This is a genomic window from Burkholderia sp. ABCPW 14 (genome assembly GCF_001523835.1).
GTDB classification, from domain to species: domain Bacteria; phylum Pseudomonadota; class Gammaproteobacteria; order Burkholderiales; family Burkholderiaceae; genus Burkholderia; species Burkholderia mayonis.
The window spans coordinates 1-57,671 of sequence record NZ_LOVS01000198.1; the positions used below are offsets into that span (position 1 = coordinate 1).

50 protein-coding genes and 3 pseudogenes are annotated in these 57,671 nt (G+C 65.7%); 33 read left to right on the forward strand and 20 right to left on the reverse strand.

Annotation, left to right across the window (positions count from 1 at the left end):
- From WS62_RS29550 to WS62_RS29575, 6 genes are all read left to right on the forward strand, one after another.
- Positions 1–247 (forward strand): transposase (locus WS62_RS29550; RefSeq protein ID WP_197422948.1); only part of this gene is annotated, 247 nt, incomplete at its 5' end.
- Between the two features lie 165 nt (positions 248–412).
- Positions 413–1,693, forward strand: coding sequence for a tyrosinase family protein (locus WS62_RS29555; RefSeq protein ID WP_231748447.1), 1,281 nt, complete (start codon positions 413–415; stop codon positions 1,691–1,693).
- An 11-nt stretch (positions 1,694–1,704) separates the two neighbouring features.
- On the forward strand, positions 1,705–2,484 hold the full coding sequence (locus WS62_RS29560) for a HEAT repeat domain-containing protein (protein WP_231748448.1): 780 nt from the start codon (positions 1,705–1,707) through the stop codon (positions 2,482–2,484).
- A 13-nt stretch (positions 2,485–2,497) separates the two neighbouring features.
- Positions 2,498–3,763, forward strand: coding sequence for an SCO family protein (locus WS62_RS29565; RefSeq protein ID WP_059472364.1), 1,266 nt, complete (start codon positions 2,498–2,500; stop codon positions 3,761–3,763).
- Positions 3,760–3,960, forward strand: a complete 201-nt coding sequence (locus tag WS62_RS29570; protein WP_059472363.1) for a hypothetical protein — start codon at positions 3,760–3,762, stop codon at positions 3,958–3,960. Before WS62_RS29565 ends, WS62_RS29570 begins: the two co-directional genes overlap by 4 nt.
- A 26-nt stretch (positions 3,961–3,986) precedes the next feature.
- Positions 3,987–4,211 (forward strand): hypothetical protein, encoded by a 225-nt coding sequence (locus WS62_RS29575; RefSeq protein WP_066578599.1) that lies wholly within the window; start codon positions 3,987–3,989, stop codon positions 4,209–4,211.
- Between the two features lie 36 nt (positions 4,212–4,247).
- Here WS62_RS29575 and WS62_RS29580 read toward each other — a convergent pair whose 3' ends face one another.
- The 3 genes from WS62_RS29580 to WS62_RS29590 form a co-directional block, all read right to left on the reverse strand.
- Positions 4,248–4,637 carry a DUF488 domain-containing protein gene (locus WS62_RS29580; protein WP_066578601.1) on the reverse strand — a complete coding sequence of 130 codons (390 nt, stop codon included), beginning with the start codon at positions 4,635–4,637 and terminating at the stop codon, positions 4,248–4,250.
- Positions 4,638–4,951: 314 nt separating this feature from the next.
- Positions 4,952–6,154, reverse strand: coding sequence for an amino acid aminotransferase (locus WS62_RS29585; RefSeq protein ID WP_066578604.1), 1,203 nt, complete (start codon positions 6,152–6,154; stop codon positions 4,952–4,954).
- Positions 6,155–6,186: 32 nt separating this feature from the next.
- Complete coding sequence (locus WS62_RS29590) at positions 6,187–7,572, reverse strand: amino acid permease (RefSeq protein ID WP_066483973.1); 1,386 nt, start codon at positions 7,570–7,572, stop codon at positions 6,187–6,189.
- A gap of 340 nt (positions 7,573–7,912) precedes the next feature.
- On the opposite strand from WS62_RS29590, the gene WS62_RS29595 reads away from it, so the two are divergent.
- The 5 genes from WS62_RS29595 (at position 7,913) to WS62_RS29615 (ending at position 14,433) form a co-directional block, all read left to right on the forward strand.
- A complete protein-coding gene (locus tag WS62_RS29595) occupies positions 7,913–8,380 on the forward strand; it encodes an Lrp/AsnC family transcriptional regulator (RefSeq protein WP_066578607.1) in 468 nt (155 codons plus the stop codon).
- Positions 8,381–9,394: 1,014 nt separating this feature from the next.
- Positions 9,395–10,459, forward strand: a complete 1,065-nt coding sequence (locus WS62_RS29600) for an S-adenosylmethionine:tRNA ribosyltransferase-isomerase (RefSeq protein WP_066578610.1) — start codon at positions 9,395–9,397, stop codon at positions 10,457–10,459.
- 25 nt (positions 10,460–10,484) lie between these two features.
- Positions 10,485–11,768 carry a flavin-containing monooxygenase gene (locus WS62_RS29605; RefSeq protein ID WP_066578816.1) on the forward strand — a complete coding sequence of 428 codons (1,284 nt, stop codon included), beginning with the start codon at positions 10,485–10,487 and terminating at the stop codon, positions 11,766–11,768.
- Positions 11,765–12,982 (forward strand): NAD(P)/FAD-dependent oxidoreductase, encoded by a 1,218-nt coding sequence (locus tag WS62_RS29610; RefSeq protein ID WP_066578818.1) that lies wholly within the window; start codon positions 11,765–11,767, stop codon positions 12,980–12,982. Before WS62_RS29605 ends, WS62_RS29610 begins: the two co-directional genes overlap by 4 nt.
- Positions 12,983–12,987: 5 nt before the next feature.
- Positions 12,988–14,433, forward strand: coding sequence for a hypothetical protein (locus WS62_RS29615; protein WP_231748449.1), 1,446 nt, complete (start codon positions 12,988–12,990; stop codon positions 14,431–14,433).
- Between the two features lie 90 nt (positions 14,434–14,523).
- Here WS62_RS29615 and WS62_RS29620 read toward each other — a convergent pair whose 3' ends face one another.
- Together WS62_RS29620 and WS62_RS29625 are read right to left on the reverse strand one after the other, a co-directional pair.
- Positions 14,524–15,987: a radical SAM protein gene (locus tag WS62_RS29620; RefSeq protein ID WP_231748450.1), complete on the reverse strand. Its 1,464-nt coding sequence runs from the start codon at positions 15,985–15,987 to the stop codon at positions 14,524–14,526.
- A gap of 12 nt (positions 15,988–15,999) precedes the next feature.
- Positions 16,000–17,472, reverse strand: a complete 1,473-nt coding sequence (locus WS62_RS29625) for a hypothetical protein (protein WP_231748451.1) — start codon at positions 17,470–17,472, stop codon at positions 16,000–16,002.
- A 753-nt stretch (positions 17,473–18,225) separates the two neighbouring features.
- Here WS62_RS29625 and WS62_RS29630 point away from each other — a divergent pair.
- Together WS62_RS29630 and WS62_RS38715 are read left to right on the forward strand one after the other, a co-directional pair.
- Complete coding sequence (locus WS62_RS29630; RefSeq protein ID WP_066578626.1) at positions 18,226–19,056, forward strand: lectin OAA family protein; 831 nt, start codon at positions 18,226–18,228, stop codon at positions 19,054–19,056.
- Between the two features lie 119 nt (positions 19,057–19,175).
- Positions 19,176–19,310 carry a hypothetical protein gene (locus WS62_RS38715; protein WP_269435313.1) on the forward strand — a complete coding sequence of 45 codons (135 nt, stop codon included), beginning with the start codon at positions 19,176–19,178 and terminating at the stop codon, positions 19,308–19,310.
- A gap of 410 nt (positions 19,311–19,720) precedes the next feature.
- Here the strand turns inward: WS62_RS38715 and WS62_RS29635 are convergent, their stop codons facing one another.
- A complete protein-coding gene (locus tag WS62_RS29635; protein ID WP_442855114.1) occupies positions 19,721–20,857 on the reverse strand; it encodes a branched-chain amino acid ABC transporter substrate-binding protein in 1,137 nt (378 codons plus the stop codon).
- A gap of 150 nt (positions 20,858–21,007) precedes the next feature.
- The gene (locus tag WS62_RS29640) at positions 21,008–21,445 is read right to left on the reverse strand and encodes a hotdog fold domain-containing protein (protein WP_066483980.1); all 438 of its coding nucleotides are present in this window, start codon (positions 21,443–21,445) and stop codon (positions 21,008–21,010) included.
- Positions 21,446–21,561: 116 nt separating this feature from the next.
- On the opposite strand from WS62_RS29640, the gene WS62_RS29645 reads away from it, so the two are divergent.
- On the forward strand, positions 21,562–22,176 hold the full coding sequence (locus tag WS62_RS29645; RefSeq protein ID WP_066578637.1) for a TetR/AcrR family transcriptional regulator: 615 nt from the start codon (positions 21,562–21,564) through the stop codon (positions 22,174–22,176).
- A gap of 381 nt (positions 22,177–22,557) precedes the next feature.
- Here the strand turns inward: WS62_RS29645 and WS62_RS37710 are convergent.
- Together WS62_RS37710 and WS62_RS29655 are read right to left on the reverse strand one after the other, a co-directional pair.
- Positions 22,558–22,734, reverse strand: a pseudogene (locus WS62_RS37710) (SDR family oxidoreductase); the annotation flags it as partial.
- A 136-nt stretch (positions 22,735–22,870) separates the two neighbouring features.
- Positions 22,871–23,470 (reverse strand): fascin domain-containing protein, encoded by a 600-nt coding sequence (locus WS62_RS29655; protein WP_108026482.1) that lies wholly within the window; start codon positions 23,468–23,470, stop codon positions 22,871–22,873.
- 859 nt (positions 23,471–24,329) lie between these two features.
- Between WS62_RS29655 and WS62_RS35395 the strand changes: the two are divergent.
- A pseudogene (locus WS62_RS35395) lies at positions 24,330–24,752 on the forward strand (winged helix-turn-helix domain-containing protein); the annotation flags it as partial.
- A 408-nt stretch (positions 24,753–25,160) separates the two neighbouring features.
- Positions 25,161–25,577: a DUF1801 domain-containing protein gene (locus WS62_RS29665; RefSeq protein ID WP_066578642.1), complete on the forward strand. Its 417-nt coding sequence runs from the start codon at positions 25,161–25,163 to the stop codon at positions 25,575–25,577.
- A 50-nt stretch (positions 25,578–25,627) separates the two neighbouring features.
- Here the strand turns inward: WS62_RS29665 and WS62_RS29670 are convergent, their stop codons facing one another.
- Together WS62_RS29670 and WS62_RS29675 are read right to left on the reverse strand one after the other, a co-directional pair.
- Positions 25,628–26,044, reverse strand: a complete 417-nt coding sequence (locus tag WS62_RS29670) for a cupin domain-containing protein (protein WP_066578644.1) — start codon at positions 26,042–26,044, stop codon at positions 25,628–25,630.
- A 551-nt stretch (positions 26,045–26,595) separates the two neighbouring features.
- Positions 26,596–27,735 (reverse strand): SMP-30/gluconolactonase/LRE family protein, encoded by a 1,140-nt coding sequence (locus WS62_RS29675; protein WP_231748452.1) that lies wholly within the window; start codon positions 27,733–27,735, stop codon positions 26,596–26,598.
- Between WS62_RS29675 and WS62_RS38540 the strand changes: the two genes are divergently transcribed.
- The 3 genes from WS62_RS38540 (at position 27,734) to WS62_RS29680 (ending at position 29,712) form a co-directional block, all read left to right on the forward strand.
- A complete protein-coding gene (locus WS62_RS38540; RefSeq protein ID WP_156441184.1) occupies positions 27,734–27,871 on the forward strand; it encodes a hypothetical protein in 138 nt (45 codons plus the stop codon). The genes WS62_RS29675 and WS62_RS38540 overlap by 2 nt on opposite strands.
- Positions 27,872–27,878: 7 nt before the next feature.
- Positions 27,879–28,091 carry a hypothetical protein gene (locus WS62_RS37720; protein WP_197422951.1) on the forward strand — a complete coding sequence of 71 codons (213 nt, stop codon included), beginning with the start codon at positions 27,879–27,881 and terminating at the stop codon, positions 28,089–28,091.
- Positions 28,092–28,815: 724 nt separating this feature from the next.
- The gene (locus WS62_RS29680) at positions 28,816–29,712 is read left to right on the forward strand and encodes a helix-hairpin-helix domain-containing protein (protein WP_066578647.1); all 897 of its coding nucleotides are present in this window, start codon (positions 28,816–28,818) and stop codon (positions 29,710–29,712) included.
- Here WS62_RS29680 and WS62_RS29685 read toward each other — a convergent pair.
- Positions 29,682–32,519: an AMP-binding protein gene (locus WS62_RS29685; RefSeq protein WP_066578650.1), complete on the reverse strand. Its 2,838-nt coding sequence runs from the start codon at positions 32,517–32,519 to the stop codon at positions 29,682–29,684. The two genes, WS62_RS29680 and WS62_RS29685, sit on opposite strands and share 31 nt — an antisense overlap.
- Before the next feature lie 366 nt (positions 32,520–32,885).
- On the reverse strand, positions 32,886–33,107 hold the full coding sequence (locus tag WS62_RS29690; protein WP_066484780.1) for a hypothetical protein: 222 nt from the start codon (positions 33,105–33,107) through the stop codon (positions 32,886–32,888).
- A gap of 1,063 nt (positions 33,108–34,170) precedes the next feature.
- On the opposite strand from WS62_RS29690, the gene WS62_RS29700 reads away from it, so the two are divergent.
- From WS62_RS29700 to WS62_RS29725, 6 genes are all read left to right on the forward strand, one after another.
- Positions 34,171–34,809 carry a response regulator gene (locus WS62_RS29700; RefSeq protein WP_066578660.1) on the forward strand — a complete coding sequence of 213 codons (639 nt, stop codon included), beginning with the start codon at positions 34,171–34,173 and terminating at the stop codon, positions 34,807–34,809.
- 86 nt (positions 34,810–34,895) lie between these two features.
- Entirely contained in the window at positions 34,896–35,090 is a 195-nt protein-coding gene (locus WS62_RS37095; RefSeq protein WP_066578662.1) for a hypothetical protein, read from the forward strand.
- 161 nt (positions 35,091–35,251) lie between these two features.
- The gene (locus WS62_RS29710; protein WP_066578664.1) at positions 35,252–36,232 is read left to right on the forward strand and encodes an alpha/beta hydrolase; all 981 of its coding nucleotides are present in this window, start codon (positions 35,252–35,254) and stop codon (positions 36,230–36,232) included.
- Between the two features lie 374 nt (positions 36,233–36,606).
- A complete protein-coding gene (locus tag WS62_RS29715; RefSeq protein WP_066578670.1) occupies positions 36,607–38,274 on the forward strand; it encodes a phospholipase C in 1,668 nt (555 codons plus the stop codon).
- A gap of 278 nt (positions 38,275–38,552) precedes the next feature.
- Positions 38,553–39,896, forward strand: coding sequence for a cytochrome-c peroxidase (locus tag WS62_RS29720; RefSeq protein ID WP_066578672.1), 1,344 nt, complete (start codon positions 38,553–38,555; stop codon positions 39,894–39,896).
- 334 nt (positions 39,897–40,230) lie between these two features.
- The gene (locus WS62_RS29725) at positions 40,231–40,554 is read left to right on the forward strand and encodes an H-type lectin domain protein (RefSeq protein WP_066578674.1); all 324 of its coding nucleotides are present in this window, start codon (positions 40,231–40,233) and stop codon (positions 40,552–40,554) included.
- A 199-nt stretch (positions 40,555–40,753) separates the two neighbouring features.
- Here WS62_RS29725 and WS62_RS29730 read toward each other — a convergent pair whose 3' ends face one another.
- Positions 40,754–42,100, reverse strand: coding sequence for a chloride channel protein (locus tag WS62_RS29730; RefSeq protein WP_066578826.1), 1,347 nt, complete (start codon positions 42,098–42,100; stop codon positions 40,754–40,756).
- A 351-nt stretch (positions 42,101–42,451) separates the two neighbouring features.
- On the opposite strand from WS62_RS29730, the gene WS62_RS29735 reads away from it, so the two are divergent.
- The 4 genes from WS62_RS29735 (at position 42,452) to WS62_RS29750 (ending at position 46,598) form a co-directional block, all read left to right on the forward strand.
- Entirely contained in the window at positions 42,452–43,168 is a 717-nt protein-coding gene (locus WS62_RS29735) for a GntR family transcriptional regulator (protein ID WP_066578676.1), read from the forward strand.
- 150 nt (positions 43,169–43,318) lie between these two features.
- Positions 43,319–44,116, forward strand: coding sequence for an SDR family oxidoreductase (locus WS62_RS29740; protein ID WP_066578678.1), 798 nt, complete (start codon positions 43,319–43,321; stop codon positions 44,114–44,116).
- 51 nt (positions 44,117–44,167) lie between these two features.
- The gene (locus tag WS62_RS29745; protein WP_066578680.1) at positions 44,168–45,100 is read left to right on the forward strand and encodes a 3-keto-5-aminohexanoate cleavage protein; all 933 of its coding nucleotides are present in this window, start codon (positions 44,168–44,170) and stop codon (positions 45,098–45,100) included.
- A 193-nt stretch (positions 45,101–45,293) separates the two neighbouring features.
- A complete protein-coding gene (locus WS62_RS29750) occupies positions 45,294–46,598 on the forward strand; it encodes an MFS transporter (RefSeq protein ID WP_066578683.1) in 1,305 nt (434 codons plus the stop codon).
- Positions 46,599–46,646: 48 nt separating this feature from the next.
- Here WS62_RS29750 and codA read toward each other — a convergent pair whose 3' ends face one another.
- From codA to WS62_RS29775, 5 genes and pseudogenes are all read right to left on the reverse strand, one after another.
- Positions 46,647–47,894, reverse strand: a complete 1,248-nt coding sequence (gene codA, locus WS62_RS29755; protein ID WP_066578688.1) for a cytosine deaminase — start codon at positions 47,892–47,894, stop codon at positions 46,647–46,649.
- Complete coding sequence (locus WS62_RS29760) at positions 47,894–49,126, reverse strand: PucR family transcriptional regulator (protein WP_066578691.1); 1,233 nt, start codon at positions 49,124–49,126, stop codon at positions 47,894–47,896. Before WS62_RS29760 ends, codA begins: the two co-directional genes overlap by 1 nt.
- 4 nt (positions 49,127–49,130) lie before the next feature.
- Complete coding sequence (gene codB / locus WS62_RS29765) at positions 49,131–50,393, reverse strand: cytosine permease (protein WP_066578699.1); 1,263 nt, start codon at positions 50,391–50,393, stop codon at positions 49,131–49,133.
- 649 nt (positions 50,394–51,042) lie between these two features.
- Positions 51,043–51,503 (reverse strand): annotated as a pseudogene (locus WS62_RS29770) (VOC family protein).
- 119 nt (positions 51,504–51,622) lie between these two features.
- On the reverse strand, positions 51,623–52,777 hold the full coding sequence (locus WS62_RS29775; RefSeq protein WP_066578706.1) for a porin: 1,155 nt from the start codon (positions 52,775–52,777) through the stop codon (positions 51,623–51,625).
- A gap of 17 nt (positions 52,778–52,794) precedes the next feature.
- Here WS62_RS29775 and WS62_RS38935 point away from each other — a divergent pair, with 17 nt between their 5' ends.
- A complete protein-coding gene (locus WS62_RS38935; RefSeq protein ID WP_082721400.1) occupies positions 52,795–53,028 on the forward strand; it encodes a hypothetical protein in 234 nt (77 codons plus the stop codon).
- Positions 53,029–53,095: 67 nt separating this feature from the next.
- Positions 53,096–53,398: a DUF4148 domain-containing protein gene (locus WS62_RS29780; protein WP_066578710.1), complete on the forward strand. Its 303-nt coding sequence runs from the start codon at positions 53,096–53,098 to the stop codon at positions 53,396–53,398.
- Between the two features lie 399 nt (positions 53,399–53,797).
- On the opposite strand, the gene WS62_RS29785 is transcribed toward WS62_RS29780, so the two are convergent.
- Positions 53,798–54,808 carry a LysR family transcriptional regulator gene (locus tag WS62_RS29785; protein ID WP_066578713.1) on the reverse strand — a complete coding sequence of 337 codons (1,011 nt, stop codon included), beginning with the start codon at positions 54,806–54,808 and terminating at the stop codon, positions 53,798–53,800.
- 206 nt (positions 54,809–55,014) lie between these two features.
- Between WS62_RS29785 and WS62_RS29790 the strand changes: the two genes are divergently transcribed.
- Both WS62_RS29790 and WS62_RS29795 read left to right on the forward strand, forming a co-directional pair.
- A complete protein-coding gene (locus WS62_RS29790; RefSeq protein WP_066578715.1) occupies positions 55,015–57,234 on the forward strand; it encodes an FUSC family protein in 2,220 nt (739 codons plus the stop codon).
- 126 nt (positions 57,235–57,360) lie between these two features.
- Positions 57,361–57,579 carry a hypothetical protein gene (locus WS62_RS29795; protein WP_066578717.1) on the forward strand — a complete coding sequence of 73 codons (219 nt, stop codon included), beginning with the start codon at positions 57,361–57,363 and terminating at the stop codon, positions 57,577–57,579.
- The last annotated feature ends 92 nt before the right edge of the window (positions 57,580–57,671 follow it).

Consider the following 57,671-nt stretch of genomic DNA (forward strand, 5'->3'; position numbering starts at 1 on the left):
AAAGGCTTGGGGGCAATGGATCGAGCAAGCCCGGCAAAGCGGGATTGCCGCGCTGCAACTGTTTGCCCAGCGCTTGCAGGGTTACTGGCACGGCATCCTGGCCCGCTGCCGCCATCCGCTCAATACCAGCGTCGTCGAAGGCATCAACAACACCATCAAGGTCATCAAGCGTCGCGCTTACGGGTACCGCGACGAGGAATATTTCTTCCTCAAAATCCGCGCCGCGTTCCCCGGAATTCCTCAATGAACCAAAAAAGAAAGAGTGAGTTTGATTTTTTCGGAATGCATCATCCGCCATTACCCGAGCTTGCCACTCGGCAACGCAGTTACTAGCATGTATTCGTCACACTGGGCCGTGTAGATTGCATGTCCGTTGCGCATGAATGCCACTGCGAGCACACAGGGAGGGGGCATGAAGGTCGAGATCAACCTGGAGGCCACGGACCCACAAGGGCGTTCGTTCATCGGCTGGGCTCCCGTCAAGTCGACCGCGCGGTTGAGCAGTGACGGCGCTCCGCCCGCGCCTATCGACATCACGCTGCGCAACGGCGGTAAAGTGAATGGCGGTCGCGTGGTATTCGATACGAAGCGCAGCGATGCAGGCACCGACGAACTTCACCTGAGCTTGCCAGCCGATGGCAGCGAAGTAGAATTTTGGGTCGCCGGCGAATTCCAACACCCGAGCACTGACCTCGACGACGCCGCGATCGAAGCTGTCTCGACGGCAGGCCTGGTGGTCGGGCAACGCGATCTGATGGTTCGCATCCGCAAGAACGCGGTGAAACTGGCACCCGCCGAACGCGATCGGTTTCTGGTGGCGCTCGGCAAACTCAACGATGCCGGGGCGGGTCCGTTCCAGAGCTTTCGTGACACGCACGTTCGTCCGTCCCAAGATGAAGCGCACGGCTACCCGGGCTTCCCCCCCTGGCACCGCGCCTACCTGCTTGATCTCGAGCGATCGCTACAGGCTATCGATCCCGCCGTCGCCCTGCCGTACTGGCGGTTCGATGAGCCTGCCCCCGGCCTTTTCGCCCCCGAGTTCCTGGGTATGCCGTCGGCGAACCCGGCGCAGGGCGACATCATTCAGTTCCCTCATGGGCATCCGCTCGAATTCTGGAAGACGGACCCGACTCACGACCCAATCGAGCGGCGCCCACGCTATGACATCGCGGTCGCTCCGCCGCAAACGATAAATGGACAGCCTTCCGTGATCGACCAGGCGGCAACGCTGGCGCGCGGCGGCCTCTATCCAAATTTCCGCCGATTGGAAGGCGCTCCGCACGGCAGCGCGCATACCAGTTTTGACGGGCCGATCAGCAGCGTACCGACCGCGGCAAAAGATCCGTTGTTCTTCTTGCTTCATGCCAACGTCGACCGCCTGTGGGCGTTCTGGCAGTGGCTCAACCGACGCACCGATCCCAGCGACCCGGCCACCTACGCGTTGACCGGGCCGGTGCGAAAGCCGAATAACATCGGCCACAGGCTGAACGACACGATGTGGCCCTGGAACGGGTCAACAAAGCCGCCGAGACCCACGTATGCGCCGCCGCGCGGTCCCTTCCCGCCGTCACCGATCACGTCCCGTCCGGGAGGGCAGCCGACCGTGAAGGATATGATCGACTATCAGGGGGTTCACGGAACCGAGCCGCTCGGTTTCGACTACGACGATGTCCCGTTCGAACTTAATCCTTGAGGAGCGGCACCGTGAGCGTCAAAGAATACCGGCAGCAGATTGAAGCACAACTACAGACGCGCCGTGTGTCCGCGGCGGCTGAAGCGACTGCCGCGCCCGTCGACAGCGATCCCCTAGCAATCTGGAATCAAGCGCTCGAGCACGTTGTCGACTCGACCCTCGACCCTGCGGGCCGAAGAGGCGCACTCCAGATTCTGCAGGCGGCCTCCTTCCTTGCTCCGCAGTTTGCATCGCTACACGCGGAGTACCTGGATACGCTGCGGCGCTTGGCGACCGATGCAGATAGCGAGTTGCGCCGCATGGCGCTGGATGTGTTGAGCAACCAGAAGGACGACTTCGCGCGCCAAAAATTGACGAAGGGCTTGAGCAGCCCGGAAGACGCACTCGTGGCCCCGGCCGTCGCGCTCGGTTTTCTCGCGCGCGACGACCATGGCTCTGCTCACGACATCGCGCGCGATTTGCTGAAGCAAAGCACCGATCAGCATGTTCGTGAGCAGGCCGTGCGCGTACTCGGTGCGGCCCCCGCCGCGAAGTCGCTGCTCGACGCCGTGATGAAGGACAAGACGGAGTTTCGGCAAGTTCGGCGCGCAAGCGCGGTCGCCTTGCGCGCACTCGACCCGCAGATGTTCGCGAAATGCGCACAGGACATCCTCGAAGACGAATCCGACTTCGAGGACATCAAGGCGACCGTGGCCGGCGCGCTTCAGCGCGCCAACGTCACGCCTGCTACGCCTCCCTCCGCACCGACGAAACGTCCGGCCAAGAAGGGCGCGAGCCGTCGGCGTCGATAGCGGTCGTTCAGCCATGCGCCGCTCGCAACGTTTCGAGAACGAACCGACGCGCGCGCACCAACCGGGCGAGGTGCCGATGAACAACATGCCGGCCCTGTCGGAGGGCGAGGTCGCAGTTGTCCTGCGCGGGATCGGCTCACGCGCGGCGTGCTGCGGAGGCCGCGATGACCTGCTCTCGTTGATGCGAGAGGATGCAGCCATCTACCGCGGCAGAGGCGCGACCGAAGTCGAATTGCTCCGCGCACATGTGATGGCGCACATCGGGGCGGCAGGCATGGCCGACGTGTTGTTGCCCTACGTCCTCGAGGAACTCGAAACGGGCTTGAACCCGCATGCCCTGGCCGCGGCCGCTCGTGTCGCCCGCGGTATCCGTCCTCTGCCTCCGGAGATGCCCAAGCTGCTCGTGGATGCAATCGACCGCATTCGGCACGTCGACCAGTTCGTGCAATTTGATATCTATCCATCGCCACCGACCGGCGGCTGCACGACCGCGATCGACGAACTGATCGAAACGCTGGCCATGACGTGCATCGGCAGCCGAACGGAACGAATCGCACTCTTGAACGATATCGAGAACGATGGACACGCAACCCCGCGTACCAGAGCGCTGCTCCAGGAAACGCTCGCCGCGGCCGGTGAAGATGCAAACCCAACCGGCACCGAATCGAAGTGTTGTGGAGGCACGTCGCAAGCCGAGCCCTCGAAAGCGATCAAGCGGAAATCACGGGACTGTGCGCAGACAGACAGCCGGTCGACCGATTCGCATGTTCAACCCGACTCGATCGCGATGCTGCACAACGTTGAGCTTGAGAACCAGGACGGAATGCGAGCCACGTTCGGTCAGATATTCGAGGGGCGTCCGGCCGTCGTCGGGTTCTTTTATACGCGATGCATGAACCCCAACAAGTGCTCGCGCACGATCAGCAACCTGGCGCGTCTGTCTCGGCTCCTGGAGGACTCTCCGGCGAACCGCGGCACGACAGTTGCCGCAATCAGCTATGACCCGGACTATGACGTTCCTGATCGATTGCGTCGCTATGGCGAAGACCGAAACTGGCCGTTCGGGGACCGTTGCCAACTGCTTCGCACAACGGAATCATTCGCGGCGGTCATTGAAGCGCTACATCTGGGTGTGGGCTATGGGCCCACGACTGTCAACCGGCATCGAATCGAGCTAATGCTGATCGATGCCGCCGGCGCCATCAAAGATCTGCGGTTGCGGCGCCTTTGGGATGAAGGAGACATCGTCAGGGCAGTGAATGCCATCGCGGCGACGTGACTTTTCCGAGAGACAGGTTCAATAACAGGCTCATCGGTGATGGGCGACGTATTGATCAATATTCCGTCGGCGCGATCGCATATCGCCGCGACCGTCTACTGCTACTGGTCTGCGTCCTGTTCCCCCGGCTCGACGTCGATCATCGCGGCTGGCGCATCGCCGCTTTCTCGTTCCTGATCGGCTTCGATTCGGCGTAGCCGAGTCGCGCGCGTTCGTCGTGAGCATGGGAGAAGTCGAAAAGAACCGTGTCACGGCGAGCGCGCCGCGGGGAGCGATCAAGATGTTCTTCACCGGCGTGTTCATGACTCCGTTCCATATCACGCAGGTCGGAAACATCGCGTCGCTACTCGGCATTTTCTTGATCGCCGCACTGCGGCTGGTCGGGATCCGTGCATTCGACGCGCTGCGGCTGCGATGGCGACGCAAATATCCGGTCAAGGCTCTTTGAAGCACGGTTCGCCGCGCCCGCCGAAATCGCCGTCGATCACGAACGAATCGACGCCCCCCGCTCCGCGAGCAGCTCGCGCAGGATGCTGCGATGGCAGTGCGCCTCGTTTTCGCAGTAGCAGCCGATCGCGAAGTTCGACGTCGCCGACAGCGCGGCAAGCACGTCGAGCACCCTGCTCGCGTCGCCGTGCTTCATCTCGGCGCGGAACTTGCGCGCGAACGCCTTCCAGTCGGCGTCGGTTTCCGCCGCCTGCGCTTGGGCGACAAGCTCCGGACTCGGCGACAGCGTCGGCAGCCAGACATCGTAAAAGTCGCGCGTCGCGAATTCTTCCTTCGGCACGCCGCGCGGCGGACGGCGCACCGTGCCGATCCGCACGCCCTCGTCGCCGGCGCGCCGCGTTCCGAGCTGGACAATGCTGATGCTCATGCTGGGCTCCCGTTCAGAGTAGTCGGCGCGAAGTGCGTCGAACCGCCGACTTGCGCGCACGACGCATCGCGGCGCCGGACGATGCGGCGCGACGCACGGCCGCGCCGCGGACGGTGCGCAACCGACGACGCGCGACGCATGGCTTCATGCGAACGACCGCGCGGCAACCGCATCGCGCCGCCGCGCCCATCCCGTTCGACACGGCGCCGACATGCGGCCGCCGGCGCGCGACTTCGCGTCGCCCGAAAGATACCGGGCATGCCGAACGCACCGACGCCAGGCCTCCCGGCCAAGCCCCGACGCGCCGGCAAACGTCAGGCGCCGCTCGCGATCACCGCGCCGAACGCATCCGCGACGATCCCGACGTTCGCCTCGTTCAACCCGGCGACGCACATCCGGCCCGAGCGCAACACGTACACGCCGTGCTGCTCGCGCAGGCACTCGACCTGCGCTTCGGTCAGGCCCGTGTACGTGAACATCCCGCGCTGCTTCACGTAGCGCGACAGCGCCTCGCCCTGCACGTGCGCGCGCAGGCCGTCGTGGATCGCGCTGCGCATCTTCGCGATGCGCCGGCACATCGTCGCGAGCTCTTCTTCCCATTGCGCGCGCAGCGCGGGCGTCGTCAGCACCTGCGCGACGATCTTCGCGCCGTAGGTCGGCGGATTGCTGTAGTTCGAGCGCACCGCGCCCGCCAGTTGGCCGAGCACGCGCTCGGCCGCCGCCGCATCGTCGCAGATCACCGACAGCCCGCCGACGCGCTCGCCATACAGCGAGAAGTTCTTCGAGAACGAGTTCGCGACGAACGCCGGCACGCCGCGGCGCGCGAGCTCGCGGATCGCGAACGCGTCGGCCGCGAGGCCCGCGCCGAAGCCCTGGTACGCCATGTCGACGAACGGCAGCAGCTCGCGCGCCTGCAATACGTCGATCAGCTTCAGCCATTGCGCGTCGTCGAGGTCGACGCCCGTCGGGTTGTGGCAGCACGCGTGCAGCAGCACGACGCTCTTCTTCGGCAACGCGTCGATCGCGGCCAGCATCGCGTCGAACTTCAGGCCGCCCGTCGCCTCGTCGTAGTACGGATACGTGTTGACCGTGAAGCCCGCGCGCTCGAAGATGAACCGATGGTTCTCCCAGCTCGGATCGCTGATCCACACCTGCGAGCCCGGGAAGTAGCGCTTGATGAAGTCCGCGCCGATCCTGAGCGCGCCCGACCCGCCGAGGGTCTGCACCGTCGCGATGCGCCCGTGTGCGCGCGCGTCGCTGTCCTCGCCGAACACGATCGCCTGCACCGCGTCGCGATACGACGCGAGCCCCGTCATCGGCAGATACGGTTTCGGACCGGACGCGCGCTGCACGGCGGCCTCGGCCTCGCGCACGGCGCCCATCACGGGAATCCGGCCGTCGTCGTCGAAATAGATGCCGATGCTCAGGTTGACCTTGCGCGTGCGCGGGTCTTTCTGAAAATTCTCGTTGAGCGTGAGAATCGGATCGCCGGGGTATGCATCGATATGTTCAAACATGGCGGTTTCTGACTGGTGAAGAAAAATCGGGGTCAACGGGCCGAGACGCCGTCGCCGAGCGCATAGCCGGCGCCGCGCTGGCGGAACCGGTAGCCGATCGCGAGCACCACGAGCCACACGGGGATCAGGTAGACCGACAGGCGCAGATCCGGCGTCCGGAACATGACGACGAGGATGGCCGCCATGAATGCGAGACAGAGATAGTTCGTCAGCGGGTAGCCGAGACTCTTGAAGCGCGTCTCCTCGCCCGCCGCGCGTTTCGCCTGGCGGAACCGCAGGTGGATCACGCTGATCATCGCCCAGTTAATGATGATCGCCGATACGACGAGTCCCATCAACAGCTCGAATGCCTTGCCCGGCATGAAATAGTTGATCACCACGCACAGCGCGGTCGCGAACGCGGACGCGCCGAGCGCCGCGATCGGGATGCCGCGCCCGTTCACGCGCGCGAGCGCCCGCGGCGCGTTGCCCTGCCGCGCGAGGCCGTACAGCATCCGGCTGTTGCAGTAGACGCAGCTGTTGTAGACCGACAGCGCGGCCGTCAGCACGACGACGTTCAGCACGTTCGCGGCGATGTCGCTCGACAGCGCGTGGAAGATCAGCACGAACGGGCTGCCGCCCGTTACGACCTTCTGCCACGGATAAAGCGACAGCAGCACGCCGAGCGCGCCGATGTAGAAGATCAGGATGCGGTAGATCACCTGGTTCGTCGCGCGCGGGATGCTGTGCGACGGATCGTCGGCCTCGGCAGCCGTGATGCCGACGAGTTCGAGCCCGCCGAACGAGAACATGATGACCGCCATCGCCATCGCGAGACCGCCGATGCCGTTCGGGAAGAAGCCGCCGTGCCGCCACAGGTTCGCGACGCCGGCGTCCGGGCCCGCGTGGCCCGACAGCAGCAGATAGCCGCCGAAGCCGATCATCCCGATGATCGCGGCGACCTTGATGATCGAGAACCAGAATTCGGTCTCGCCATACGACTTGACGCTCGCGAGGTTGATCGCGTTGATCGCGACGAAGAACACGAGCGCGGAGATCCAGGTCGGCACGCCCGGCCACCAGTATTGAACGTAGATGCCGACCGCGGACAGCTCGGCCATGCTGACGAGCACGTACAGCACCCAGTAGTTCCAGCCGGACAGGAAGCCCGTGAAGTGCCCGCAATATTTGTTCGCGAAATAGCTGAACGAGCCGGCGACAGGCTCGTCGACGACCATCTCGCCCAGTTGCCGCATGATGAAGAACGCGACGACGCCGGCGACCGCGTAGCCGAGCAGCACCGACGGCCCAGCCATCCGAATCGTCTGAGCAATGCCGAGGAAGAGCCCCGTGCCGATCGCGCCGCCTAGCGCGATCAGCTGGATGTGGCGGTTCTTCAGCCCCCGCTTGAGTCCGTCGTTGTCCTGATCCGAAACCATGTCTTCTCCGTCTCATCCGCCCTTCGTGGAGGCGGCGCGCCTTCGGGCCGGCCCGGGCGCTGTGTGCTGTTCCGGCCGCCGTCGTGGTTCGTCACGGCGGACGGCCGGGCTGTGGGGATGCCGAATTCTTGCGCGGCGTGCGTCGCCTTGCATCGAGCGGGACAAGCCGCCGCCCCGCTCCTGCCCGCGCGCACCGATTTTCTTTGATCTTCTTTGATCTCGCGCAAAAATCGGCGCTCAGTTTATCGCCGGCAGGATGAAATGGGGTTTCGTAAGCCCTTCATGCAAACCCTACATTATGAGATAAGATTGCATCCAGGAGACCGATAAGGAAACAAAAATGCAAGAAACGCTTCTCGACCGCATCGATCGCCATTTGCTCGACATCCTGCAGGAAAACGGCCGCATCTCCAACCTGGAACTGGCCAAGGAAGTCGGGCTGTCGCCCGCGCAGACGCTGCGGCGGCATCGGCGGCTCGAGGAGATCGGCGCGATCAGGCGCTACGAGACCCGGCTCGACGCCGGCACGCTCGGCTTCGGCGTCACCGCGTTCGTCCAGGTGACGATGGAGCGCGGCCACATCCGCGATCTGTCGACGTTCCAGAAGCTCGTCTCCGAGCTCGCGCAGATACAGGAGTGTTTTTCCGTCACGGGCGACATCGACTACGTGCTGAAAGTCGTCGCCGCGGATCTGAAGGGCCTGTCGACGTTCCTGCTCGACACGCTGATGCGCATTCCCGGCGTGAGCGGCGTGCATTCGAGCGTGTGCCTCGACGAGATCAAGTGCACGAGCGCGATGCCGCTGTAGCCGCGCGGCAGGGGGCGAGAAGACGCGCCGCGCTCGCGACGTGCGACGAGCAGGGAACGGACGTGGTTCAGCCGACGAAACGCTCCGATTCGGCCGATAGGGCTGCGGCCGCCTCCCACTGCGGGAAATGGTCACTGCGCGCACGCCGCCCGAGTCAGCGCTGAACGGTCGGACCATGTCGAGCATCGGGTCGTGGCGATGGGCGCTCCTCGGCACGAGCACCGGCACCGGCAGGCTGCTTCCCGCACTCAGTTCCCGATGCTGAAGGGCCGACGCATCGGCCGATGTGATGCGCAATCCGCTCGCCTCGGCGAATACGCGCCCATGCCCGCTTTCCATTCGCATGGAAGAAAAATCCGCGGACGAGCGTGTAGCGCTCATGCCGAATCGATCCGTCAACCCGCATCGTGATCCCGTATTTCATCGATGTTTCCGCACGTGGGCAGTGTTATGGGTGAAGTTGCAACGCATTTAATTTCACATACGCGCATCGGCTCGAACGCACCACACGGATATCGACGCCGGTAAAAGCAGGACGCCGCTGCGAAGGCAATGGCGTTTCCGAGCGCATGCTTCGCCGTCGCTCGAACTCGGTTTCGTCAAGCATGAATCCGAGCTGCTGACCGGCCTCATGCTCCCCGTTCGTCGCGGCGCACCTGTCAGTCCGGATCGGCGAGCGATCGCAAGCGCGCATCGAGCGTCCCTGCATGCCGGAAGCGAACCGAATGACGGCGACATCGTCAGATGCATAAGAAAAACCCCATGCCGCCGCGCTTCGCTTTCTTTATCGATTTGAAAACGGATATCGCATGTCCTAGGCTGTAAATGCCCTCGGCACTGGGGTATCTGGCCAGCTTCAACGCCTTTCTTCGGATAGACCTTTACCGTTGATTCGCCAGATGGCGCCGAAGGCGGCGCGACGAGCCGGATTAATTACCGGTCATGCGCGTGGCTTACCGAATACTGAGTCATCGGATCCAGTCCTGAAAAATAGACCGCCAAGGACAATAAACGATGAAAACCGACGATTTCGATTTCGGTCTCGATTGGAAAGCCATGCCGACCGACCCCGCCGAATTGCGCGGCAAGCGTCGCGACAGCGGCAGAATGATCGTGCTCGATCGCGCCGCGGCAACGATCGAGCATACGATTTTCCCCACCATTTCCGACCGTCTTCAACCGGGCGACCTCCTGGTGTTCAACGACAGCTACATGCTGTCGAACACGTTGTCGTTCCGGCATGGCAACGAGTCCGCGCACGTGATCGTGTACGGTCAGGAGCCCGACGGAACGAGCATCGTCGAACTCAGATCTTCCCAATCGCCGCGGCCCGGCCTCACGTTGACCGCCACGGACGACAGCCAGCTCAGTTGCACCTTGCTCTCGCCGGAGCCGAATCAGCTCTGGAGAGCGCGATTCGAACCCGCCGGGAAACTCGTCGGCGTCCTCGAACGCCGCGGATGGCGCTCGGACGAAACGATTCCTCTCAACCCGGCTTACTGGCGCACGCGGCCCGATGCATACCGCTCCGTGTACGCCAGGAAACCCGGCTCATTGGAAATTCCGTCCGCAGGCCTGCACTTTTCCACCGACGTGCTAAGGCGGCTCACCGACAAGGGCGTCGAATTCGCTTACGTCACGCTGCATGTCGGAGCAACGGAGATCCTCGCGGTTCGCCAAATCGACGAGGACGAGCTCGAGCAGCACAAGGTCCGACCGGAGTACTTCGAAGTCGGCGACGAGGCCGCCGAGCAAATCAACCGGGCGCGAGCGGAGCGGCGCCGCATCATCGCGATCGGCACGACAGCCATGCGAACGCTGGAGTCGCTTGCGGCTCATCGCGAGCCGGGCGCCGCCTTCCGGGTCCAGGCGGGATGGACCGAGCTCTATATCTATCCCGGATTCGAGTTCAAGATCGCGAACGGGCTGCTTACGAACCTCCATCGGCCGCGATCCAGTCACATCGTCCTGACCGCGGCTTTCGCGGGCAAGGATCTCCTCATGCGTGGCTACGCGGAGATTCTCGAGATGGGAGGATACGAATTCGACATGTTCGGCGACAGCATGCTGATCCTGTAACGGCATGGCGCCGTCGACGAGTGCCATGGAACGAGACAAGCGCATCGACACCGTCGTGATCGGCGCCGGTCATGCGGGGCTTTGCATGAGCTACGTCCTGCAGCGCGAGGGACGTGAGCACGTGGTGCTGGAGAAAGCGCGCGCGCTCGAACAATGGCGATCGGCGCGATGGGATTCGTTCAGAATCAATTCTCCGCTCGCCTATTCGAGGTTGATGGGACAGATCGATGGACATCCCGGCATCCGGCGAAGCATCCCGCTCGAAGAGATCGTGCGGATGTGGGACGCATGCATCGCGCAGAGGCGCTTTCCCATCCGTGAGCGCTGCCGGGTCGGCTTGGTCGAGCGGATTGAAGGCGGGCGCTTCCGGGTCCACGTCGAAGGCGACGATGGCCCGCGACGCTACGACGCGCTGAACGTCGTCGCCGCGCCGGGCAATTACCAGTTCGTGAGAATTCCCGACTTCGCACGGCATCTGCGCACCGAAGTGCAGCAACTCCACGTCGGGACATATACGAACCCGTCGGCCGTGCAGGACGGCCCCGTGCTGGTGGTCGGCGGCGGTCAAACGGGCGTGCAGCTCAGCGAAGAATTGGCGGCGGCCGGCCGCAGCGTGTACTTGGCAACGTCGAGAGTCAAGGGAACCCCGCGCAGCTACCGCGGCGAGGACATCATGTTCTGGCTGGACCGAATCGGGCTCCTCACCGCCCCGAAGAGCGCGTTCGCGCATCCTGCCGAGCAACGCGATCCAATGCCCATCGTCGGCCACGATCATCCGATTTCTCATCATTCATTGGCTCGGCTCGGCGTTCAACTGCTGGGGCGCCTGAGCGGCATCTCGCCAGACGGCGCGGTTGCGACGTTCGACGAGGATCTCCACGCCAACGTTGCATTTGCATCGCAGGGCTACCAGGCGCTGATCGATCGCATCGAGAACTGGATCGCAAACCGGGATGCAAACACGCGCACACGGTATCCGCCGCCGACAGTCGAGCCGGCGTGGCAACCGTATCCCCCGCTTCTCGCGTCTACCCCACCCACGAGCCTGACGCTGCGCGAGCATGGCATCCGAGCCGTCGTGTGGGCCACGGGCTGGCGCGCCGACTTGAGCTGGCTGCGGATCGACGAGGTTCGCCGGGCGCTGGATTCTCGCGGACTTCCGGCATCCTGCGAAACCCCCGTCGATGGTTTCTATTGGCTGGGCTTCCACGGCCTTCGGACCCAGTCCTCGGGAACGGTGGCCGGATTCCACCTCGATGCGCCCTATATTGCCGCCCGGCTGCGATGCCGCGCCGAAACGCGATCATGATGCGCCACTACGAGCACGCAGTCGTCGGCAAGGGGCTCATCGGAGCCGCGACGCTGCGCTACCTCAGCGTCGCGTCCGAAAGCGCCGCGGCCATCGGCCCCGACGAGCCCCGCGATGAGCGCACACATCGAGGCCTCTTCTCCAGCCATCACGACGCGGGGCGGATTGCGACGCGGCTTTCTCGCGATCACGTCTGGGCAAGACTCGTCCATCGATCGATGGACGAGTACGCCCGTCTGGAACAGGTTGGCGGAGCGCGGTCCTACCGACCGCTCGGCATGCTCTATGTGGCGCCGCTGGATGACCCGATCATGCAAGAGCGAGTCCGGCTCGCACGCAACCTGAAGGTGGACCACGCCGAACTCGCAAGCGCGGCGTGCGCCGGGCGACTATCGCCGCTCCGCTTTCCCGCTGGCTTTCACGGCCTGCTCGAGCACGCGCCGGCCGGAATCTTCGGTCCGCTCGCGTTGCGGCACAACCACTTGACGATAGCCAAAGCCAACGGCGCGAGCGTCATTTGCGCCATCGTCACGGCAATCCGCAGGCGCGCCGCACACTGGGAGTTGAACACGGCCTGCGGCCGACGCTACACCGCGAACAAGGTGCTGGTCAGCGCCGGCGCGTACTCCAACTGCTTCGATCTCCTGCCTCGCAAGCTCGATTTGCGCGTCAAGTCGGAGCACACGGTCCTCCTTCGCGTTTCCGGAGCCGAAGCGCAACGACTTCGAGCACTGCCGCCGATTAGCTACCGGATCGACTCGCGTTCGATTTCCGACGTCTATGTCGTCCCGCCGATGCTTTATCCGGACGGCAATCACTACCTCAAGCTCGGCGCCAACACGGACGCGGACATGATCCTGCCGAGCTTCGACGCGATTCAGCAATGGATGATCTCCGGCTCCGACGAGCCGCGATCGGACATGCGCGAGGCCATGTTTCATCTGCTGCCCGATCTCGACTTGCTTTCAGCTCGCGCAAAGCGCTGCCTCGTCACCTACAGCGCGCACGGCAAGCCCTATATCGACGAGTTGGACGACGGGTTGTTCGTCGCGACGGCAGGCAACGGTGCGGCTGCCGCGTGTTCGGACACGCTCGGACGCCTCGCCGCGGACCTCATGACAGGCCGCCCTTGGCCCGCCGGGTTCGAGCGTCGCGACTTTCAGCGGCGATTTGCGGATTCGCGCGCGAGTCAAACCGCAAAAAATCGAGGATAGACCAGATGAGCGATTCGACGATCAGCACGAAAAGGCGCTGGCCGGCCCGAAACGTGGCGATGGCAGCCAGCCACGAACTGTTCTCTTCGCCCGAGGAGGCCCTTCGCGAGACGATCCGGGATCGCCTTCAACGCCGCATCGAAATCCTCACTCAACACCGCCTTGGCCGCAAATGGTGTCCGTACGCGATCGAGAGTACGCGCTTGAACAGATCGATCGAAGGCGGCGTCGACGACATCAAGTTCCTTTACCCGGTGCTCGACAACATTCCGGTGGTGGTCCTGCCGCTGCTCAATTTCGCTCGCGCCGGAATCCGCATCTGCCTCTATGCGCCGCCCGAGGTCTGCCGTGTGGCGGAAGTCGTGCGCGATTACGTTGCTCAGATTGGCTGGATCCGCGATTCATGCGATCTGATTACGGTGCAAGAGGACAAGAGCCGCATCTCTTTCTTCGACTCGTTCAAGCGCAGCACGGCCCCGCTTATCGCCGCCGGCGCGGATGACGCGGACAACGCGGACGACGCGATCGTCTGGACAGCGGCCGATCTCGTCCTCGCGTACGACGTCTGGCCCTGGCTGCTCGAGCGCGATATCCACAACCATGACCTCGTCGTCAACATGATCGCTCGCGAGTTGATCTTCCCGCCCGGGACCAACGAGTTCCTGCGGCTGGAATACTTCGACAGCCTGTCGCCCGCGGGACAGACACGCGGCCGCGAAGTCAGGCAGCCCGACATGCTCGTGTTCACGCAGCGAGGACGGGACGGACTGGCGAACCTGGACCGTATCCGCGGCCGGCCGGAGGCGGAACTCCTCGGCATTTTCCTGAAGACGTCGTGGCGCGGTCTGCTGAGCCGCCAGGCCGGCTCGGTGCTGCGTGCGATCCACTACGGCATCAAGCGCAAACGGTATTCGCTCCGGCCCGGCGACGGCATTTCGCAGACGCACGCAAGCGCCTTCGCGTCGGTTTTCTTCGGCGTGGATACGCTGATCAAGGGCGAATGCGCGGATCCGTTCATCGTCAAGGACGCAGACGGCTTCGAAGAGATATTCGGCTACTATCGCACCCTGCTCCAGGGCGTCGTCGAAGCCGCAACGACCAAGGAAGAAGGCTACCGAAAGCTCGCAGCGTATTACCCGCACGCGGAGCATCTCTTTCGCCTGTCGGGCCGCCTGGCCCCTCTTTGGTCCGAGATCCCCCTCTGGCGTCGGTGGCCGGAGTTCATCTGCGACAAGACATCGACCTACAACACTCGGCTCAAAATGGCGTTCAAGGAAGCTGGAGTCGACGACTCGACGATGCCGATCCCCGAATACTTCACGCGCGAAGGCGAATTCATCTTTCACTCTCCGCCGCCGCATTCGAGCATTCCCAGCTCGCTCGCGTTCCTCGCCGATGTCTATCGACCGCGCTATGAACACGGCCGCCGGCAATGGCTCCAAGCCCGATGATCCCGCAATGCCGTCCGACGGCAGGCGCATCGGGTCCGGGTCGAGCCGTTGCGCTCCCCGGGCCGTCGCGGGGGCCGCCAGGCGAACCGCTCAGCGTATTTCCGTGTTGACGATGGCCTCGACCAGCGTCTTGCCGACGCCTGTGAGCTCGACCGTCCCTTCGCCGGGTCGTATCGCCGCGAGCCCGCGCCGCTCCAGGCTTTGAAACACCGGCTTCCATCGCTGATCGAAGAGAGAGCCGCCGGCAAACCTGGCGCGATGCAAATCGTCGCGAAGCGGCTGACACGTGGTGAGCGCGCGGCGCATCGAGCTCGCGATCTCCTCGTCCGGGCTCATTTCCAGCAATTCGAGCGGCAATTCCCCACTGGTAATCGCATCGAGGTACTCGCCCGGCCGCGTCGCGACATTGGCGGAGCAACGCCGAGTCGCGGAACTGGCTCCCAACCCGATTCCGACTTCGGCGAATTGCTTGTCCTGGTCGAGGACGAGCGACTTCCAACGTCCGCATCCGGTTTCCGGCTTCTGGAAGTACATCGTCGGATACTCGAAGCGTCCGGCGCCCTCCAGCAAGGCGACTGCCGCTTCGCGCATCTGATACTGCTCTCCCAGGCTCGGCCAGCGATGGCCCTCTCGTGACGCGCGCGCCCTGCTCGCCGGACTCTGCCACCTGGCTGGAACGCCTGCGATGGCGGTCCCGGTCTCGCCGAACGGACGCAGATGCAGCTTCGTCATCACCACCGTGCTGTAACCCAGCTCCAGCATCTGCCGAACGTCGTGACAAAATCCCTCGACACGCTGATCGAGCAGTCCATAGATCAGATCGCCATCCACCCGCTCGAAGCCCGACAGGAAGGCGCGGCGAACTACCTCCCGGGCTTCGTCGGACGTGTGCTCCCGCCCGGCGAGGGCAACCAGACGATCGTCGAAAGACTGAATGCCATAAGTGATCTTTCGGCATCCTTTTTTATGGAGAAGCGCGAGCTTGTCGCTCGAGAGACTGTCGGGACTGCCTTCGATACGAATGGTGGTGTCGGCGTTGAACCCGAAATTCGACCGGTAGAAATCCAGGAGCTGGGCCAGCAATTCGTTGGGCAAAAGCGTGGGCGTTCCGCCGAACAGGCAAAACTCTCCGACCGGAGCGTCCCGCAACGCCGGCACGAGCGCCAACCACAACCTGGCCTCGGCAATGTTCAGATCGACCCAGTTTCGAGCCTGCTCGCGAAACGCCGCCTCATCGTGCTTGCGCATGACGATGGGAAATTGACAGAAGTAGCAATGGTATTTGCAGAGTGGAATCGTCGCCCATAAAAAATAGGGATTTTGCCCTTCCAGTTCGGCCTGAAGACTCTGAAGAAACCGTTCCCGGGAACACTCCCTCGCGCCCGGAAATACGTGCGAGCCAAACGGGTCGCGCACGACGTATCGAAGAAGATGATCGTTCTCGGGCCTGCACAACACGTCCGCTGCCCGCGGCCGAGGATAATCCTCGTCGACGAGCAACAGGCTCTCGCGAGAACTCACGCGCTCTAGCATCCGGATAGGCGAGCTGGCCATCGTGGGCACCTCCTAGACACTCACTGCACCGTGCATCGCCTCGGACGGTGCCGTTTCGAGTGCGCCGGGCAGGCATGCGCGAAGCCGGCGCTGCAAGAACTCCAGGGAAAAGTGTTTTCTCCCGAGCTCGAAGTTGAAATGAGCCCATCGTTCCCGCCGTCGTTCATCGAGAAGGAGGCCGAGCACCGCTTGCACATAGGCGTGATCGGGCATTCCGTCCCAATCCTCTCGCGTGCGCAAAAGAAGACTCTTGAAACCCTTCTCCCCATACACCTCTTCGTACATTTCGTAGGTGCTGCTGATGAACGGGCGTTTTTGAGCACTCGCTTCGGCGGGCGGATTGCCGAAGCCCTCGTAATCGTACGAGGTCAGAAACGAACTCAAATCGGCATGCGCGAGGAGGTCGCCGACAGAATATCGGGTCTCCCGCGATGCACGATTCGAGGGGCGGCATAGCGCGGAGCACGGCAACAGCCCGTTTCCATAGATAACGTGATCGTCGACCCCCAGTTCGATCGCCATGCGCGACAGCCGGCGACGCTCTTCCTCGTGCTCGTCGGTAGGCCCGGTCACGAAGAGATAGACAGGCCGCTGACCGCCTGACGAACGCATCGATTTCTGCAGCGCGTGCAAAAGAAAGACATCTCTATCAAGCCTCTTTTGCGGAATGACCCGGGTACACCGAGCGATCAGCAGCGCATCGGCGGGAATGCCGTAGCGCGAGCGAAAATGTCGATTGCCGTCGTCGATCGCGACTTCGGCGAACCGAAAGCAGTTTGGCAGTACGGTCGCATTCACGTGCGGAGCCCACTGGTTGAGCTGCTTCCTCGCGGTGTTCGTGAGGGTCACGTATCGGATGTACTTCGAGACAGACGGCTTCGGAATGCCTTCGAACGGAGGCCCTCCATATTTGGCGCTTTCGCTGAACCACATCAGGTCGTGGTCCCGCCAGAGCACGAACGGCCCCTTGCGCCTTTCACGTCCGTACTGCTCGATTGCGACACGCAAAGCCTCGGAAAACAGCAGATTCTCCGGCAGGGACCCGTTCTCCACGACGACGACTGAAACGTCCAGACGTCGCCAGGTGTCCACAATCGACGCGGCAATCCGAGGAACGATGCTCCTGTCGAGGCATTTGCGTATTCGCTCGCCGTCACGCTCCCGAAGCTGCTCCAGCATTTCCGTGACCAAACGCTGCGTGTATCCCCTGACTGCGGCGAGCCCCTGAATGCGCGCCAACGTCAACCAATCGGGCAACGCATCGGCTTCGTTCACGTAAGGTCGAAAGAACTCGCCTTTATCGCTCCTGATGTCATAGCCGAGATCGAGATATATTCGATAGCCATGCCCGTTGAAAATCGACGCAACTTTTAGAAACTCCTCCGTGATGCCGGAAGCAAGCACCCCGTCCATTGAAATTCCAAACAGAACGTTCTTCCGATGAGCGACCTGCGGACCCTCTCGAACGGCACTGGCTGAATTCATTTGGCATCCCACCCATCGTTTTTGAAATATGCGAAAGTCGCTCCAGCGGATGATGCAGATTGCCAGCCGCACGCACACACACCGGAAAAAGTTCGGTGCCGAGATTGATGCGCCGCTACGAAGACGCCCGGCTCAGGCGTTGAAGCCCATGATGTCGAGCCTCCCCCCTGAATGTCTGCGCCCTGCCCGATATCGCGCGGCGGGCCCGGTCGATTCACGGGGCTCCGGCGATGCTGTGTCGTGCAGCGCGCCGATACGAGCAGCACCGACACCGACCCGAAAGATCACGCGCGGGCCCCAGTGAAATGATTGAAGTCTAGGCGATCGCTCAAGGGCGGGAGCCTGACAGTATTAGTAGGTGTCTACGCGGACGATGACTTGCCCCGCATGCGGTACGGCAACAGCACAGCGCCTGTTCCCGAGTCGCCGCGCCATCGCAAAATCAGCGGCTTACCTACGGGTTCTGGTAGTTGTGACGGGTTCGGATCTGAACTATTTTTTTTTGAACGAGTCGCAGCGTCGATCGCCTGCGAGAAAGAAATCAGCTCGTCATGCAGGCAATCGTGGCCATCTCGTTTGATCGGCCATGCAATCGCAAAACACGTCTTTGCCTTGTCCAAATTCGATCATGTTGCTTGGGCACTCGCTTTCTGGAACAGGATGACGGGCGCGGCAATGAAAATTAAAGTGCAAGGCCGTTTTCCGTACGTGGGTTGAACTCCCACGCTACCCGTACTATCACCGGAGATAAAAATGGCAAAGACCAGCAAGGGCTTCAACAATCTGCAGCACGTGCAGAATCAATGGGGTGGCTCGTCGGCACCGTGGCATGAAGGCGGCATGTGGGTGCTCGGATGCCGTTCCGGTCAGAACGTCGTGGCGCTCAGCATCAAGTCCGGAGACAGTGGGAGGACCCTGACCGGCACGATGACGTACGCCGGAGAAGGTCCGATCGGCTTCAGGGCGACGCTCACGCAAAGCAACACGTACGCGGTCGAAAATCAATGGGGCGGAAGCTCGGCACCCTGGCATCCGGGCGGCACGTGGATCATCGGCTGCCGCGTCAATCAGAACGTGGTGGCGCTCGACATCGAATCCGGCGACCAGGGCGCCACGCTCGCGGGAACGATGACGTACGCGGGTGAAGGCCCGATCGGCTTCAAGAGCCAGCAGGCCGACGGTGGCGTCTACGCGGTCGAGAATCAATGGGGCGGTTCGTCGGCGCCCTGGCACAACGGCGGCGTATGGGTGATCGGCGCGCGCGATCAGGCCGTTGTCGCAGTGAGCATCGGCTCCACGGACAGCGGCAAGACGCTGAACGGGAACATGACCTATGCCGGCGAGGGGCCGATCGGCTTCAAGGGGAGTTCGGTCGCGGGCAACAACTACGCGGTCGAAAACCAGTGGGGCGGAACGTCTGCTCCGTGGCATCCGGGCGGCGTCTGGCTACTCGGATGCCGCTCGGGCCAAAACGTCGTGGAGCTCTACATCACCTCTGGCGACAACGGCAACACGTTCCATGGCAGCATGACCTACAGCGGCGAAGGCCCAATCGGCTTGCGCGCGACGGCATTGCCGCAATAACGTCGGCCAGGCTCGAGAAAACGCCACGCCAATCGTCCCGGTCGCCGCATGCGCGTTGCAGCGACCGGGACGATCCGCGGATGTGGCGCGCCATGCCGCCGCGCAGATGATAGGGCTTCATGGACACGGACAGCGATCAATACGTCTCGCAGTCTCCGTCGGAACCCGGCATCGGAGCCTATGTCGCGCAATTCGCCGCCAATGGCGGCACCGTCAACATTTACGACGGCTATTACCCTCGCAACCACAATTGATCGGCCAAAGCACACCGCTCCAGAGCATCGGGGCAATCGCGCTTTCGACGAAACAATCCGGCTGTTCAAACACGTCGCCAAACGCTTGAAAGTCGTCGGAGAGAGGAAAGTTGCCGATCGGCACGCCATTGCTGCAAGTAATTCGCCGCCCGGCGGCAGCCGGAAAATTCATGAACGGCGAGACTGCCCCGAATTTCGCAGTCGCGATGCGCGCGACGCCGGCAAGTCGGACAGCCGGCCGCACGGCGTCGAGCGAATGTGCGCTCTTCTCGGCGGCGGCCTCGGTCGGAATGGTTGCGTCTCGACAGCGCGACCTCCTCCCTCCCACCGGTCGAATAACGAGACGGGCGGACGCCGCATCCGGCGCCCGCCCGTCTTTTCAATCAGCACAGCCGGCATCGTCGCGCCGCTTACATCGTGACCTGATCGAGGAAGGTCTTCTTGCCGCCCTTGAAGTCGTACAGCGAAATCACGCCGTGCTTCAGGTCGCCCTTCGAATCGAAGATCGTCGTGCCGATCACGCCCGTGTAGCTCGTCGTCGGCATCGCCGCGAGGATCTTCGCTGGGTCCGTCGAGTTCGCGCGCTTCATCGCGTCGACGACGATGTACACCGCGTCGTACGTGAACGGCGCGTCGAAGCGGATCGGCTGGTTGAAGCGCTTCACGTACTTCGCCTGGAACGCCATGCCGCCAGGCATCTTCTCGAGCGCCGCACCCGCCTGCGAGCACACGACGTTGTCGGCCGCCGCGCCCGCGAGCGCGGGCAGCTGCTCGGTGCACACGCCGTCGCCCGAGAAGATCTTCGCGCGCAGGCCGAGCTGCTTCGCCTGCTTCGCGAACGGGCCGCCCGTCGCGTCCATGCCGCCGTACATGATCGCGTCCGGATTCGTGCCCTTGATCTTCGTCAGGATCGCGCGGAAATCGACCGCCTTGTCGTTCGTCGCATCGTGCGACAGCACCTTCAGGCCGAGCGCCTTCGCCTTCTTCTCGAATTCGTTCGCGAGGCCCTGGCCGTACGCGGTCGAATCGTCGACGACGGCGACCGTCTTGATCCCTTTCTGCTTCGCGTAATCGGCGAGCGCCGGGCCTTGCTGCGCGTCGGTCGCGACGACCCGGTAGGTCGTCTTGAAGCCCTGCTGCGTGTAAGCCGGGTTCGTCGCCGACGGCGAGATCTGCAGGATGCCGGCGTCGCTGTAGATCTTCGACGCCGGGATCGACGTGCCCGAATTCAGGTGGCCGATGACCGCGACGACCTTGCCGTCGACGAGCTTCTGCGCGACCTGCGTCGCGGTGCGCGGGTCGGCTGCGTCGTCTTGCGCGTCGAGCTGCAGCGTGATCTTCTGGCCGCCGATCGTGAGGCCCTTCGCATTGATCTCCTCGACCGCGAGACGCGCGCCGTTCTCGTTGTCCTTGCCGAGGTGGGCAATGCCGCCCGTCAGTGGCTCGGCGCTGCCGATCTTGACGACCTGGTCGGCGGCCGCATGCGTCGCGGCCGCCGCCGCGAGCATCGCAGCCGCGCTGATCGGCAACAGTTTGCGGATTTTCATTTTCACTGCAGTCTCCTTGTTGGACGGACGTTGATCATATGATCAGATCATATCCGGTCAAAATTCGCCGCAGCGAGCCACGCGTGCGCGCCTTCGCGTCGCGTCGCTGGCGCAGGCGCCGCCTTCCCCGGCGGCGCCTGCGCGGCGGCCTCAAGCCTTGATGTTCATCGTGATCCGCGCGGTGAACACCGTCTTGCCTTCGGCGTCGGTCACCTCGACCGGCACGATCTTGTCGCCTTCGCTCTGCCAGTCGACGGCCGAGCCGTCGGCGACCGCCGTCACATCCGTCTTCGCCTTCGCGAGGTATTCGACGGTCATGCCTTTCGGAATCCAGCGCATGCCGTCCGGAATCGATACCTGGGTCATCAGCCCCGCGACCAGTTCGGCCGCGTTGCACAGCGCGATCGCGTGGACCGTGCCGATATGATTGGTGATTTCACGCCGGAAGCCGACTTTCGCCTCCGCCCGACCGGGCTGCAGATCGACGACCTGCGGCTCGATCGTGCCGAAGAACGGCGCCATCTGACAGACCATCTTGCTGAATTGCGCGGCCCCGGCCGCCTTGAACATCTCGAGAATCTGACTCATGCTGTCTCCTGTTTCGACGAAAACAGAACAATGTTCTGTTGTAGAAGATTATTCTGTTTACTCGGCGAGCGTCAAGGTACTATTGCGTGACTCCAGTTTTTCGTTCGCGACCCCGCTTGCCTACCCTCGACATCCTGACGCGGCAGTTTCCCGGCCGCCGCGCGCACCTGAAGCGCACGATCCTCGCGACCGCGCTCGCCTGCTTCAACGATCATGGGCTCGAGCCCACGACGATCGAGATGATCCGCGAGCGCTGCGACACCAGCGTCGGCAACATCTATCACCACTTCGGCAACAAGGACGGCCTGATCGCCGCGCTCTTCCTGTGTGCGATCGAAGATCAGGCGCAATTGCTCACCGACTACATCGGGCGCGCGACGACCGCGCGGGAGGGCGTCGCCGCGCTCGTCCACAGCTATGTCGACTGGGTCAGTGCTCAGCCTGAATTCGCGCGCTTTCAGTTCATGGCGCGCACGGCCGTCGCCTCGGGGCCGCGCGCCGACGAGCTGGCGGAGAAGAACCGCGCGCGCAATCGCCGCGTCATCGGCTGGTTCGCGCACGCGCAGGGGCGCGACGAGATGGCGCAATGGCCGGCGGAACTGCTGCCGTCGCTCATCGTCGGCCAATCGGAAAACTACTGTCGCGCATGGCTGAACGGCCGGGTCAAGTCGGCGCCCGCCAAGTATCGGGAAGCGCTCGCGATCGCGGCGTGGCGCTCGGTTTCGAAGTGAGGGGCCGGCCGCGCGGCCGTCGCCGCGCGCCGCTTGCGCCGCACGCGCCGGGCGGGCGCGGGCTGGGGCCCGTCATTCGCGTGAACGGCTCTAGCCCTGATGAATCTCGATCCAGCCGTCGAACCCGTTTCCGGTCGCGGGCGGGCAGTCGCCCGGAAACGCACCGAGCACCGGATCGCCCGGCCGCTCGCCGCGAGGCAGCGTCGGACTCGCCCCCCCTCCAAGCGCGCGCCGGCGGGGCGAACGGAAGCGACGGCGCGGCACTCAACGTACCGGCCGTCAATTCACTGGCCGCCGCCTGGGCCACGCGCCCGCCGTGCCGCCTCCGACCGGTTTCTCGACGCACACCGCGCACCAGCTGATCCTGATGAAGCTCGGCGCGTAGTAGTGGATCAGGTTCCTGTCGAGCGACGCGACGAATGCGTCTCGGCCCGCGTCGAGCCCCACGGCTTCGTTGACGCCCGCGTTGTTGACGAGCCCGTCGATCCTGCCGAACGTCGCGGCCGTCTCTTCGACGGCCGCGCGGCAGCGCGCATGAAAGCGGGCCAACTCCATCAACCGCAGCGCAGCGTCGCCTTGCCGGGATCGGATGGGCAGATGGGAACAGCCAGGAATTGAACCGCGAATCTTGGATGTCCCCGTTCGCGTTCGGCTCGTCATGCCGCGCGCGTCCCCCCTCAAGCACCGAATCGCGCTATCGGAATTGTTCCCAAGGACCTACGACAGAAGCGCGTGCGCGCAGCATCCCGTATTGACCACCCGTATAGCCAAGCTCTGCGGAGACGAACAATCCGTTGGCGAGCGATTGAATCGACGTGCAGCTCAAGCCGCAGGGCACGAGGGTGAACTTCTCCCAAGGGCCTACGACGGAAGCACGCGCGCGCAACATCGCGTACTGGTCACCCGTGTAGCCGAGCTCCGCGGAGACGAACAGCCCGTCGGCTTCCGATTGAATCGTCCAATATCCGTCGCTGGGGAAGTTGCAGATCCTGTATTGCTCCCAGGGCCCCTCCACGGTCGCTCGGGCGCGCAACATCGCATATTCGTTCCCCGCGTATCCCAGTTCCGTCGAGACGAGGTCGTGGTTGGCGAGAGACGTGATGGTCACATTTTGCGTGCATGTGGGGCCGACGGCGCTCGGCGATGCGGGAGTCGCGATCACGCTGGACAAATTCCGAATTCCGAGTTCGGCTCCCGCGTCAGCAGAGGCAAGAGCCGGGACCAGCGCGACTCCGAGCGCCAATGTCACCGACGTGCCGAGACCTAAACGACGTTTCGAAAACGCTGCGCTCATTGCATGGCCTCCAAATGAAAGAAGTCATATCGAATGCCCCGAAAATACGCGACTTGTAAACGATTGCTCTTTTTGCACTTGCTGTCGATGCGGCCGCGCGAGCCTCGATGCGCGAAACCGACGTCGTCCGGGCCCGCACGTATCCGGGACGTCGTTGAAAGATCGACGCGCCACGAAGAAGACCGTTGGCGCAAAAACTTCTGTCGAATTCCGCCCTGAATTTACGGCACAGGAACGCATTCGTCGGTCGCTACCGCCCGGCCAAACCAGTGGATATCGGCCTGTCGACGCTGGAGGTTTGCGCTGCTCGATCCCTTGCGCGACAGCGCGACATACGCCCTCTCCTTATTGATTCCATCGTAAATAATGGGAAATTCTTCAAATAGCGAAAATCTCAACGCGACTACTGCCGAAGCATGCTTGCTTGACCATCGGCAAGGCTCCGTTACCGTCCACCTCCGTCAAAATCTCCGCCTCTCAGTGACAAGATAGATCGTAGTCGGCACAAATCCAGGAATTTTCATATCACGCCGAATGCATAAATTATATATTTCACAATTTCGACAATATATTCATCAGCACGATTGCGCATTGCCGGCATTCAGCATGACGATTCGAATTGGCACATCTATTCGAATACAGGCGAGCGGGAGATTTTATTTGTTGACAGCGATAATAAATAGATCTATTGAATCCCGGAAATCCCGGCTCTGTCGCGGCTTTTCGTGACACCTCAATTCGGTCGATGGCAAAGGACGCGCTATTGTTGTGGGTGCGCATGGTTCACGCACTTAATCAATGACAACCGATTTTCTGCTCGCACGGTAAATGGTCAATACCTTGATTGGGGAATCGGTTCATGGCCAGGATGGACGAAGCCGCGCGCAAACGTGTACGTGCCGGACGCTTAATGCCGGCGGGCAAGACACCGGCCGAAGCAGCCGAGGCGGTCGGAGTCGCACGGCAGACCGCATACACATGGAACGCCCGGCTCGACGAAGGCGGCATCGACGCGTTACGCACCATGTCCGCAGGTCGGCCTGCGCAACTGGATGCGGGCCAACTCGAAGAACTGCGCGTGGCGCTGCTGCGAGGACCGCGGTCGCACGGCTTCGGCGCCGAGCTATGGACGCTCAAGCGTGTGCGGGCGCTCATCGAGCGTCTGTATGGCGTCACGTTCAGCGAGGTGCATGTCTAGCGGCTGCTGGGCGCGTTGGGCTTCAGCCCGCAAAAACCCGAGCGCCGCCGAGCCATCGAGCGCAACGAGGAGGCGGTGCCGACCTCGTAGCGCAAGACCTAGTCCGCACTCAAGATCCCGATGGAGGAGCGGCGTCAATTCTCATCATGGAACCTCGGAGAGTCGGCGACTGCGTATCTATCCGGCCAACCCGTCTCAATCGCGACGCTCGCGTCCGTGCGCCATCGATTGGCGTATCGAGTCGAACGACTGCCCTTGGCCGAAAGGCGAAGGGCGCGCGGGCGCAGCGGGAATCGAGTATTGTGCGAGGAACGCAGCCAACTGCCGAGGCCCCGTCCGCCCGCTCCGTCACGCCCGCCGCGACGGCGTTCAAGCCCATGAACGTGTCCGCCACGCAGCCGACAACAGCGAACACGAGGAGTCCGACGCCCCTGAGTACAGCGAAAAGCCTCACCGAAATCTGAACGAGTCTGGAAGTCTCAGGAGGAGAACATGGAAAAGCCGAATTCGACCGAGGGCCAGTCGGCCTCTGAGCTGATCGACAAGAGAATCGCCGAGCTCGGAGACTGGCGCGGGAAAACCTTGAGCCGAATGCGCAAGCTCATCCGGGAGGCAGACCCGGACGTCGTGGAGGAATGGAAATGGATGGGCACGCCCGTATGGTCGCACGGCGGGATCATCTGCACCGGCGAGTCTTATCAGTCGATCGTGAAGTTGACCTTCGCCAAGGGAGCGTCGCTGGACGACCCGGCCAAGCTCTTCAACTCGAGCCTCGACGGAAACGTGAGGCGCGCAATCGACATCCATGAGGGCGAGGCGCTCGATGCGAACGCGTTCAAGGCGCTCATCCATGCCGCGATCGCGCTCAATACATCCGGCGGAAAAGCAAAGTCAAAGCGAGCGAAGTAGGCCGCGGGATTCGCGCCCTCTCAGAGCCGAGCAAACGCTGCGCGCGCGTCTCATCTCAGCGTGCTGCGCAACTTGCGGACGACCTTGTGAACGAACAGCACCGGCCTGGAGATAGGCGGACGCAGAATCGCGTGCTTGCGGACGTACTTGGGCACGTGCCATTCGGCGCGGCTGCCGGCGTGGAACAGCGCGGCGTCGCCCGCACGCAACGTGCGCGGCTCGTGGCCTTCCGACGTGACGATCACCTCGCCTTCGATCACGTGTATGGTTTCGTCGCAGTCGAAGTGCCAGTTGAAACGCCCCGCGGTGCAATCCCAAACCCACATGGATGTCGTCGAGTCGGGACTGCAGGACCACTGACCGCTGCGCGCGACAGGATTCCCTTCGAGAATCCAAGCCGGGTCGATCGGGGAAGGTTGCAATACGACGTCGTCCAACCGTACGGCCTCGAAAACGGGACGGGGCATGGTCTACCTCTGCTGCAGCTCAATGCGGGAATCGGAACAAAACACGGCTTTCAGGTACGGCAAGACTATCGCCGATCGATATCCCTGAACGAACCGGAGGCAGCCATTGTGTAAGAGAACGTCGCGCAATCGCAAGCAATAATTTATTGAATTGTAATAAATTAACAAGGCGGGGTGCGAACGTGTGAGCCGAGCGCCCGCGAGCGAATGTTCTCGTCTGCTAACGATCCGTCTCCGAGGCGGTGTCACGCGGTGCAATGGCATCGCAATAGCGGCGGTGCGCGCTCAATGACAGCGGGCGCCCGTTCGTGGCGCAATGGAGAAGATCTCGCGAGCAGCGTGGCCGCCGGAAAACGCCGCAAGCCGAAGCAACTTGATGCTTGGCTCGTGAGCGCCCCCGCCGGCAGACGCCCTCGCCGATCACACGCCAGCCGCGGCAAAACGGCAAAAGGCGTGAAACGCCGCGCGCGCACATTGTACGGGCAGCGTATTGCACGCGACGTCGGGGATCGCGCGGCCGCCGTCGGCGCGCCGTTGCCCCGTCTTTCGCTTCAGCGCGAATCGCGATACGCAAACCTCGATGCCGGCAAGCCCGCATGTCGGGTGTCCGCGACGAACACGCCGCCCGCATGCGGATCGCTCGCCAGCGCGTCGTCGCCGAGACCGACGCGCGCGCTCGTCACGTACAGCCGCCCGTCGCCGTCGAGCGTCACGCAGCTCGGCTGCGGCGTCGGCACGGCGATGCGGTCGGTCTCGACGCCGCGCGAGTCGTAACGCACGACCCGCGCGCCGCCCCACTGCGCGTTCCACAGGCCACCGTCCGCATCGACGGTCGAGCCATCGGGCTCGCCATCCGCATCGCCCAGTCGGGCGAACGATCGCACGCGATCGACGCCGCCGCCCGGCCGGTAGTCGCAGACGTGGATTTCCCGCGACGGCGAATCGCAGAAGTACATCTTCGATCCGTCCGGAGAAAACGCGATGCTGTTCGCAATCGCGACGGGCGGCAGCGCGAGCCGCTGCAGGCTCAAATCCGCATTCAGACGGTAGTAGCCGCCGACCGCGCGCGGCGCCCCGCCGCTCTCGTCCTTCATCCCGAACACGAACGCGCCCGCACGGTCGCAGCGGCCGTCGTTGAGCCGGGTCGGCAGGTCGGGCTCGACGTCGACGATCCGCGTGAACGTACGACGGCGGACGTCGAAGAACGCGAGATGCGACGCGAGGCCGACGAGCAGCACGTCCGGATCGCCGGTGAGCGCGAAACACGCGAGGCGCTCGGGCATCTCCCAGGTCTTGGTCGCCGCGCTGCCGTGCGCGTCCTCCGCGCGGCATCGCCATAGCCGCGCACCTTCGATGTCGGCCCAATACAGCGCGCGCGTCGCGTCGCACCACGTCGCGCTTTCGCCGAGCGCGTTCCGACAATCGACCAGCAGCGTGGCGGCGGATTCCGCGTGCTCGACGTGCTCGGCGTGCTCCGTGTTCCCCGTGTTCCCCGTGTTCTCCGTGTTCTCCGTGTTCTCCGTGTTCTCCGTGTTCTCCGTGTTCTCCGTGTTCTCCGTGTTCTCCGTGTTCTCCGTGTTCTCCGTGTTCTCCGTGTTCTCCGTGTTCTCCGTGTTCTCCGTGTTCTCCGTGTTCTCCGTGTTCTCCGCGTCCGGTCGCGTCGGTCGCGCCGGTCGATTCGATTGTTCCATGCTGTCTCCTGATTTCGTCGTCGTTCTCCGCGGCCGGATGGCCGCAGGCGCCGAGCGCGCGCAAGGCGAGATCCATCGTTTCCACTCGGCCGCTCGGCTGCTCGCGCCGCCATCCGGCCACGCGGCAGCCGAATGAGCCCCACTTGCGTCTTTTCATCCCGGGCGCAGCCGAGCGGCCGTCAGCCCCGCATCGCGCGCCGCTGATTGCGACGATACGGGTCGAACAGCACGGCGAGCAACAGAATGCCGCCGCGTATCAGATATTGGTAAAACACAAGGTGTATGCGCGTGCGGCGAACGTGACGATCGATGCGATTCACGACGCCGCGCGAGCGATTTGCGGCGCGGCGGTCTGACTACGCGTGCGCGGCGCGTGCCGCCGAGAGCGACTCCGGGCGACTCCGGGCGACTCCGGGCGGCTCCGGGCGGCTCCGGGCGGCCGCGCCACGGATCGGCGCGGACGTCCGACCGGCCACGCGCGGCCGACGGATGCGACATCGCGGACGTTCGCGCGGACGCGGCGTCAGCGATTTCGTCATATCGCCACCAGCGCGCACCGGTCCGACGTCACGCGGCGCGAACCGCAAGCCATGCACTGCGATCGCTGTCGTTTCGGCCTCGGCAGGTCCATGCACGGCGACGCGCCGATCGGCGCCACGCGCGATCGCGTATCGGGATCGCGCTCCGTCGTACGGGCCCCGCATCGCGCGGCGGGAAATGTCGCGCATCGACAATCGCTTCACATGCGCCCCGTTCGCACACTGTTGACGAGCGTCAATTTCCCGCGCATTCGTTCGATGAGAATTTTCCGGAGGATCGTTCGATCGCGGCGTGATGCGATGCGATGCGGACGCGGACGCGGATACCGACGTCGATCCGGCGCCGGCGCTCATGAGCCCGTGCCGCCCCCAACGCCCCGACTCGCAGCCGCGCGCGCGGCGGATTCGTCGGTTTCGAACGGCGCGCGCCGCTCGCCGTGCGCGCCGGAACCACGTCGCTCGATCGCCCCACGCAATACGCATTCGCATCGCTCGCCGACGCGAACCCCGGCCTCGCCGCGCAATCAACCGCCTTCGAACGATGCAGACTGCCCTACCTACCGCCGCGCCGGACAACCGGCGCATCGCGGACCGACTGCTCGAGGCGGCGCAGCTCCTCGATGCGCAGGGCGCGAATCCGTATCGGGCCGGCGCGTACCGCTCGGCCGCCGACACGATCGCGAACCTCGGTCGCGACGTCCGCGAGCTGTTCGACGCGGGCGGCATCGAAGCGCTCGACGCGCTGCCGCACATCGGCCTCGGCATCGCGCGCGCGATCGCCGAGATGCTGATCACCGACCGCTGGCGCCAGCTCGATCGCCTGCGCGGCTCGGCATGCCCGACGCTGTCGTTCCGGATGGTGCCCGGAGTTGGCCAGGCGCTCGCCGAACGCATCCACGATGCGCTGCACATCGACACGCTCGAAGACCTCGAGCTCGCCGTGCATGACGGCCGGCTCGCGACGGTCGAAGGGCTCGGCCCGCGGCGGATCGCGGGCATCCGCGCGGCGCTCGAGGACTTGCTGAGTCGCCGGCGCGGCAGGCAGGCGCTGATGCGTCGCGCGACGCCCGCGCAGGAGCCGCCCGTATCCGTGCTGCTCGACGTCGACCGCCTCTATCGCGAGAAGGCCGCGGCCGGCACGTTGCCGATGATCGCGCCGAAGCGGCTGAACCCGCGGCACGAAGCGTGGCTGCCGGTGTTGCACGCGACGCGCGACGACTGGCACTTCACCGCGCTCTATTCGAACACCGGACGCGCGCACGAGCTGGGCCGCACCGCGGACTGGGTGATCCTGTACTTCTACGACCACGAACACGACGAGCATCAGCGCACCGTCGTCACCGAAACGCGCGGCGCGCTGGTCGGCAGGCGCGTGGTGCGCGGGCGCGAGGCGGAATGCCGCACGCATTATGCGGCCGGCGCGAACTCCACGCGATGACCGCCGCCGTCGCGCAAGTCCGGCTCGCCGCAATGCGCGAGAATCGCGCCGCGCGCGCGGTCGCGCAGCCGCGCCATCGCGCCGAAGTCCGCGCCGTCGGGCCGGATCGGCGCGAGCATCGTCACGGTGATCTTCCCGCGGTGCGGCAGCCAATCGCCGTCGCGCAACACGGCGCGCGCGCCGCTCACCACGACGGGCACCACCGGCCGCTGCGCGACGCACGCCGCGCGAAACGCGCCGAGGCGGAACGTGGCGAGCCCCGCCGCGCGCGTGAACGTGCCTTCCGGGAAGAACAGCAGCGTATCGTCGGCGGCTGCCTGCGCGACGAGCCGCGCCTCGTCCTCGACGCTGCGGCTGTATTCGCGCCGCTCGACGAACCGCGTGCCGAGCGCGCGCAGGAAACGGCCGACGAACGGTCGCGTCGCGAGTTCACGCTTCGCGACGAAGTGCACGGGATGCGGCAGCAGCGCGAGCAGCGTAACGACGTCCATATAGCTCGTATGATTCGCGACGACGATCGACGGCCCGGCCGCGAGCGCGTCGGGATCCGCGATCAGGTTCGTGCGCACGCCGGCGAAACGCAGGAACGTGTGGCACGCGTATGCCGCGAGATGCCAGTTGTCCTGAAGATCCTTCCGGTACGCGACGAGCACCCACAGCGCGGGCGCGAGCATCGCCGCGAGCGCCCAGCAGTACAGCCCCCTGAGCACGTGCGCCGCGCGCCGCGACACATGCCGGCCGAACGGCCCGACGCTGCCGGCCGCCAGATCGGCGAACTGCCGCCACGACGCGGGCGCCTGCGGCAACCGTCCGGCATGGCGCTCGAACTGCTCGAGCGTCGCCGCGTGGCGAATCTTGCCGCTCGGCGTCTTCAGGATGCCGTGCGGCGCGACGATGCTCACCTGCTCGGCCGGCATTCCCCAGAGCGCGGCCGTCACGTCGTTGACGCTCTCGCGCAGACGCTCGCACGCGGCGTCATCGGTTGCGTCGCTCTCGACGAGAATCACGACGCGCTCGGTTCCGCTCACCGGATCGGCGCCGCCGCACACCGCGACGCCGCCCGTCACGACGCCCGGCAGCCGCTCGATCGCCTTCTCCAGCTCGTATGGAAAGAAATGCCGGCCGCCGCGGATGATCATGTCCTTCGCGCGTCCGGTAACGTACAGCTCGCCGTCAGCGACGTAGCCGAGATCGCCGGTATCGCGCCAGCTATCGTGGAACAGGCGCGCGGTCTGCGCGGGATTGCGGTAATAGCCGCGCGTCGCCGACGTGCCGCGAAACTCGATGCGCCCGACCTGCCGCTCGGCAACCTCGCGCTCGCCGTCATCGACGATCCGCAGCTCGGTGCCGTCGAGCGGATAGCCGCAGCTCGGCACGTCGAGCGCATTCGCGTCGCCGGGCGCGGGCGTCGCGCGGCCGCTCGCGTTGAGCGGCTCGCGCGCGACGCGATCGACCCACAGTCCGCGCGCCGGCGTCGGAAACGTCAATCCGAGCGTGTTTTCCGCGAGCCCGTAGACAGGCGTCAGCGCGCGCGCATCGAAGCCGCACGACGCGAAGCGCGCGGCGAACGCGCGCAGCGTGTCCGGATTGACGGGCTCCGCGCCGCAGAACGCGAAGCGCAGCGACGACAGATCGAATTCGGTCGGTTCGAGCGCGGCGAGATGACGCGCGCAGCGCTCGTACGCGAAGTTCGGCGCGGCGGTGATCGTGCCGCGATACCGCGAGATCGCGCGCAGCCAGAGCGCCGGCCGCGCGAGGAACGCGACGGGCGACATCACCATCGCCGGGATGCCGAAGTAAAGCGGCGCGAGCCACGCGCCGATCAGCCCCATGTCGTGATACAGCGGCAGCCAGCTCACGAGCACGTCCGTCGCGTCGACGCGCATCCGGTCGCCCATCGCGCGGATGTTCGCGAGCAGATTCGCATGACTGAGCATCACGCCCTTCGGCGTGCCGGTGCTGCCCGACGTGTACTGGAGCAATGCGACGTCGTCGGCGGCCGCGCGAAACGGCGGCAGATGCTCGCGGCCCGCGATCTGCTCGGGCGTGAACACGTACTGCAGCGTGCTCACGCGCAGCTTCAGCAGCTGCGCGATCGAGACAGCCGGGCGAAATGCGATCAGCGCCTTGATCTGCGCGTTTTCGAGGATCGGCGTGTGGCGCTCGACGTGCGCGTCGAGCTGCGCCAGATTGGCGGGCGGATAGATCGGCAGCGGAATCGCGCCGCAGAACAGGATCGCGGCGAACGACACGAAGTAGTCGAGCCCCGTCGGCAGCATCAGCGCGACCGTGTCGCCGGGATCGATTCCGCGCTCGCGCAGGCCGCTCGCCATGTTCGACGCGCGCCAATACAGCTCGCCATACGTGAGCGGCGTCGCCGTCAGGCCGTCTTCGAGCAGCCGCAGATGGACGCGATCCGGATGACGCTCGGCATGCCAGCGCAGTGCGTCGATCAGCGTGTCGACGTCGACGGGCCATGCGGCGGCATCGGCGGGCGACATCGACACGGCTTCGTCCTCGGCGGCGGCGTGCGGTTGCGCGTGTGCGTCGGCCAGCGCGCGCACGACGTCCGCAGGCGTCGCGGCGGATGCGAACACGTCGACCGGCAAGCGTACGCCGAACGCACGTTCGATTCGGTCGAACAGCTCCGCGCGCGTCAGGCTGTCGAAGCCGAGATCGCGCTCGAACCGCGCATCAAGCGTCGCGTGGCGGTGGCCGTTCCGCTCGCCGTACAGCTCGGCGAGCAACGCGTCGAGCAACGCGAGCAATCGCGTTGCGTTATCGGATAGGCGGTGCGTGTGTTCCATGCTTGTCGCCCGTTGAGTGATGGGGCACGGCGCACGCATCGGTGCGCGTCGGCTCGCTTCGCTCGCCTGACGCTGCGCGTTTCGGCGTTGCGTCGAGCGCGTCGAACGCCGTGTGCAAGGCGGTCGCCGCGCGATGCGTCGCGTGCACGGCTGACGATGAGCGTGCGCCATCGCGCGACGTACGGCTTGCGGTGCATCAACAAGCGGCGGAAACGCATGCGCTCCGTGCCGCATCCGAGATCGACCCGCCACACGGTGTGACGCTCGACGAAGGCATCATTCGTCGATCGCCCGACGATGTCACCACACGCTGCAATCGTCATCCGGCGACGCGCGAATCGCGCATGCGTGGCGGTTCGCCGGCGGTCACATCCGCTGCACGGCGGCCGACTTCGTGCATACGATCCGTTCGAGCAATTCGTGGCCGCGCGACGTCAAGAGCGGCCCCCGCGCGACCGGCTGCCCGCGCACCGTCGTCATCGCGAGTCCCATTTCGACGAGAGAAACGAATTCCGGGTCCGCCACGTCGACGTCTTCGGGCGAGCGAGCGATGCACAACAGCGCTGAGAATTCATGTGGCGTCAACATGGTCATGTCTCCGACATTGGGCGGCGTCAGCCTGCGCCGGCGGCGCCCTCGTTTCATCTGCGATGGGAAACTGCGTTCCATCGCACTGTGCAGGTCGGGACGGCGAAAGAAAATCGGCAATTACGAGATAAGCACACAGCCGCTGCGCACCGGCATGTAGGAATTTGCCGAATCCGCAGTCGATTCGATCGCGCGATGCGTCACAGTTGTGCTGCGGCCCGGTGGATCACATGCGCATGTCGATGCCAAACGTCGACGTTTCCGAAACGCTTTCCTCGTTCCGACCCGCACCCGCCTGTGCGCGCATGTCGCATCGTGCGAAGCGGAACGATGAACGCATGCGTTCCGTCGCGACGCGATCGATTCGCACGACCGAACCGGCCGGAACGCGTCGTCATGCCATTCACATCAGCACGGCGTATCGTAATTCGTGAACCGCGTCGCCGGCACGCATGCGAACGCGCAAGCGATGGGCGGATGCGCGAACTTGCGCGGATCGCCGAGCAACGCGCATCGCATGCTTCGGATCATGCCGAACGGAAAGCGGCCTCGGCCCGTCTTCGCATTGCGCGCAAGCGCTGTCGTCCTACGGTATGAAGAATTTGCGAAGCGATGCGCCGGCACGCCATCCGCGATTTCACCGATGCGATTGCACACGCAACGATCAGGATTGCGTAAGCATTCCGGCATAAGATCGAAACGTGGCGCTCGCGTTTTGGCCACACGTCCGCCACCCGGCGGGCGACGATCCCGATGATGTGAACAAGAACCTGGGCGGCGCGCGTCGCATCGCGTGCCGCCGGGTATCGTCAGCGCCGCACGGCTCGCTCGAAGCGGCGATCCCGACTTTGCTTTTCAAGCCGTGGCGACCTGTCGCGACGCGTGCGACGCGCTCGGGGCAACCCGCTCGCCGCTTGGCGCGACGCAACGGCCCGGGGAACAAGCGTCCGGAGTTCGGCCGGATCGCCGCATGCGTTCGCGCCTCGTCGCGACGCGGCGCGAACGCGTGCCGACTACCGAGACACGACGGCCATGAGCATGTTAGAGCTACGAGACTTCACTGATGATCAAGCTGTTGATGGTCGACCGTCACGTCGTGCTGCGCGACGGCCTGCGACATATTCTCGAAAAATCGGGTGATTTCGAAATCGACGGGGAAGCAGGCGACGCGGCATCCGCGTTCGAGCTTGTCAAGCACGGTCATGCCGATATCGCGATACTCGATCAGACCACCCTCGGCCGGGAATGCGCCGACGTGATCCATCGCATCCGCCAGGCGGCGCCGTCGATGCGCATCCTGTTGATGACCGCACAGACGAATCAGCGGCACGCGGCCGACGCGTTCCGGGCCGGCGCATCGGGCTACCTCACGAAGCAAAGCGGCTGCGAGGAGTTGATCGCCGCGCTTCGCAAGATTGCGTCGGGGGGCGTGTACGTCAGCATGCACGTCGCCGAGCAACTCGCGGAGAACCTTCATTCGCAGTCGGACGCGCCGCTGCACGAGCGGCTGTCGAAGCGCGAATTCGAAGTGTTCCGCCACCTGGCGTCCGGCGACACGCCCGCCGAGATCGCGCAAGCGCTCGGGATCAGCGCGAAGACCGTCCGGATCTACAAGGCGCACGTGCTCGACAAGCTGGAACTGCCGAACGAATCGGCGCTCGTTCGCTACGCGGTCGCGCATCAGATCGGCGAACCGTTGTGAGTGCGGTCGATTCGTCATGAAGGGTCGGTCCGGAAACGTTGCGGGTGAAAACGGCGGGCTCGACCTTGCCGGGCAGGAACAGGTCATTGACGATCGCGATGCCGACCAGCGCGGCCGGAAACACGGGCGCCGGCATGGACGAACCGGATGCGCCGACGATCGCGCTCGTGACGATCGGCCCGACGACGCCGCCCATGTTCGATACCATGTTCTGCAAGCCGGCCGCCATCGACACGGTGTTGCCCGGCGCGGCATCGTCCAACTCGCGGCGTCGCTGCTGATCGAGCGGATCGAGCGCGACATCGACGAGCGGCGCGTCGTCGACGTCGGCTTCACGCTCGTCGAGCGGGACAGCGCGTAGGCGGCCGGCGGACCGACGGTTTTACATCCGCGACGTCGAGGCAGCCTGAACGGCGTCGCTTTCTGATTCGGAGCCTTCGACATGAACCTCACCCGACGCGCCCTGCTCGGCGTCGCGCTCGCCGGCGCGCTCGACGCGGCCGTGCCGTCCGCGCACGCGCAGGCCCCCGTGCGCGCGACGCCGCCACCGGACGACGCGCCGCGCATCGCGCCCGACGAGACGATTCCGCTGTGGCCTGGCCCCGCGCCCGATCCGATCGCAACCGGCGCGGGCGGCGGCGAGCGGGCCGGCAAGCATGGCAGCGTGTCGCGCGTCGCGCGGCCGCGGCTCAACGTCTATCGGCCCGCGCGCGGCAACGGCGGCGCGGCGCTCGTGATCGCGGGCGGCGGCTACGATCACGTCGAACTCGGCCACGAGAGCACGCCGATGTGCGCGTGGCTGAAATCGCTCGGCGTGACTGCGTTCGAGCTCGTGTACCGGCTGCCCGAGCAAGGCTGGTCGCGGCTCGCGCCGCTGCAGGACGGCCAGCGCGCGATGCGCGTGATCCGCGCGCGGGCGAAGCGCGACGGCATCGATCCGGCGCGGATCGCGATCGTCGGGTTTTCCGCGGGCGGACATCTCGCCGGGATGACGTCCGCCGCGCCGGATGCGCGCCGCTACGCGAGCGTCGACGACGCCGATCGCGAATCCGCGCGCCCCGATCTCGCCGCGCTGCTCTACCCGGTATTGACGCTGATGCCGCCGTTCGATCACACACGCACGCGCCGGCACATCGTCGGCGCGCATCCGACGCAGGCGGACAGCGAAGCGCTGTCGGTCAATCTGCACGTGAGCGCGCGCACGCCGCCGACGTTTCTCGCGCAAGCATTCGACGATCCGATCGCGCCGATCGACAACAGCCTGCTGATGGCGAGCGCGCTGCGCGCCGCGCAGGTGCCCGTCGAGCTGCACGCGTTCCAGACGGGCGGCCACGGCTGGGGGATGGGCAAGCCGGGCAGCGTCGTGCACGCGTGGCCGGCGCTCTTCGAGCAGTGGGCGCGGCTGAATCGATTGCTGCCGTGACACGATCGCGGGCGGCGCGCGACATGCCGCACGCCATCGCGCGCAGCAAAGCGAAGCAACGCCGCGTCGCGCGTCGCACGCCGTCACGTGCATGGCGCGACACGCAACGACGCGGCGCAAGCCGCGCACGCTCGGCCTGCCGCACGGCCCGCCTCCCTACGATCCCCCGCCCGTAATGCCGCCGACATCCGCCTGTAATTTTGTCGAAGGCACATCGACTCCATAGCTTCATACCAAACTGGTCCAATGCAGCCGTTTCGTTTCCGGCGCACGGCGCGTTCGTGACGCTCGCGCTTTCCGCGCAACCGGTTCCCGTCGCGCGATCCGCCACGGATCCGCGTCAATCGAGCGGTCTTTCATTGGAGTCCTGCCAGATGCTTCGTCGAGCCTTGATCGCCACCGCGTGCGTCGGATCGGCCATCGCCCTCTATGCGTGCGGCGACACCGACAGCTCCGCTCCCGTCACATCGCAAAACGCGTTGCAGACCGCGACGCCGATCAAGCACCTCGTCGTGATCTACGGCGAGAACGTGTCGTTCGACCACTACTTCGGCACCTATCCGAACGCGGCGAACCCGTCGGGCGAGCCGGCGTTCAGCGCCGCGTCGGGCACGCCGTCGGTCAACGGCCTGTCGGGCCTGCTGCTGAGCGCGAACCCGAACGCGACGAATCCGGCGAACGGCACGGGCGCGACGAATCCGTTCCGCCTCGACCGCACGCAAGCCGCGACGGCCGACCAGAACCACGCGTACACCGCCGAAGAGCAGGCGTACGACAACGGCCTCGCCGACCTCTTCCCGAAATACACCGGCAACGGCTCGAGCGGCGGCGCCGGCGCGTTCGGCACGACGGGCCAGGTGATGGGCTACTTCGACGGCAACACGGTGACGGCGCTGTGGAACTACGCGCAGCGCTTCGCGATGAGCGACAACGCTTACACGTCGACCTACGGTCCGTCGACGCCGGGCGCGCTCAACGTGATCGCCGGCCAGACCGACGGGATGCAGATCGTGAAGACGTCGAAGGCCGTGTCAACGCTCGCGAAGACCTCGTACTACGTCAACGACGGCCAGGGCGGCTTCACGATGATCAACGACGTCGATCCGGGCTTCGACGCATGCTCGAGCACGACCGACCAGGCGATGATGTCCGGCAAGAACATCGGCGATCTGCTGAACGCGCGGAACATCACGTGGGGCGGCTTCATGGGCGGCTTCAACCTGTCGGCGACGAACGCGAACGGCACGACGGGCTGCAAGCGCAGCACGATTGCGACCGCGGTGAACGCGGCGACGTCCGACTACATCCCGCACCACAACTGGTTCCAGTACTACGCGTCGACCGCCAACCCGCAGCACACGCGCCCGAGCTCGGTCGCCGCGATCGGCGCGAGCGTCGAGACGGACGGCAAGACGGCCGAGCCCGCGAACCACCAGTACGATTCAGACGACTTCTTCGCCGCCGTGAAGGCGGGCAACTTCCCGTCGGTCAGCTTCCTGAAGGCGCCCGCCGCGCAGGACGCGCACGCCGGCTACTCGGATCCGCTCGACGAGCAGCAGTTCGTGACGAAGGTCATCAACTTCCTTCAGCAGCAGCCCGACTGGCAGAACACCGCGGTGATCGTCACGTACGACGACTCGGACGGCTGGTACGACCATGCGTACACGCAGCCGACGCGCGCGTCGTTCGACGCGGTCGATCAGTTGAACGGCAACGGCGTGTGCGGCTCCGGCGCGGCGACGACGGGCGTGGGCGGCGGCGCCGTCAACGGCCGCTGCGGCCCGGGCACGCGGATTCCGTTCGTCGTCGTGTCGCCGTGGGCGAAGCAGAATTACGTGAGCCACGCGCTGATCGATCAGGCGTCGATCGTCCGCTTCATCGAGGACAACTGGCTGGGCGGCCAGCGGATCGGCGGCGGCTCGTTCGATGCGACGGCAGGCGACATCCGCGATCTGTTCGACTTCTCGGGCACGGTGAACACGACGCCGCTGTATCTCGATCCGACGCTCGGCACGAAGGTCGCGACGCCGCCCTCGATCTGACCGATCCGGGCTTCGCGCGGCGCGCAGCCGCGCGACGCGTCCGACACGCAACCGGCCGGCGCGCGCAGCGCGGCCGCCGTCGTTCCGGCGCTGCATGCGCCGGATTTTTCATTCGCACGATGACGACCGAACGCTCCAGCATCGCCGAGCCGCTTTCCGCGCAGCCCGCCGCTTCTTCCCGCACCACCGGCCCCGCCCGGTCCACTCCGTTTGCCGAATCCGCCAAGGCAACGCGTCCCGCCGCATCAGTCGACGCACCCCGCCGCCATGCGCACGCCGTGCGCCACGCGCTGTCGCTCGCCGCGTTCGGCGCATTCGGTTTCGCCGCATTCGCGCTCGCGTTTCCCGGGCACGCGCCGGACGCGGTCGGCGCGATCGTCGAAGATCTGACGGGTGCGAATCCGCATCCGGTCGTGCTGCGCCGCCCGGCCGCCGAGCCGTTGAGCGCGGTCGCGCAGCTCGGCAAGGCGCTGTTCTTCGATCCGTCGCTGTCCGCGTCGGGCCGTCAGTCGTGCGCGTCGTGCCACAGTCCCGACCATGCATACGGGCCGCCGAACGACCTCGACGTGCAACTGGGCGGCGCCGCGCTGTCGCAGCCCGGCTACCGGCCGCCGCCGTCGCTGAGGTATCTGTACCGCCAGCCGAACTTCAGCATCGGTCCCGACGCGTCCGAGAACGACGACGCGGCGAGCGTCGCGCAGCAGGCCGCGTCGGCGGCGGGCGTCGTCCGCGCGCAGAAGGCGGCGGGCGCCGACGCCGCGCCGCAACGCGTGCCGCAAGGCGGGATGTTCTGGGACGGCCGCGCGGACACGCTGCAGCAGCAGGCATTCGGTCCGCTGCTGAATCCCGTCGAGATGGCGAACGCGAACCTCGACGACGTCGCGCGCAAGCTCGCGAACGCGCGGTACGCGCAGCAGTTCCGGCAACTGTTCGGCCCGCGCATCTTCGACGACGCGCGTCTTGCGGTGTCCGAAGCGATGTTCGCGATCGCGCGCTACCAGGTCGAGGATCGGTCGTTCCATCCGTATTCGAGCAAATACGACCGCTGGCTCGAAGGCGACGCGCGCCTCACGCAGGCCGAGCTGCGCGGCATGCGGCTCTTCGACGATCCGCACAAGGCCAATTGCGCGGGCTGCCATCTGTCGAAGCCGAGCGTCGACGGGCTGCCGCCGATGTTCACCGACTATCAATACGAAGCGCTCGGCGTGCCGCGCAACCGCGCGCTCGCGCAGAACCGCAATCCGGCGTTCCACGATCTCGGCATCTGCGGGCCGTTGCGCGAGGACCTCAAGACGCAGACGCAATACTGCGGGATGTTCGCGACGCCGTCGCTGCGCAACGTCGCGACGCGCCGCGTGTTCTTCCACAACGGCGTCTATCACTCGCTCGATCAGGTGCTCGCGTTCTACAACGTGCGCGATACCGATCCGGGCAAGATCTATCCGCGCGATGCAAACGGCCGCGTGCTGCAATACGACGACATCCCGCCCGCATACCGCGCGAACGTCGACGTCGCCGACGCGCCGTTCGACCGCAAGCCCGGCGATCGACCGGCGATGACGGAGCAGGATATGCGCGACATCGTCGCGTTTCTGAAGACGCTGACCGACGGGAAGCGCTGACTTTCACGCGAAGCGCGGCGAAAGAAATCGTGGACGATCGATTGAATTCACGATTTCCGTCTCGGCCGGCTAGAGAACCCGGCCGCACGCGACGCGCTTCGCGCCCGCCGCATCGCATTCGCTTTCGCGCGCCGGATCGATCGCGCAACGGGGGCGTCGCCCGCTCGCCGCGCTCCGCGTTCGCGGCTTCCGTTCATCGGCAGTCGACACGCGCAACCTACAAGACTTCCGAGTTGTTCCGCGCTTCGTACGGTTTCTATAACGTACCTACGGTCGCCCGTCCTCGACGCGTCCGTGCATCGCTCCACATCAATAAAACCATGGAGAATTCGACATGACGCAAAAATTCGTCGGTACGCACGTGGTCGGTCCGCGCGAGAAACTGCCGGCCAGCAAGCCGTGGACCAACATGCCGCTGACCGTCAAGGTTCCGTTCCCGGCCGCGTTCGCCGCCAAGCCGATCGTCATCGCGAGTACGTTGCAGGATCCGAAACACACGTCCGCTTACCCCGACACGTTCGCGGTCACCGTGATCAGCGTCACCAACACCGATTTCACGGTCAACATCTGTCGCACCGATTATGTCGGCGCCGACTACACGACGAGCGGCTGGGGGCAGAATCTCCATCTGTCGTACATCGCCGAGACACCCGCCTGACGTGTCATCGCGCGCCGTGCTCGCGCCAAGCGATGCATAGCGCGTCGCCGCGCGGAATTCGGCGGTGCCCGTCGCATGCCCGATGCAACGGGCACCGCCGATCCGCGTCATGGCGCAAAATCATCGCCCGAACAATTGCGTCGGACATCGAAACGTCCATCACGCGCGAGCCGATGCATGGCGCATGACGCAAGACGCATCACGCTCCGCCTTCCCCCCGCCGCGCCAGCACACGAAACGCCGCGACCGAACCCGCGACCGCGATCAGCATCGGAATCAGGAAGTCGTGCCCGACGCGCGTGAACTCGACGATCAGCACCGTCGCGGTGAGCGGCATCTGCATCGACGCGGCGAGAAACGCGCCCGCGCCGACGATTGCGAACGCGCCGACCGGCGTGCCCGGCCACGCGACGCTCCATAGCCCGCCGAGCACGATCGCGAGCAGCGCACCGTTCGCGAGCCCCGGCGTCAGCAGCCCGCCCTCGGCGCCCGCGCGCAGGCTGCTCCACGTGATCGCGACCTTCAGTGCGAGCAGCGTCGCCGCGAAGCCGATCACGAGCTGCCCGTCGAAACCGAGCGCGGCCGGCCCCTTGCCGTTGCCGAGCAGCGCCGGAAATTGCATGGCGAGCGCGCCGACGATCGCGAAATTGACGAGCGCGAGCACCGGCAGCCGGCTGTCCTTCGGCGCGCGCGCACGCGCCTGCGCGGTCAGCCGCGTGAAACCGTACGCGGCGGCGCCGAACAGCGGCCCGCAGACGGCCGACCACACGGACAGCGACGCGTCGACCGCGAGCGGCGCGACCCGGTACTGCTGCGCGTTGCCGAGTCCGATCCATGCGACGAGCGCCGCGATCGCCGATGTCGCGACGGCCGGCACGAGCGCCCGCCAAGCGAACGTACCGAGCAGCACTTCGAGCACGAAGAGCGCGCCGCCGAGCGGCACGTTGTAGACAGCGGCAAGCCCGGCGCCCGCGCCGCACGCGACCATCACGCGCGCGTCGCCGGCAGGCAGCCCGACGCGATGCGCGAGCCATCCGGCCCACATCGCGCCGATCTCGCGCGGCGCGACTTCGCGGCCGAGCGGCGAACCGAGCGCAACGGTGACGATCTGCAGCAGCGCATGCGCTGTCGTGCTGACGGCCGGCATCCGCGGATCGTCGGCGCGCACCGCGCGGCGAATGCTGACGAGCGGCGCGCCGAACCGGTACAGCGCCCACCAGCCGCCCCCCGCGACGACGCCGCAGCCGATCAGCACGAGCATGCGCCGCAGCGGCGGCGCGGCCGTCACGCCCTGCAGGAAGCGCTCATCGCCGACGACTTGCGCGACGTCGTATCCGTACGCGACGTGCTGGATCGCATGCAGCAGCAGCGCGAGCAGCATCCCGCCGAGGCCCGCCCCGACGCCCGTCAGCAGCGTGACGGCTGCGAGCTTGACGAGCGAACCGCGGGCAGTGGCGGGCGCGGCCGGAGTGGAAGGAGCGGAAGGAGCGGAAGGAGTGGAAGGAGTGGAAGGAGCGGACGAAGCCGATGCGATCGGAGTGGACATGAGCGATGACGAATCGAATGAGCGCGCGCGCGTGCATCGACAAGCAAACGCGACGGGAACGAATGGCGCCATCGTATGCGCCGCCGGATCATGAAACAAATGGATTTTTCTGATCCGTCGATGACTTTCACGCATTCATTCCAGCGCGATGCATCGCGGGCGCCTCGCGTCTCGCATGCGACGCGATCTCCCGCACCGCGCCGAAGCGACGCCGCGCTCGATGCGTCGGCACGACGCCACCCCGTGTTTTCCCTGATCGCCGCGCGCTTGACTCCGCGCATCGCATCGACAACACTGCGTGACATCACAAGTGTGATCACGGATCACAGATCAAACCCAAAGGAGTCCGTTTTGGCGCCGCGCATCGTCCCCCCCGCCCTCAAGGCCATCGAACAGGAAACGATGGCCGACAAGGTCTACCGGCAACTCCGCCAGGCGCTGATGAGCGGCCGCTTCGCTCCCGGCCAGGCGCTCAGCCTGCGCAGCGTCGCCGAGGCGGTCGGCTCGTCGACGATGCCGGTCCGCGCCGCGCTCACGCGTCTGCGCGCGGAGCGTGCGCTCGTCGACGGCCCGAACCGCGCGCTCGTTGTGCCGCCGATGACGGTCGAGATGCTGGGCGAGCTGCGCGACGTGCGGATCGCGCTCGAAGGCTGCGTCGCCGAGCGCGCGGCGACGCGGATGACCGACGCGCAGATCGCCGAAGTGCGGCGCATCTGCGAGACGATGAATGCGCACGTCGAAGCCGGCCGAAGCCGCGCGTACCTGCAAAGCAACTTCGCGTTCCACAGCGCGATCTACGCGCACGGCGCGAGCGAGAGCACGCTCGCGATCATCCAGAACCTCTGGATGCGAATCGGCCCGTTCCTGAACATGGTCGCGCTCGACGTCCCGCACATGCGGCGCTCGATGGACGCGCACCGCGCGATCGTCGCGGCGCTCGAGCGCCGCGACGGCGCGGGCGTGCGCGCCGGCATCGCGCTCGACATCGGCGGCGCCGCGCACGATCTCGCCGCGACGCTCGCGGCCGAACGCGAACGGCTCGGGCCGCGCCGGCTCGCGAACGAATAAGCGGCGCAGCCTTCGAGGCAAGCCGCGCGGCGCCCGTCGCGCATCCGGGCCGTCATCGGCGGCGCGGCGAGCGATCGGCGATTGCCGATTGCCGAGGACACCACGGCGACATCACAAAAAAACCACAGACATCACTGGAGACAGACACGCATGGCCGCACTCGATCTGCTGAAGCCGTACGCCGGCTTGCGCGTACTCGTGACGGGCGGCGCGTCCGGCATCGGGCTCGCGATCGCCGACGCATTCGCCGAATGCGGCGGCAAGGTTCACGTCTGCGACGCATCCGAGAAGGCGCTCGCCGCGCTCGCGGACCGCCCGTCGCGCGCCGCGCTCGGCACGACGCTCGCCGACGTCGCCGATCCGGCCGCCGTCGAGCGCGTGTTCGCCGACGTCGTGCAAACGCTCGGCGGGCTCGACGTGCTCGTCAACAACGCCGGCATCGCCGGACCGACGGGCGGCATCGACGAAATCGATCCCGCGCAATGGGAGCAGACGGTCGCGATCAACCTGAACGCGCAGTTCCAGTTCGCGCGGCGCGCCGTGCCGCTGTTGCGCGACGCACCGCACGGCGGCGCGATCCTCGCGCTGTCATCGGTCGCGGGACGCCTGGGCTATGCGTTCCGCACGCCGTACTCGGCGACCAAATGGGCAGTCGTCGGCCTCGTGAAGAGCCTCGCGATCGAACTCGGCCCGCTCGGCATCCGCGTGAACGCGATCCAGCCGGGCATCGTCCGCGGCCCGCGGATGCGCCGCGTGATCGAAGCGCGCGCCGCGCAGTTCGGCATCGACTACGATCAGATGGAAGCGCGCTATCTCGAGAAGATCTCGCTGCGACGAATGACCGACCCGGACGAAATCGCCGCGACGGCGCTGTTTCTTTGCTCGCCGGGCGGCCACGGAATTTCCGGGCAGGCGATTTCCGTGTGCGGCAACGTCGAGGCGCTCTGACGCGCCGTCAACCATCGCCATTCACGGTCGAGCATCGAAAGGAGCCCTAACGTGGCCAGCCCCCGCAAAGTCATCATCACCTGCGCGCCGACGGGCGCGATCCACACGCCGTCGATGTCGCCGCACTTGCCCGTGACGCCGCGCGAGATCGAGGAAGCGGCGGTCGCGGCCGCCGAAGCCGGCGCGGCGATCCTGCACCTGCACGCGCGCGATCCGGCCGACGGCCGGCCGACGCAGGACCCGGCCGTGTTCGCCGAATTCCTGCCGCGCATCAAGGCGCGCACCGGCGCGGTGATCAACATCACGACGGGCGGCAGCCCGCACATGACGGTCGCGGAGCGGCTGCGTCCCGCGCATCATTTCCAGCCCGAGGTCGCGTCGCTGAACATGGGCTCGATGAACTTCGGCCTCTATCCGATGCTCGAGCGGTTCCGCGAATTCAGGCATCCGTGGGAACGCGAGCATCTGGAGAAAAGCCGCGACCTCGTGTTCAAGAACACCTTTGCGGACATCGAGACGATCCTGACGAGCTGCGGCGCGAACGGCACGCGCTTCGAATTCGAGTGCTACGACCTCTCGCACCTGTACAACCTCGCGCACTTCGTCGATCGCGGGCTCGCGAAGCCGCCGTTCTTCATCCAGAGCGTGTTCGGCCTCCTCGGCGGCATCGGCGCGCATCCGGAAGATCTCGCGCACATGCGCCGCACGGCCGACCGCCTGTTCGGCGGCGACTACGTGTGGTCGATCCTCGGCGCGGGCAAGAATCAGATTCCGCTCGCGACGATCGGCGCCGCGCAGGGCGCGAACGTGCGCGTCGGCCTCGAGGATTCGCTGTGGATCGCGCCGGGCAAGCTCGCCGAATCGAGCGCCGCCCAGGTGCACAAGATTCGTCAGGTGCTCGAAGGATTGTCGCTCGAGATCGCGACGCCCGCCGACGCGCGCGCGATGCTCGCGCTCAAGGGCGGCGGCGCGGTCAACTTCTGACGACGCGCCGCCCGATCAATCGACACGCAAGCGCAGAGACGCGGCATCGGCGCAAGCCGATGTCCGGCAGGCCGCCTTTCGCCCCGCTCCCGACGAGCGCCGCCGGCGCGCGACCTGCGCATCTGCCCGTCATCTGAACGCGGAGCGCCGTGCTTGCCGTGCGCTCCGGCTCGTTCCCACCGGAGTCGCACCCATGTCCGCTCACCACGCCGAAGCCCTCTGTCCGCCCGCCGGCGACGCCCGCGCGTCGCTGAACCGCCTGCTGTTCCGCAAGCTGATGCCGCTGCTCATCACCGCATACGTGATCAGCTTCCTCGATCGCACGAACATCGCGTTCGCGAAGCACTCGATGGGCGTCGATCTCGGCATTTCGTCGGCCGCCTACGGTCTCGGCGCGGGACTCTTCTTCGTCACGTACGCACTCTTCGAGATCCCGAGCAATCTGATCATGCATCGCGTCGGCGCGCGGTTCTGGATCACACGAATCATGATCACGTGGGGCGCGCTGTCGGTCGCGATGGCGCTCGTGCGCGGCGAAACGTCGTTCTATGCGATGCGCGTCATGCTCGGCGCCGCCGAAGCCGGGCTCTTTCCCGGCGTGATGCTGTATCTGACCTACTGGTTCGGCCGCGAGGAGCGCGCACGCGCGACCGGCTATTTTCTGCTCGGCGTGTGCATTGCGAACATCGTCGGCGGCCCGCTCGCAGGCGCGCTGCTCGAACTCGACGGCGCGCTCGGGCTGCACGGCTGGCAATGGCTGTTCATGATCGAAGGCATTCCGGCGATCGTGCTCGCGTTCGTCGTGTGGACCCGCCTGCCGGACCGGCCGAGCGACGCGCGCTGGCTCGCGCCCGAAGTCGGCCGCGCGCTCGAACGCACGCTCGCGAGCGAACAGGCGGAGGGCGCGTCCGCGCATGGGACGCATACGTTCGGCATCGCGCTGCGCGATCCGCAGATCTGGCTCGCGATCTTCGTGTATTTCTGCCATCAGTTGACGATTTACACGATGATCTTCTTCCTGCCCGGCATCATCGGCGACTCGGGGCGCTTCACGCCCGTCGTCATCGGCCTGCTGGCCGCGATGCCGTGGATCGCCGCGGCGCTCGGCGCGGCGACGCTGCCGCGCTTCGCGCGCGACTCGTCGCGGTCGCGGCGGATGCTGTGCGCGGGGCTCGTCGTGATGGCGGCGGGACTCGTCTGCGCGGCGTATGCGCAGCCCGCGGCCGCGCTCTTCAGCGTGTGCGTCGCCGCATCGATGTTCTTCGTCGTGCAGTCGATCGTGTTCACGTTCCCCGCGTCGCGGCTGTCCGGCAGCGCACTCGCGGGCGGGCTCGGCCTCGTCAACACGTGCGGCCTGCTCGGCGGCTTCGTCGGTCCGACCGTCGTCGGCACGATCGAGCAAGCGACCGGCAACGCGAAGAACGGCCTCGCGTTCCTCGCGATCGCGCTCGTCGTCGCCGCATTCGCGAGCCTGCGGCTCAGGCACGGGCACGAATGACGGCGCACGGCGGCGGCGGAACGCATACGCCCCGCCGGCCGCCGTGCGTCAGCGTACGGCCGGATAGTCGATGCGCTCGGGCACCCGACGCATGATCACGTCGCCGCCGCGAATCGACAGCAGCGCCTTCGCCTGCCGCAGCAGCACTTCGTAGTCGTCGCTCGCGTCGAGCACGACGAGGTTCGCGGGCCGTCCCGGCTCGATCCCGTAGCGCTCGCCGAGATGCATCGTCCGCGCGCTGTGATCGGTGACGAAATCGAGGCTGCGCGCGAGATCCTGATAGCCCATCATGTGGCAGATATGCAGCCCCGCATCGAGCACGCGCAGGATGTTGCCGTTGCCGAGCGGATACCAAGGATCCCGAATCGAATCCTGGCCGAAGCACACGTTCATCCCCGCACGGTCGAGCTCGGCGACGCGCGTGAGCCCGCGGCGCTTCGGGAACGTGTCGAAACGGCCCTGCAAATGGATGCTCTCGGTCGGACACGAGATGAAGTTGATTTCCGAGCGCTTCAGCAAGCGGAACAGCTTCGAGCAATACGCGTTGTCGTACGAACCCATCGCGGTCGTGTGGCTCGCCGTCACGCGCGCGCCGAGCCCGCGCACGCGCGCTTGCTCGGCGAGCACTTCGAGAAAGCGCGAGTTCGGATCGTCGGTCTCGTCGCAATGCACGTCGACGAGGCAGCCGGTGCGCTCGGCGAGATCCATCAGGAACCGGATCGAGCTCACGCCCTGTTCGCGTGTGTTCTCGAAGTGCGGGATGCCGCCGACGACGTCCGCGCCGATCTCGATCGCCTGCTCCATCAGCCTGCGGCCGCCGTCGAACGATTCGATCCCTTCCTGCGGAAACGCGACGATCTGCAGATCGATCAGCCCGCGCGCCTCGTCCTTCACTTCGAGCATCGCCTTCAGCGCGGCGAGCGTCGGATCGGTGACGTCGACGTGCGTGCGCACGTGTTGAATCCCGTGATCGCGCAGCATCGCAATCGCCGCGTGCGCGCGCGTCTTCGTGTCCTCGTGCGTGATCGTCGCCTTGCGCTGCGACCATCGCTCGATGCCTTCGAACAGCGTGCCGCTCATGTTCCATTCGGGCTCGCCCGCCGTCAGCACCGCGTCGAGATGGATGTGCGGCTCGACGAGCGGCGCAATCACGAGCCGGCCTTCGACGTCGATCTCGTCCGCGCCCTGCGCGGCGACGCGCGCCGTCTGCGGCGTGACACTCGCGATCGCGCCGCCGTCGAGCGCGATGCTGAAAAGACCGCTGCGCTTGCGCAGCGTCGCGTTGATGAGCTTCATCAGAACTCCTGTCGTTGCGTGTCCGACATCCGCCACGCGAGCAGCGCGACGGACGCGTTCAACCGAAAATACGGATCGGCAAGCGATTGCCCCGACTGCGTCTCGATCCTGCGCAGCCGGTGATTGAGCGTGTTGCGATGGATCGCCAATTGCTCGGCCGCCTTGATCGCATTGCCGTTTTCCTGAAGCAGCGCCTCGAGCGTCTCGATCAGCATCGTCGGGTGCTTGCGGTTGCTGTCGAGCAGATTACCGAGCGTTTCCTTCACGAAGCTGTCGATCAGCGTCGGATCGGGAATCGCCGCAAGCAGCTTCAGCACGCCGAGCTCGCTGTAATCGCACAGGCCCTGGCCCGGCCGCATCCCTTCGGCGACGCCGAGCGCCTGCCGCGCCTCGGCGAGCCCGCGGCAGTAATGGCGTGCGGCGCCGACCGTCGACGAAATCCCGATGAACAGCGCGAGCGGGCCGATTTGCCGGCTCAGCGCGTCGCGCAGCGCGCCGAGCGCGAGCTTGCTCTTCCGAAAGCGCGGATCGTCGCACGGCAGCAGCAGCACGAACAGTTCGCCCTGCTCGACGACGGGCAGCGCGCTGTCCTCGTCTCGCAGCCAGTCGTCGAGACCGCGCTGGACCGTGCGCCGCGCATCCTGCAGCAGCGCCTCGGCCGCGGCCGGATCGCGGTCGTCGAAGAGCGCGGGCACGCCCGCGAGCCTGAGCGCGACGACGCGGCGCGGCCGGTCGAGCGCGAGCTGCAGATTGCGCGCGCGATGGGCCGCGATGTCGATGCTCGGGTAATCGCCCGTCAGCAGCTGGTTGACGATGTCGCGCTGCGAGCGCAGCGTATTCTCATGCCGCACGAGCGCCGTGCCGATCAGCTGCGTGACGATCACCATCTTCAGCAGATACGGCTGCTCGATCAGCGGAATCTCGAACTGCTCGGCAAGCGCGACGACCGAGTCGGGAATGCGGCGGATGAACGCCTCGCCCGTCAGGATCACCATCCCGGCGATGCCGCTCTTCGCGCCTTCGCGGATCAATTGCAGCAGGTTCGCCTCGTCGCGCGGATGATTGATCCCGGTGACGAACACGAGCTCGCCGCCCATCACCCAGTCGGCGATGCCTTCGTTCTCGGCGACGTAGTACCAGCGCACCGGCCGCTGCACGCCGCGCTCGCCCGCGCGCAGCTCGAGCTCTTCGAGGCCGGGCAGTTGCAGGATCTCGCTGACGGTCAGACTCATCGCTTCACTCCCCCTGGATCGACGGCGCACGCGCGATGCGGCTCGCAACCTGCACGAACACGATGTAGCAGAGCGACGATGCGGCAATGCCGACGAGCGGCGCGATCCACGGCGACGCATACGCGAGCGCCGCGCCGATCGCATACGCGGCGAGCCCCGCGACGTTCAAGCGCGGCAGCGGCGCGGTCGCGATCGCCGGATAGCGGCCGCGGTGGCGATACCAGAAGTCCGCGAGGATCACGCCGCCGACGGGCGGGATGATCGAGCCGAGCAGGATCAGGAACGGAATCAACAGTTCGTACATGCCGCCGATCGCGAGCACGATGCCGACCGCCGCGCCGACGAGCGTCAGCGTGCGGCGACGCTCGGTGCGCAGCAGATGGCACGCGGCCGCCGACACGTTGTAGATCGTCGGCCCCTGGATCGTCCACAGGTTCATGCAGAGCATCACGACGGCCGCGATCGACAGCCCTTGCAGCATCATCACTTCGACGATGTCCGGCTGCTGATAGACGATCGCGCAATACGCGCCCGCGACGATCATCAGGCCGTTGCCGACGAAAAAGCCGATCATGCTCGCGGCGACGGCCGCGCGGCCGCTCTTCGCGAGCCGCGTCCAGTTGGTCGCCTGCGTCGCGCCGCTCGCGAACGTGCCGAACACCATCGTGACCGCGGCGGCGAAGCTCATCGGCTGCGTCGGCACGATCTTCGCGAGGCCGGGCCAGCCGCCGACATCGCGCGTCGCGATCCACATCGACACGACGAGCAGCACGAACATCAGCGGCACCGACACGCGCGACAGCGCGTCCATCCCGCGATAGCCGACGATCGCGGTGATCGAGAAGCCGAATCCGAACAGCACCATCAGCGGCGTCGTGACCGACGCGGGCCAGCTGAGCAGCTTGACGAGCACGATTGCGACGGTCGCGGTGCCCCATGCGTACCAGCCGAGCTCGGCAAAGCCGAGCAGGAAATCGGACAGCTTGCTGCCGACCTCGCCGAAGCAGAAGCGCCCCATCAGCACCGAGTTCAGACCGCTGCGCGACGCGACGAACGCGAGCGCCGCCGCGTAGACGGCGAGCAGCAGGTTGCCGACGACCGCGACCCACAGCATGTCGACGACGCTAAACGCGACGCCGATCTTGCCGCCCGCGAACATCGTGCCCGTGAAAAACGTGAAGCTGAGCAGCACCATCGTGATCGACATCACGCCTTTGCGCTCGTGTGCCGGCACTTCGCTCAATGAGAATTCACCCCGTGTCGCCATCGTTTATTGGTCTCCAGCATTCCAGCGTGAACGGATGATGCACGGTCAATAAAGCCGTCGCATCCCGATTCGGACAATCGATACCGAAATCGAACTCGAATATTGCAAAGCGGACAATCTTCGTCATTCACCTTGCACAGGCACGTGCATCATGCCGCCGCCCGGCCGCCATTCTACTGTGCAAATCGCTCAACGCGATAATGCGATTAAAGAGGGGTAATTCATCGGGCCCAAACCGATTCATCTCCATATTGAAAAAATGGCCGATTATGTTTGGATTTTGGCGGCCCCATTCCGGCGCAATCGGTTAGGAGGCGCTTGCTGAAAAGTTCGCTGAAGAAAAGGGGACGGTGGCGAGGGGCGAACGCGCGGCGCCGCTGCGCGGGCCGATTGCGCCGCGCGACGGAAATCGACGTGAAGATGATGGACATCGTCGCGTTCACGCGGCGACGCAACGGCGTCACGGTGTCACGGTGTCTCGGTGTCTCGGTGTCTCGGTGTCTCGGCGTCTCGGCGTCTCGGCGTCTCGGCGTCTCGGCGTCTCGGCGTCTCGGCGTCTCGGCGTCTCGGCATGATGACGTGACGGTGTGACGCGGGATAGACGGAACGACGCACTGTGCGAACTGCACGCCGCATCGTCACGCCGTTTTCACTTCCAGCCTTCGAGCGTCAGCCCGCTGCCCTGCTCGGCTTCTTCGAGCGAAACGCGGCGCACCGTCTGAACGTCCAGACATGCCGCTCAGGATCGCACGCACGGTACGTGCGGTCGCCGTAGAACTGATCGGCGGGCGCCTGCAGGATGACGGCGCCCGCCGCGCGGGCCCGCTCGCAATGCGCGTCGATGTCGGACTCGAGCTGCACGTGCACGCATTGCGTATTCTTGCCGTCGAGCAACGACGCGCTGACGGCGAAGTCGCTCCATCCGCCAGTGCCGATCATCACGACGCCGTCGCCGAACGACATCTCGGCGTGCGCGACGCGTCCCTGCGCATCGCCGACGACCAGGCTGCGCGTGAAGCCGAATGCGCGCTCGAGCCACTCGAGCGCGACGCGCGGATCGCGGCAGAACACCGCACTGCTGAACGACGGACGACGGAACGTGGCATGCATTTGAACAGCGCCGTCGGCGTTGACGGGAAATCACTTTCGTCAACGCCACACGCCGTATCAAGCCATAGATTCGGGCTCCGTCGCTCGGCTGCGCGCGCCGCGGCGCGGCGCCGGAATCGTTAGAAGCGCGTACGAAGACCGACTGCCGCGACGACCTGATTCCCCGTCGACGACGCGCCGCCCGCGGTGTTGATCATCGCGACGTAGTTGCGTCCCGATGCATGCTGGTACATCCCTTCGAGATACACGTCGGTGCGCAGCGACAAACGGTACACGGCCTGCAGATCGACCTGATGCCATTTCGGATCGGAACCGTACTTGACGGTGTCGTCGACGTGGCCGTCCGTATACGTGTACGCGGCGCCGACGCTGAACGCGGGCGTCACCTGATACTTTCCGTTCAACTCATAGTTGTCGAAGCGAACCGTGCCGCCCGTCGAGCCGAACGACGCGGTGTTCTCGTATTCGGCGCGCGTGTATACGAAGCCGACCGTCGCCGGGCCGAACGCGTAGTTGACGCCGCCGCCGTACGAGCGCATCCGGTCCGCGCCGAGCGAGAAGCCGCCCTTGCCGTTCGCCGCCGATTCGACGATGTCGACCGCGCCCGGGCTGCTCGCCGTCGTGCCCTTCGAGCCGATGATCTGCAAGTAGCCGGCCGCGACGTTCAGCGGGCCGCGCGTATAGCTTGCACCGAAGCTGTATGCGCGGTTCGTCGCGAAATCGGTGCTGTTCGACATCGCGTACATGCCGCCGAACTTGAAGCCCGCGGACGTGTTGCTCGTGTACTTCAGCGCGTTGTTGATCCGCAGCGAGTGGTTCAGGTTGTCGTTGTCGAACGGATGCGCGAAGCTCGCGTCGCCGAACGTGCCCGCCGTCGCCGACAGCGGCGCGACGAAATCGACGAGCGAATCGTATTGCCGGCCGATCGTCAGGGTGCCGAAACGATTGTCCGACAGCCCGACGTACGCGAAGCGGCCGAACAGCCGGCCGTCCTGGCCGAGCTTGCCGTTTTCGTCGTTGAAGCCGTTCTCCAGCACGAACAGCGCCTTCAGGCCGCCGCCGAGATTCTCGGTGCCGCGCACGCCGAAGCGGCTGCCGTTGACGGCGCCCGTCGTCGCCTGCACGAGGCCGCCGTGCGCGTTGCCGCGCGCGACGTTGTTCGTATACATGATCCCCGCGTCGATCAGCCCGTACAGCGTGACCGAGCTCTGTGCGTGTGCGGCCGTCGCGGCCAGGACCCCTGCGGTCGCACATGCAAACCGGATGTTTTTCACAACGAAACTCCTTGTTGATGGGAATGAAACGACTCGATCCGACGACGATCGAGTGTAGGGATTCGCCCGTCCCGGATCAGCGGCCCGGCGCGCAGCGCTTCTTTGCGCAGGCCGGAACGAACGGACACATTTCCGTCACGAAACCGCACCCCGATTGGCTGCGTGACGCGCCCTCCCGTTTTTCAGTGTTGTGCGATCTGGAAGGCTGCATACCGGCGCCGCCGGTTTTTCCGCGCGCGGCCGCTGCGTAGACTTTGCTTCGTCAGTTCGGATCGTCTGTCGCGAACTGCATCGAATCGATTCACACTGGAGGTCATCTTGAAATCGATCGTCGTCACCGCTGCCGCCGCATTCGTGCTCGCCGCACCGGTCGTCTCGTTTGCCCAATCGTCGAACGGCTCGCTCACGCGCGCGCAAGTCATTCAGGAGCTCGCCGATCTGGAATCGGTCGGCTATCAGCCGTCGCGCGGCAACGAGACGACCTATCCGGACGACATCCAGGCCGCGCAGCGCCGTCTCGACGCGAAGCGCGCCGCCGCGCGCAAGGCTGCAGAGGCCGCGTATGGGCCGGCCGCCGCGGGCGCCGCGCAGGCCGGCAAGCCTGCGGCGAACGCGCAATAAGCGAGCATCGCTCGGGGGGCGTCGGGCAAGGAGACATCGCGGATGAAGAGGCGATGCGCGATGCATCGTCTGTTTGCTGTTTGCTGTTTGCTGTTTGCTGTTTGCTGTTTGCTGTTTGCTGTTTGCTGTTTGCTGTTTGCCGCTTTGCCGCTTCATCCTTTCGCTGCCTCGCCGTTGCATTGCGCAACCGGTCCACCCGCACATCGTTTCATTGGCTGGCCAACGACGACGCGATGACAACGCGAACATGCAGCGAATCCAACCCGCCTTCAGCCGCGACACGCAATGCGCAACGCCCCACTCGCAACACGCCAAGCCCGCAGGCGACACGACACGCAACGCGCCGCCGTCCATCCAGAACGCCGACGGCAGCGCATCGTCCCGACACGGAAAGTTCGATCAATGACTGAGCGCGTGCGCCGATTCGAGCCCGACGTCGAGCGCCACGGCGATCGCGCTTTGCGTCGCGTCGGACGCCTCGGCGCCGATCGCCGACAGCATCGCTTCGTCGCGCGCGATCATCTTCGGCATGTGGCAGCGCAGCGCGTCGACCCAGGTCCGCACCTTCGCGTCGATGAAACGGCGCGACGGATAAAGCGCATAGACGTTCATCTTCTGCAGCCGATGCGCAGGCAGCACGCGCACGAGATTGCCGCAGCGAAGGTCTTCGATCGCCGCGTACAGCGGCAGCATGCCGATGCCGATCCCCGCGCGGATCGCGACCGCGAGCGATTCGGCGGTATTGGTCTGCACCGGGCCGTCGACCTTGATCTCCTCGGTGCCGTTCGGCCCTTCGAGCAGCCATTCGTGCGTCGGGAACGCGGGCGTGCGCAGCGTCAGGCACGCGTGCCGCGCGAGATCGCGTGGGGCGCGCGGCGCGCCGTGCGCGCGCAAATACGCGGGCGTCGCGCACAGGATGCTGAACGTCGAGCCGAGCAGATGCGACACGAGCTCGGAATCGGGCAGCGACGACGCGGTCACGACCGCCATGTCGCTCGAGCCGTCGAACAGGTCCGGCATCCGCTGCGACAGCGTGAGCTCGATCGACACGTCCGGATGCTGGCCGCGGTATGCGGTCAGCGCGGGCAATACGTAATGCTGGCCGATGCTCGCGAAGCTGTGCATCCGCAGCACGCCGGCGGGTCGCTCGTGCGCGCAGCTCGCTTCTTCTTCCGCCTGATCGACGTCCGCGAGAATCTGCCGGCAACGCAGCAGATAGCGCTCGCCGGCGGGCGTCAACGCGAGACGCCGCGTCGAGCGGTTCATCAGGCGCGTGCGCAGCCGGGCCTCGAGCTCGGACACCGCGCGCGACATCGCGCCCGTCGTCGAATTCAGCGATTGCGCGGCCGCCGTGAAGCTGCCTGCCTCCACCACGCGAGCGAACACCCGCATGTTCTGTAACGTATCCATTCGTGTCCGAAACAATTCGAAGAGTCGATATTGTCCTCCAGCGGGACACGCGCATTGTTGCCGCCACGGCAACTAAGGTTTCCCCGCGGTTGCGTTAATACGCGGGCGCGCGGCTCCTACAATCGGCGCCTCTCCGGTCGGGACTGGCATCGTCGCGCAGGCCGGAGGCCCTCGATATGCGTCCGCCAGAAGCACTGCCACAAACCATGAAGCACGAGTCCGCGCTACAGCGAATCCTCATCGACCCGCAACGATGGCAGGAGCGGCTGCGAAGCGTCGGCAGGCTCGCGCGCGATTGGGCGGGCCGCGACGGCCTCGTCTGGCTGCATCTCGCGAAGACGGTCACGGCGGCATTGCTCGCGATGGGCATCGCGATGCTGCTCGACCTGTCGCAGCCGCGAATCGCGATGACGACCGTGTTCGTGCTGATGCAGCCGATGAGCGGGATGGTGTTCGCGAAGAGCTTCTATCGCATCGTCGGCACGGGCGTCGGGCTCGCCGCCGCGCTCGCGCTGGGCGGCCTGTTCGCGCAGCAGCCGGAGCTCTACATGGCGGGCATCACGCTGTGGGTCGCGGGCTGCATCGCGGCCGCCGTGCGCAACCGGCACTTCCGCTGGTACGGCTATGTGCTCGCCGGCTACACCGCCGCGCTGATCGGCCTGCCCGCGGTGATGGCGCCGAACACGCTGTTCCTGTCCGCGCTCACGCGCGCGGCCGAAGTCGCGGTCGGCATCTTCTGCTCGGGCGCGGTCAGCGCGCTCGTGTTTCCCGTCAGCTCGAGCGACGCACTGATGCGCTCGCTGAACGCGCGGCACGCCGATTTCGTCGCGTTCGCCGCGAGCACGCTGGCCGGCTCGGTCGAGCGCAGCGATTTCGAGCGGCGCTTCGCCGATTTCGTCGACGGCATCGTCGGCTTCGAGGCGACGCGCGCATTCGCGTCGTTCGAGGATCCGCACATCCGCGCGCGCAGCCGGCGGCTCGCGAGACTGAACAGCGAGTTCATGAACGCGTGCGCACGGCTGCATGCATTCCATCAGTTGCTCAGGCGGCTGCGCGCGAACCGTGCGGTCGAAGTGCTCGCGGCGATCGCCCCGCACGTCGATGCGCTGCCGGCCGTGCTGTCCGCGCTGCGTGACGATCTCGCGCGGCAGCGCGCGGCGCAAGCGAGCGCGCCCGCGCCGGCGCTCGTCGAGCTGAGCGCGTATCTCGCCGCGCTGCCGAAGCGCGCGCGCGCGTCGCGGCGCGCGGTCGAGACGCTCGCGCCCGCCTGCGTGCTCGACTTCGACACCGCGATCGAGCTGCTCTACCGCTTCATCGACGATTTCCTCGACTATGCGCAGACGCATGCGTCGCTCGCGCTCGACAGTCACGTGCTCGAGCGCTCGGTCACGCGCTACGCGGTGAAGACCAACCGCTACTTCGTCGGCTTCACGTTCCTGCGCACGCTCGCCGCGATGGGCGCGATGAGCGCGTTCTGGCTCGCATCCGAATGGTCGAGCGGCGGGCTCGCCGTGATCGGCACCGCGATCGCGTGCGCGCTCAGCTCGAGCGCGCCGCGCGCGAGCCGCTTCGTCGCGCAGATGGCCGCGGGCGCGGCGCTCGCGACGATCGCGGGCTATCTGTACATCTGCCACGTGTATCCGAACATCGACGGCTTTCCGCTGCTGTGCGCGGCGCTCGCCCCCACGCTCGCGGCGGGCGCGTATCTCGCGACGCGCCCCGGCAAGTCCGGCTACGGGATCGGCTTCGTCGTGTTCTTCTGCCTGCTCGCGGGGCCCGACAACGTGATCGCCTACGCACCCGACGCGCTGATGAACAACGGGCTTGCGCTCGTCGTGTCGATGCTCGCCGCGTCGCTCGCGTTCGCGGTGATCTTCCCCGCCGAGATGCCGTGGCTCACCGGCCGGATCACGCGCGACTTGCGCCGCCAGGTCGCGCTCGCGTGCGACGGCCCGCTGCAAGGCCTCGACCAGCGCTTCCAGTCGAGCTCACACGATCTGATGTCGCAGTTGCGCAACCTGCTGATGAAGCGCTCGCGACGACATCGCGACGCGCTGCACTGGATGCTCGCGACGCTCGAAGTCGGCCACGCGGTGATCGACCTGCGCCGCGAGATGCAGTCGTTCACGGCCGCGCAGCCTGCGCAGGCGCTGCGCTGGACCGTGCTAATCGATGCGGTGCGCGAGGCGCTGCCGCCGCTGTTCGAGACGCCCGACGCGCATCGGCTCGCGCGCGCGCTGAAGTCGGCCAATCTCGCGATCCGCGCGGTCCAGCACACGCAGCACCTGTGGTACGCGGTGCCCGACGAGCGCCGGCAGATGCAGCGCATCGTGAGCTGCCTGCACTTCATCCGCTGCGCGCTGATCGACCAGGACGCGCCGTTCAATCGCGGCGCGCGCGCCCGCGAGCGCGCAAGGCGCGGCTGACGCACCGAACGATCGTTGTGCGAAATGGAAAGAAGCTCCCCAGGCCGGCCGATTAATCCAATCCGATCGGAGTCATATAGTTTCATCACCGTCACGCAAGACGGAAAACCTCAAGGAGAAATTCAAATGAAGTCGCTGCAAATGGCCGTTGTCGCGCTGTCGCTGTCCGTCGTCATGGCCGCTGCTCACGCGCAAACCGCCGCCGCCGACGCGCTCCGGCAACCGGCGAACCGCACCGAAGCCGTGCAATCCGCAGGCCGCGTCCCCGCCGCCCATCAAGACCGCAAAGACCCGAACGAATGCGTCGGCCCGGTCAGCTTCTGCAACATCTACTTCGGCAGCTGAGCGTCGTGCGAGCCGCGCTCCCGCCCGCACGGAAAGCTCGCGAAGCGCTTTCCGTTTCATGACTTCAAGCTGTCAAATTCCTTTGCGAGACT

Bases quoted from the DNA above. Each gene is read 5' to 3' on its own strand.
- WS62_RS29555 (WP_231748447.1), top strand. From the start codon at position 413: ATGAAGGTCGAGATCAACCTGGAGGCCACGGACCCACAAGGGCGTTCG.
- WS62_RS29565 (WP_059472364.1), top strand. From the start codon at position 2,498: ATGCGCCGCTCGCAACGTTTCGAGAACGAACCGACGCGCGCGCACCAA.
- WS62_RS29575 (WP_066578599.1), top strand. From the start codon at position 3,987: ATGGGAGAAGTCGAAAAGAACCGTGTCACGGCGAGCGCGCCGCGGGGA.
- WS62_RS29580 (WP_066578601.1), bottom strand. From the start codon at position 4,637: ATGAGCATCAGCATTGTCCAGCTCGGAACGCGGCGCGCCGGCGACGAG.
- WS62_RS29585 (WP_066578604.1), bottom strand. From the start codon at position 6,154: ATGTTTGAACATATCGATGCATACCCCGGCGATCCGATTCTCACGCTC.
- WS62_RS29590 (WP_066483973.1), bottom strand. From the start codon at position 7,572: ATGGTTTCGGATCAGGACAACGACGGACTCAAGCGGGGGCTGAAGAAC.
- WS62_RS29595 (WP_066578607.1), top strand. From the start codon at position 7,913: ATGCAAGAAACGCTTCTCGACCGCATCGATCGCCATTTGCTCGACATC.
- WS62_RS29600 (WP_066578610.1), top strand. From the start codon at position 9,395: ATGAAAACCGACGATTTCGATTTCGGTCTCGATTGGAAAGCCATGCCG.
- WS62_RS29605 (WP_066578816.1), top strand. From the start codon at position 10,485: ATGGAACGAGACAAGCGCATCGACACCGTCGTGATCGGCGCCGGTCAT.
- WS62_RS29610 (WP_066578818.1), top strand. From the start codon at position 11,765: ATGATGCGCCACTACGAGCACGCAGTCGTCGGCAAGGGGCTCATCGGA.
- WS62_RS29615 (WP_231748449.1), top strand. From the start codon at position 12,988: ATGAGCGATTCGACGATCAGCACGAAAAGGCGCTGGCCGGCCCGAAAC.
- WS62_RS29620 (WP_231748450.1), bottom strand. From the start codon at position 15,987: ATGGCCAGCTCGCCTATCCGGATGCTAGAGCGCGTGAGTTCTCGCGAG.
- WS62_RS29625 (WP_231748451.1), bottom strand. From the start codon at position 17,472: ATGAATTCAGCCAGTGCCGTTCGAGAGGGTCCGCAGGTCGCTCATCGG.
- WS62_RS29630 (WP_066578626.1), top strand. From the start codon at position 18,226: ATGGCAAAGACCAGCAAGGGCTTCAACAATCTGCAGCACGTGCAGAAT.
- WS62_RS38715 (WP_269435313.1), top strand. From the start codon at position 19,176: ATGGACACGGACAGCGATCAATACGTCTCGCAGTCTCCGTCGGAACCC.
- WS62_RS29635 (WP_442855114.1), bottom strand. From the start codon at position 20,857: ATGAAAATCCGCAAACTGTTGCCGATCAGCGCGGCTGCGATGCTCGCG.
- WS62_RS29640 (WP_066483980.1), bottom strand. From the start codon at position 21,445: ATGAGTCAGATTCTCGAGATGTTCAAGGCGGCCGGGGCCGCGCAATTC.
- WS62_RS29655 (WP_108026482.1), bottom strand. From the start codon at position 23,470: ATGAGCGCAGCGTTTTCGAAACGTCGTTTAGGTCTCGGCACGTCGGTG.
- WS62_RS29665 (WP_066578642.1), top strand. From the start codon at position 25,161: ATGGAAAAGCCGAATTCGACCGAGGGCCAGTCGGCCTCTGAGCTGATC.
- WS62_RS29670 (WP_066578644.1), bottom strand. From the start codon at position 26,044: ATGCCCCGTCCCGTTTTCGAGGCCGTACGGTTGGACGACGTCGTATTG.
- WS62_RS38540 (WP_156441184.1), top strand. From the start codon at position 27,734: ATGCTGTCTCCTGATTTCGTCGTCGTTCTCCGCGGCCGGATGGCCGCA.
- WS62_RS29675 (WP_231748452.1), bottom strand. From the start codon at position 27,735: ATGGAACAATCGAATCGACCGGCGCGACCGACGCGACCGGACGCGGAG.
- WS62_RS29680 (WP_066578647.1), top strand. From the start codon at position 28,816: ATGCAGACTGCCCTACCTACCGCCGCGCCGGACAACCGGCGCATCGCG.
- WS62_RS29685 (WP_066578650.1), bottom strand. From the start codon at position 32,519: ATGGAACACACGCACCGCCTATCCGATAACGCAACGCGATTGCTCGCG.
- WS62_RS29690 (WP_066484780.1), bottom strand. From the start codon at position 33,107: ATGTTGACGCCACATGAATTCTCAGCGCTGTTGTGCATCGCTCGCTCG.
- WS62_RS29700 (WP_066578660.1), top strand. From the start codon at position 34,171: ATGATCAAGCTGTTGATGGTCGACCGTCACGTCGTGCTGCGCGACGGC.
- WS62_RS29710 (WP_066578664.1), top strand. From the start codon at position 35,252: ATGAACCTCACCCGACGCGCCCTGCTCGGCGTCGCGCTCGCCGGCGCG.
- WS62_RS29715 (WP_066578670.1), top strand. From the start codon at position 36,607: ATGCTTCGTCGAGCCTTGATCGCCACCGCGTGCGTCGGATCGGCCATC.
- WS62_RS29725 (WP_066578674.1), top strand. From the start codon at position 40,231: ATGACGCAAAAATTCGTCGGTACGCACGTGGTCGGTCCGCGCGAGAAA.
- WS62_RS29730 (WP_066578826.1), bottom strand. From the start codon at position 42,100: ATGTCCACTCCGATCGCATCGGCTTCGTCCGCTCCTTCCACTCCTTCC.
- WS62_RS29740 (WP_066578678.1), top strand. From the start codon at position 43,319: ATGGCCGCACTCGATCTGCTGAAGCCGTACGCCGGCTTGCGCGTACTC.
- WS62_RS29750 (WP_066578683.1), top strand. From the start codon at position 45,294: ATGTCCGCTCACCACGCCGAAGCCCTCTGTCCGCCCGCCGGCGACGCC.
- codA (WP_066578688.1), bottom strand. From the start codon at position 47,894: ATGAAGCTCATCAACGCGACGCTGCGCAAGCGCAGCGGTCTTTTCAGC.
- WS62_RS29760 (WP_066578691.1), bottom strand. From the start codon at position 49,126: ATGAGTCTGACCGTCAGCGAGATCCTGCAACTGCCCGGCCTCGAAGAG.
- codB (WP_066578699.1), bottom strand. From the start codon at position 50,393: ATGGCGACACGGGGTGAATTCTCATTGAGCGAAGTGCCGGCACACGAG.
- WS62_RS38935 (WP_082721400.1), top strand. From the start codon at position 52,795: ATGGGAATGAAACGACTCGATCCGACGACGATCGAGTGTAGGGATTCG.
- WS62_RS29785 (WP_066578713.1), bottom strand. From the start codon at position 54,808: ATGGATACGTTACAGAACATGCGGGTGTTCGCTCGCGTGGTGGAGGCA.
- WS62_RS29790 (WP_066578715.1), top strand. From the start codon at position 55,015: ATGAAGCACGAGTCCGCGCTACAGCGAATCCTCATCGACCCGCAACGA.
- WS62_RS29795 (WP_066578717.1), top strand. From the start codon at position 57,361: ATGAAGTCGCTGCAAATGGCCGTTGTCGCGCTGTCGCTGTCCGTCGTC.